52 protein-coding genes (2 of these 52 running past the window's edge) are annotated in these 57,461 nt (G+C 60.1%); 15 read left to right on the forward strand and 37 right to left on the reverse strand.

Annotation, left to right across the window (positions count from 1 at the left end; all coding sequences use genetic code 11):
* Positions 1 to 370 carry the 5' portion of a hypothetical protein gene (locus MK6180000_RS08930; RefSeq protein ID WP_138934405.1) on the reverse strand. It extends 992 nt beyond the left edge of the window, so the window shows 370 of its 1,362 coding nt (coding positions 1–370); its start codon is at positions 368 to 370; the stop codon falls past the left edge of the window.
* Between the two features lie 661 nt (positions 371 to 1,031).
* On the opposite strand from MK6180000_RS08930, the gene MK6180000_RS08935 reads away from it, so the two are divergent.
* Positions 1,032 to 1,826 (forward strand): Crp/Fnr family transcriptional regulator, encoded by a 795-nt coding sequence (locus MK6180000_RS08935; RefSeq protein WP_138934406.1) that lies wholly within the window; start codon positions 1,032 to 1,034, stop codon positions 1,824 to 1,826.
* 108 nt (positions 1,827 to 1,934) lie between these two features.
* Here the strand turns inward: MK6180000_RS08935 and MK6180000_RS08940 are convergent, their stop codons facing one another.
* From MK6180000_RS08940 to MK6180000_RS09025, 18 genes are all read right to left on the reverse strand, one after another.
* Complete coding sequence (locus MK6180000_RS08940) at positions 1,935 to 2,870, reverse strand: F0F1 ATP synthase subunit gamma (RefSeq protein WP_138934407.1); 936 nt, start codon at positions 2,868 to 2,870, stop codon at positions 1,935 to 1,937.
* The gene (locus tag MK6180000_RS08945; RefSeq protein WP_138934408.1) at positions 2,854 to 4,392 is read right to left on the reverse strand and encodes a F0F1 ATP synthase subunit alpha; all 1,539 of its coding nucleotides are present in this window, start codon (positions 4,390 to 4,392) and stop codon (positions 2,854 to 2,856) included. The genes MK6180000_RS08940 and MK6180000_RS08945 overlap by 17 nt, the downstream gene beginning before the upstream one ends.
* Positions 4,389 to 5,150, reverse strand: a complete 762-nt coding sequence (locus MK6180000_RS08950) for a F0F1 ATP synthase subunit delta (RefSeq protein WP_138934409.1) — start codon at positions 5,148 to 5,150, stop codon at positions 4,389 to 4,391. Before MK6180000_RS08950 ends, MK6180000_RS08945 begins: the two co-directional genes overlap by 4 nt.
* Before the next feature lie 3 nt (positions 5,151 to 5,153).
* Positions 5,154 to 5,441: a F0F1 ATP synthase subunit C gene (locus tag MK6180000_RS08955; RefSeq protein ID WP_138934410.1), complete on the reverse strand. Its 288-nt coding sequence runs from the start codon at positions 5,439 to 5,441 to the stop codon at positions 5,154 to 5,156.
* A complete protein-coding gene (locus MK6180000_RS08960; protein WP_138934411.1) occupies positions 5,438 to 6,133 on the reverse strand; it encodes a F0F1 ATP synthase subunit A in 696 nt (231 codons plus the stop codon). Before MK6180000_RS08960 ends, MK6180000_RS08955 begins: the two co-directional genes overlap by 4 nt.
* Complete coding sequence (locus MK6180000_RS08965; protein WP_171054586.1) at positions 6,130 to 6,429, reverse strand: ATP synthase subunit I; 300 nt, start codon at positions 6,427 to 6,429, stop codon at positions 6,130 to 6,132. Before MK6180000_RS08965 ends, MK6180000_RS08960 begins: the two co-directional genes overlap by 4 nt.
* A complete protein-coding gene (locus tag MK6180000_RS08970; RefSeq protein ID WP_138934413.1) occupies positions 6,426 to 6,713 on the reverse strand; it encodes an AtpZ/AtpI family protein in 288 nt (95 codons plus the stop codon). The genes MK6180000_RS08965 and MK6180000_RS08970 overlap by 4 nt, the downstream gene beginning before the upstream one ends.
* Entirely contained in the window at positions 6,710 to 7,120 is a 411-nt protein-coding gene (locus tag MK6180000_RS08975; protein WP_138934414.1) for an ATPase, read from the reverse strand. Before MK6180000_RS08975 ends, MK6180000_RS08970 begins: the two co-directional genes overlap by 4 nt.
* Positions 7,117 to 8,511, reverse strand: coding sequence for a F0F1 ATP synthase subunit beta (gene atpD, locus MK6180000_RS08980; RefSeq protein ID WP_138934415.1), 1,395 nt, complete (start codon positions 8,509 to 8,511; stop codon positions 7,117 to 7,119). Before atpD ends, MK6180000_RS08975 begins: the two co-directional genes overlap by 4 nt.
* Positions 8,508 to 9,431 carry a carbamate kinase gene (gene arcC / locus MK6180000_RS08985; protein WP_138934416.1) on the reverse strand — a complete coding sequence of 308 codons (924 nt, stop codon included), beginning with the start codon at positions 9,429 to 9,431 and terminating at the stop codon, positions 8,508 to 8,510. The genes atpD and arcC overlap by 4 nt, the downstream gene beginning before the upstream one ends.
* Before the next feature lies 1 nt (position 9,432).
* Positions 9,433 to 10,434 carry an ornithine carbamoyltransferase gene (locus MK6180000_RS08990; protein ID WP_138934417.1) on the reverse strand — a complete coding sequence of 334 codons (1,002 nt, stop codon included), beginning with the start codon at positions 10,432 to 10,434 and terminating at the stop codon, positions 9,433 to 9,435.
* Between the two features lie 18 nt (positions 10,435 to 10,452).
* The gene (locus MK6180000_RS08995) at positions 10,453 to 11,685 is read right to left on the reverse strand and encodes an arginine deiminase (RefSeq protein ID WP_138934418.1); all 1,233 of its coding nucleotides are present in this window, start codon (positions 11,683 to 11,685) and stop codon (positions 10,453 to 10,455) included.
* A gap of 27 nt (positions 11,686 to 11,712) precedes the next feature.
* Complete coding sequence (gene arcD / locus MK6180000_RS09000; protein ID WP_138934419.1) at positions 11,713 to 13,182, reverse strand: arginine-ornithine antiporter; 1,470 nt, start codon at positions 13,180 to 13,182, stop codon at positions 11,713 to 11,715.
* Between the two features lie 238 nt (positions 13,183 to 13,420).
* Positions 13,421 to 15,319, reverse strand: coding sequence for an aspartate:alanine exchanger family transporter (locus MK6180000_RS09005; RefSeq protein WP_138934420.1), 1,899 nt, complete (start codon positions 15,317 to 15,319; stop codon positions 13,421 to 13,423).
* Positions 15,312 to 16,694: a glutamate decarboxylase gene (gad, locus tag MK6180000_RS09010; RefSeq protein WP_138934421.1), complete on the reverse strand. Its 1,383-nt coding sequence runs from the start codon at positions 16,692 to 16,694 to the stop codon at positions 15,312 to 15,314. The genes MK6180000_RS09005 and gad overlap by 8 nt, the downstream gene beginning before the upstream one ends.
* 290 nt (positions 16,695 to 16,984) lie before the next feature.
* Positions 16,985 to 18,112 (reverse strand): ABC transporter permease, encoded by a 1,128-nt coding sequence (locus tag MK6180000_RS09015; RefSeq protein WP_138934422.1) that lies wholly within the window; start codon positions 18,110 to 18,112, stop codon positions 16,985 to 16,987.
* A gap of 1 nt (position 18,113) precedes the next feature.
* Entirely contained in the window at positions 18,114 to 20,849 is a 2,736-nt protein-coding gene (gene rbbA / locus MK6180000_RS09020) for a ribosome-associated ATPase/putative transporter RbbA (protein WP_138934423.1), read from the reverse strand.
* Positions 20,846 to 21,826 (reverse strand): HlyD family secretion protein, encoded by a 981-nt coding sequence (locus MK6180000_RS09025; RefSeq protein ID WP_138934424.1) that lies wholly within the window; start codon positions 21,824 to 21,826, stop codon positions 20,846 to 20,848. The genes rbbA and MK6180000_RS09025 overlap by 4 nt, the downstream gene beginning before the upstream one ends.
* A gap of 174 nt (positions 21,827 to 22,000) precedes the next feature.
* On the opposite strand from MK6180000_RS09025, the gene MK6180000_RS09030 reads away from it, so the two are divergent.
* The 9 genes from MK6180000_RS09030 to MK6180000_RS09070 all read left to right on the forward strand — a co-directional run bounded on the left by MK6180000_RS09030 (position 22,001) and on the right by MK6180000_RS09070 (position 33,285).
* Positions 22,001 to 23,833 carry a PHA/PHB synthase family protein gene (locus MK6180000_RS09030; protein WP_138934425.1) on the forward strand — a complete coding sequence of 611 codons (1,833 nt, stop codon included), beginning with the start codon at positions 22,001 to 22,003 and terminating at the stop codon, positions 23,831 to 23,833.
* Positions 23,834 to 23,838: 5 nt separating this feature from the next.
* Complete coding sequence (fabI, locus tag MK6180000_RS09035) at positions 23,839 to 24,609, forward strand: enoyl-ACP reductase FabI (RefSeq protein WP_138934426.1); 771 nt, start codon at positions 23,839 to 23,841, stop codon at positions 24,607 to 24,609.
* A 69-nt stretch (positions 24,610 to 24,678) separates the two neighbouring features.
* A complete protein-coding gene (locus tag MK6180000_RS09040; RefSeq protein WP_138934427.1) occupies positions 24,679 to 26,076 on the forward strand; it encodes a bifunctional enoyl-CoA hydratase/phosphate acetyltransferase in 1,398 nt (465 codons plus the stop codon).
* Complete coding sequence (locus MK6180000_RS09045; protein WP_138934428.1) at positions 26,073 to 27,266, forward strand: acetate/propionate family kinase; 1,194 nt, start codon at positions 26,073 to 26,075, stop codon at positions 27,264 to 27,266. The genes MK6180000_RS09040 and MK6180000_RS09045 overlap by 4 nt, the downstream gene beginning before the upstream one ends.
* 108 nt (positions 27,267 to 27,374) lie before the next feature.
* Positions 27,375 to 28,229, forward strand: coding sequence for a universal stress protein (locus MK6180000_RS09050; RefSeq protein WP_138934429.1), 855 nt, complete (start codon positions 27,375 to 27,377; stop codon positions 28,227 to 28,229).
* 154 nt (positions 28,230 to 28,383) lie between these two features.
* On the forward strand, positions 28,384 to 28,788 hold the full coding sequence (locus MK6180000_RS09055) for an ArsR/SmtB family transcription factor (RefSeq protein WP_138936426.1): 405 nt from the start codon (positions 28,384 to 28,386) through the stop codon (positions 28,786 to 28,788).
* Positions 28,785 to 29,852, forward strand: coding sequence for an ACR3 family arsenite efflux transporter (gene arsB / locus MK6180000_RS09060; RefSeq protein WP_138934430.1), 1,068 nt, complete (start codon positions 28,785 to 28,787; stop codon positions 29,850 to 29,852). The genes MK6180000_RS09055 and arsB overlap by 4 nt, the downstream gene beginning before the upstream one ends.
* A complete protein-coding gene (locus MK6180000_RS09065; protein ID WP_138934431.1) occupies positions 29,849 to 30,271 on the forward strand; it encodes an arsenate reductase family protein in 423 nt (140 codons plus the stop codon). Before arsB ends, MK6180000_RS09065 begins: the two co-directional genes overlap by 4 nt.
* A 161-nt stretch (positions 30,272 to 30,432) precedes the next feature.
* The gene (locus tag MK6180000_RS09070) at positions 30,433 to 33,285 is read left to right on the forward strand and encodes an AMP-binding protein (protein WP_138934432.1); all 2,853 of its coding nucleotides are present in this window, start codon (positions 30,433 to 30,435) and stop codon (positions 33,283 to 33,285) included.
* Here the strand turns inward: MK6180000_RS09070 and MK6180000_RS09075 are convergent.
* The 7 genes from MK6180000_RS09075 to MK6180000_RS09105 all read right to left on the reverse strand — a co-directional run bounded on the left by MK6180000_RS09075 (position 33,258) and on the right by MK6180000_RS09105 (position 40,800).
* Positions 33,258 to 34,031 (reverse strand): SDR family NAD(P)-dependent oxidoreductase, encoded by a 774-nt coding sequence (locus MK6180000_RS09075; RefSeq protein ID WP_138934433.1) that lies wholly within the window; start codon positions 34,029 to 34,031, stop codon positions 33,258 to 33,260. The genes MK6180000_RS09070 and MK6180000_RS09075 overlap by 28 nt on opposite strands.
* A gap of 332 nt (positions 34,032 to 34,363) precedes the next feature.
* Positions 34,364 to 35,029: a c-type cytochrome gene (locus MK6180000_RS09080; RefSeq protein ID WP_212751890.1), complete on the reverse strand. Its 666-nt coding sequence runs from the start codon at positions 35,027 to 35,029 to the stop codon at positions 34,364 to 34,366.
* Entirely contained in the window at positions 35,016 to 36,398 is a 1,383-nt protein-coding gene (gene soxC, locus MK6180000_RS09085; RefSeq protein WP_246040473.1) for a sulfite dehydrogenase, read from the reverse strand. The genes MK6180000_RS09080 and soxC overlap by 14 nt, the downstream gene beginning before the upstream one ends.
* Before the next feature lie 197 nt (positions 36,399 to 36,595).
* On the reverse strand, positions 36,596 to 37,090 hold the full coding sequence (locus MK6180000_RS09090; protein WP_138934434.1) for a hypothetical protein: 495 nt from the start codon (positions 37,088 to 37,090) through the stop codon (positions 36,596 to 36,598).
* Positions 37,077 to 39,242, reverse strand: coding sequence for an efflux RND transporter permease subunit (locus MK6180000_RS09095; protein ID WP_246040474.1), 2,166 nt, complete (start codon positions 39,240 to 39,242; stop codon positions 37,077 to 37,079). The genes MK6180000_RS09090 and MK6180000_RS09095 overlap by 14 nt, the downstream gene beginning before the upstream one ends.
* The gene (locus tag MK6180000_RS09100) at positions 39,239 to 39,745 is read right to left on the reverse strand and encodes an isoprenylcysteine carboxyl methyltransferase family protein (protein WP_342777712.1); all 507 of its coding nucleotides are present in this window, start codon (positions 39,743 to 39,745) and stop codon (positions 39,239 to 39,241) included. The genes MK6180000_RS09095 and MK6180000_RS09100 overlap by 4 nt, the downstream gene beginning before the upstream one ends.
* Positions 39,742 to 40,800 carry a type III polyketide synthase gene (locus MK6180000_RS09105; RefSeq protein ID WP_138934435.1) on the reverse strand — a complete coding sequence of 353 codons (1,059 nt, stop codon included), beginning with the start codon at positions 40,798 to 40,800 and terminating at the stop codon, positions 39,742 to 39,744. Before MK6180000_RS09105 ends, MK6180000_RS09100 begins: the two co-directional genes overlap by 4 nt.
* A gap of 391 nt (positions 40,801 to 41,191) precedes the next feature.
* Here MK6180000_RS09105 and MK6180000_RS09110 point away from each other — a divergent pair, with 391 nt between their 5' ends.
* Complete coding sequence (locus MK6180000_RS09110) at positions 41,192 to 42,067, forward strand: PRC-barrel domain-containing protein (RefSeq protein ID WP_138934436.1); 876 nt, start codon at positions 41,192 to 41,194, stop codon at positions 42,065 to 42,067.
* 135 nt (positions 42,068 to 42,202) lie between these two features.
* Complete coding sequence (locus MK6180000_RS09115) at positions 42,203 to 43,861, forward strand: mechanosensitive ion channel family protein (protein ID WP_138934437.1); 1,659 nt, start codon at positions 42,203 to 42,205, stop codon at positions 43,859 to 43,861.
* Here MK6180000_RS09115 and MK6180000_RS09120 read toward each other — a convergent pair.
* From MK6180000_RS09120 to MK6180000_RS09155, 8 genes are all read right to left on the reverse strand, one after another.
* Positions 43,858 to 45,645 carry an SLC13 family permease gene (locus MK6180000_RS09120; RefSeq protein WP_138934438.1) on the reverse strand — a complete coding sequence of 596 codons (1,788 nt, stop codon included), beginning with the start codon at positions 45,643 to 45,645 and terminating at the stop codon, positions 43,858 to 43,860. The two genes, MK6180000_RS09115 and MK6180000_RS09120, sit on opposite strands and share 4 nt — an antisense overlap.
* Positions 45,646 to 45,827: 182 nt before the next feature.
* Positions 45,828 to 46,754, reverse strand: a complete 927-nt coding sequence (gene kce / locus MK6180000_RS09125; protein ID WP_138934439.1) for a 3,5-dioxohexanoate:acetyl-CoA acetone transferase — start codon at positions 46,752 to 46,754, stop codon at positions 45,828 to 45,830.
* Positions 46,755 to 48,089, reverse strand: a complete 1,335-nt coding sequence (locus MK6180000_RS09130) for an aminotransferase family protein (protein ID WP_138934440.1) — start codon at positions 48,087 to 48,089, stop codon at positions 46,755 to 46,757.
* Between the two features lie 11 nt (positions 48,090 to 48,100).
* Positions 48,101 to 48,862 carry an amino acid ABC transporter ATP-binding protein gene (locus MK6180000_RS09135; RefSeq protein ID WP_138934441.1) on the reverse strand — a complete coding sequence of 254 codons (762 nt, stop codon included), beginning with the start codon at positions 48,860 to 48,862 and terminating at the stop codon, positions 48,101 to 48,103.
* A 12-nt stretch (positions 48,863 to 48,874) separates the two neighbouring features.
* A complete protein-coding gene (locus tag MK6180000_RS09140) occupies positions 48,875 to 49,531 on the reverse strand; it encodes an amino acid ABC transporter permease (protein ID WP_138934442.1) in 657 nt (218 codons plus the stop codon).
* Between the two features lie 30 nt (positions 49,532 to 49,561).
* Complete coding sequence (locus MK6180000_RS09145) at positions 49,562 to 50,209, reverse strand: amino acid ABC transporter permease (RefSeq protein WP_138934443.1); 648 nt, start codon at positions 50,207 to 50,209, stop codon at positions 49,562 to 49,564.
* 34 nt (positions 50,210 to 50,243) lie between these two features.
* Positions 50,244 to 51,131 (reverse strand): creatininase family protein, encoded by an 888-nt coding sequence (locus MK6180000_RS09150; RefSeq protein WP_138934444.1) that lies wholly within the window; start codon positions 51,129 to 51,131, stop codon positions 50,244 to 50,246.
* Positions 51,103 to 51,888 carry a transporter substrate-binding domain-containing protein gene (locus MK6180000_RS09155; RefSeq protein ID WP_138934445.1) on the reverse strand — a complete coding sequence of 262 codons (786 nt, stop codon included), beginning with the start codon at positions 51,886 to 51,888 and terminating at the stop codon, positions 51,103 to 51,105. The genes MK6180000_RS09150 and MK6180000_RS09155 overlap by 29 nt, the downstream gene beginning before the upstream one ends.
* 159 nt (positions 51,889 to 52,047) lie before the next feature.
* On the opposite strand from MK6180000_RS09155, the gene MK6180000_RS09160 reads away from it, so the two are divergent.
* Together MK6180000_RS09160 and MK6180000_RS09165 are read left to right on the forward strand one after the other, a co-directional pair.
* A complete protein-coding gene (locus tag MK6180000_RS09160) occupies positions 52,048 to 53,004 on the forward strand; it encodes a LysR family transcriptional regulator (RefSeq protein ID WP_138934446.1) in 957 nt (318 codons plus the stop codon).
* 106 nt (positions 53,005 to 53,110) lie between these two features.
* Positions 53,111 to 53,842: an SDR family NAD(P)-dependent oxidoreductase gene (locus tag MK6180000_RS09165; protein ID WP_138934447.1), complete on the forward strand. Its 732-nt coding sequence runs from the start codon at positions 53,111 to 53,113 to the stop codon at positions 53,840 to 53,842.
* Here MK6180000_RS09165 and MK6180000_RS09170 read toward each other — a convergent pair.
* Positions 53,839 to 55,569 (reverse strand): cobalamin-dependent protein, encoded by a 1,731-nt coding sequence (locus MK6180000_RS09170; RefSeq protein ID WP_138934448.1) that lies wholly within the window; start codon positions 55,567 to 55,569, stop codon positions 53,839 to 53,841. The genes MK6180000_RS09165 and MK6180000_RS09170 overlap by 4 nt on opposite strands.
* Before the next feature lie 50 nt (positions 55,570 to 55,619).
* Here MK6180000_RS09170 and MK6180000_RS09175 point away from each other — a divergent pair, with 50 nt between their 5' ends.
* The gene (locus MK6180000_RS09175) at positions 55,620 to 56,390 is read left to right on the forward strand and encodes a pyrroline-5-carboxylate reductase family protein (protein WP_171054587.1); all 771 of its coding nucleotides are present in this window, start codon (positions 55,620 to 55,622) and stop codon (positions 56,388 to 56,390) included.
* Between the two features lie 10 nt (positions 56,391 to 56,400).
* Here MK6180000_RS09175 and MK6180000_RS09180 read toward each other — a convergent pair whose 3' ends face one another.
* Both MK6180000_RS09180 and MK6180000_RS09185 read right to left on the reverse strand, forming a co-directional pair.
* A complete protein-coding gene (locus MK6180000_RS09180; RefSeq protein WP_138934450.1) occupies positions 56,401 to 57,225 on the reverse strand; it encodes a phytanoyl-CoA dioxygenase family protein in 825 nt (274 codons plus the stop codon).
* Positions 57,226 to 57,382: 157 nt separating this feature from the next.
* Positions 57,383 to 57,461: the final stretch of a LysR substrate-binding domain-containing protein gene (locus MK6180000_RS09185; RefSeq protein WP_138934451.1), read on the reverse strand. 1,076 nt of this gene lie beyond the right edge of the window; only the last 79 of its 1,155 coding nucleotides appear in the window; its start codon lies beyond the right edge, outside the window; the stop codon is at positions 57,383 to 57,385.

A 57,461-nucleotide genomic window follows, 5' to 3' on the forward strand; every position in this document is an offset into this window, starting at 1 on the left:
CAAGAACAAAGTCAGGACGAAACTCGTCGTAAATTTGCTTGATGCTCAGGTTTCTTAGCTTCGCTTGTTCGGTCGTCAATCTGGAGAAAACGGACAGCTCTTTGAACCGCGACAGGTTAGCTATGGTTTCTTCGGTCAGCCCACTAGCAAAATACTGGTTTTCCTGTTCTCGACTGAAGTCATCAAATGGCAGCACTGCGATGGATGGTTTTATAGATGGCAACGCGGGCGAAGGCAGATCCGCGCCTGCCGGCGCATCACCATCGCACGACAGGGAGAACGCCGCCGTATACGATCCTTTTGCGATCGTGATAAGCACCGGGTCGCCTCGACCCTCCTGCGCATAATACTGATCCAGCTTTTGCCGCATCGCACGCGCTTGGACGCGAACGATCGTGTCGGTTTGCGGGTCAAAGTCCTCGGGCCTGTCAAAAACCTCTAGACCGATGGTGTAGCCCTTTAAGCGGTCCGCGTGCCCGGCGACACTCTCTTCCACGACGTATGACAAGAACCGTGAAAGGCGCGGCGCGTTGCAAAACTGCCTGCTCCCCGTAATACGGGCCAGTTGTGTCAGCACCATCTCGCGGGACAGTGATCTTGTTTGCGTCATGGCAGTGGCACCCCTGTCGCCCGCTTGAAACATCCCGTGCCGCCTGGCCTCCCGCGCCTTCAGCCTCACTGTGACTCACTTACTGGCCGCCGCCCCAACCCGTAATGGTTGATCATTGGCAAACCCAGCATGTCCCGCTCTTACCAGCGGCAGCGAAAGGTATCCATGATGGACGCGCGCTGCGCACCTCAAAGGTCGGCAAAAGATCGCCAAAGGGCGGTCGGCGCACGAATTAAAGGCATTTGGCAGTGGTTGGCGAGGCATCCACGCACCGCTCAAACCGGATGGTCGAGGCAGTTACCTGCCTCAGGTTTCAATAGGCGGGGCACCCCGCCAACCGGCGCAAAACATGAGCGAGATCAACGTCTGGCTGAATTAAATCACCCAGAATACGGCGGCACTTAAATCTAGGAGTAACGTGATGACGGCATCAACGACCGACTTTCGTGAGGCGAAGTTTTCATTCCGGGCTCCGGAGACAAAACTTGTGCCCAAATCCAGTCATGCGTTCCCCATTGATTGGTCAAAGAACACAAAGCTCAACGCACCAAGGACCAGCGGGCAACCTTCGGATACGGCCAAGTACCGTCGTCTATATGCCCTATTTAATGCTGGATCCTTCGAGCAGCATTTTCAACCAAACAGCACCATTGCACTACATGGCGAAGCGGCAGCCGCCGTCTACTTGATCGCGTCAGGCACGGTCCGCTGCTGCACTATTAGTGCCGGTGGGTGCCGTCAAATCTCTTGCTTTGCCAAAAAAGGCGGGTTTGTCGGGCTCTCTGAAATGGGAAACTGGCACTTAACCGCCGAGGCGGTCGACCACGTCATCGTTAAATCGATCCCTCGTGCGGCCCTCGAACATGCACTGACGGTCGACACTGAGTTGCGACAAGAGATTAGGATGTATGTTCTGGAACTCTTGGAATGTCGTGAAAAGCAGCTGCTGACCTTGATCAGCACAAAGGCGGCGGATCGCTTGTTTCAATTCCTCTGCGATTTTGCGGCTTCAAAGCAAAAAGCTGGCCATGTCGTATTGCCTATGTGCCGGCAGGATATTGCGGATCACCTTGGCCTGTCGACAGAGACCGTCAGCCGGGGGTTTACCGAACTTAAACGCGCGGGGCGCATCGACCTTGCCACCACCGAGAAATACAAGATCTGCAAGGTCGCCGGGATCGACGCCGAGGCTGCGTTAGGTATGCGCGTCATGTGACGCCTCTTGCGATCACGCTGGGCGATTTCGAGGCGCAATTTAACCGCCTGAAAGTGCGGATTGCCGCCAAGCATGCGGCGCATGGCGCCAGAGGCAAGGTATCGCAGATCATTTTGACGTATCGGCCGACTTGAGATCTGCATCGCGCCCAGCGTGCGATGCAGGTCTCCTGTCTTTCTTCAGCGCCTCAAAGCCAGTGATGACATCGAGAAGTTCAGTGGTGATTTCACTCTGGCGTAGGGCGCGCGTGTCCGATTGAAGCGTATCAAGCCTGTCGTCCACCGATTGCTCTGCCTGTTGCATCAGGGCAAGCCGTGCCGCATTTTCCGTAACCATCGCCTCAGCAGAGGCCCGGAACAGGCTTGCAAACAAATGCCCCCGGATCAGCGCCACAAAGAGATCGCTCGCACTCATGGAAAAGTATGGCAGGCTCCGCGAGGACCACGGCCTTGACCGAAAATCTGCTATCAGTGCGGGATCCAGCGGCAGCAAAGGCACGATTTCAGGCGATTGGGTGTCGCCCTCTCGGCGCGCAAAATAGGCTAGTGAAACGGCGACTTCGCGGGGGGCATTGCCGCGCCTGATATCGTCCAGCTTCTGAGTAAGCAGATTTGCAAGCCGCCCGATCCCGTCAACAGACGCCGGCGGAAGGAACGTGCCCTCCACACCATGGCCCAGATCGGCCAACGCATCTACCATCTGCGCCCCGACGCACAAAATGGTCGTGGCGGTGCTATCGCCGATGTGATGCCTGACATGCGCCGCCAGCGCCACGTTGTAGTTTCCGCACAGGCCGTGGTCCGAGCCGAATACCACGATTACCTGTGCAGCACTGCGCGGTGCCGCAGCACTGATAGGCCCCGATTGCGAAATGAATGCATGAAGACCCTCCAGCACCGTGCCATAATAGGCCTCAATAGCGCGGGCCGCATGTTCATAGGGCGCGGAATTTATGACAGACAACGTCTTCATCGTGTGAACTACGCTTCGGATGCCCTGCATACTGGTCGTCCGCCGTGCCAGCGCCTCAAGGGTTTGTGCCATTTTGGACCCCCAATGCCGTACGCGCCTTTTGGCCAAGCGCGGCCATGCGGGTGCGCGTTTCATCGCCAAACGGCTCGTTTTGCGCGATCTGCTCGGCCAAATCGACCAGATCGCTTGCGGCGGCTTTTCTAATATCCGCCATGACTGCAAAGGTGTCTGCCTCACTCAATCCGTCGAGTTGGCCGTCCATCGCCGCGATCAGAACGGATAGCTGTTCAATGGCCGGTATTGGATCACGCTCTGCCTGCCGCAGTGACGCACGCACAGCCGCCCCCCGGGTGAGCCTTGCGCGGGTTGCATCATCCAGCCGTGTGCCGAAACGGGCAAAATCCTCCAACTCTTCGAATTGCGATAGCGTCACGCGCAGATTGCCCGCCACTGAGCGAAAGGCCGGGCTTTGCGCCTTGCCGCCTACGCGGCTGACCGACACCCCCAGATCAACCGCCGGAAACTGGTTTTTGCGCACGAGGCGCGGTGACAGGTAGATCTGCCCGTCGGTGATCGAAATGAGGTTCGTGGGGATATAGGCCGAAAGGTTTTCGGCTTGCGTCTCGACCACCGGCAGGACCGTGATCGACCCGCCGCCCGCGGCCTCGGTAAATTGCCCGGCGCGTTCCAGTAATCTGGCATGGATGTAGAATATATCGCCGGGAAATGCCTCGCGCCCGGGCGGGCGGCGCAGCAGCAGCGACAATTCGCGGTAGGAGCGGGCGTGATGCGTCAAGTCGTCCAAAACCACCAAGACATCGCGGCCCTTATCCGCAAAATACTCGGCCATGGTCAGCGCGGCATAGGGCGCGACATAGGCCAGCCCTGCGGCATCCTCGTCGCCAGCGGACATGATGATCGTGCGCTCCATCATGCCGCCGTCGCGGACCGCGCCGATCACCTTGGCGACCGCATCGCCGCGCTGACCGATTGCGCAATAGATACAGATCAGATCGGTGTTTTTCTGATTAAGGATCGCGTCCACCGCCAATGACGTCTTGCCGGTTTGCCTGTCGCCGATCAGCAACTCCCGCTGCCCTAGCCCGACCGGCACTGCCGCGTCCACCGCCTTGACCCCTGTCGCCAGGGGGCGCGAGATGGCTTTGCGATCCAGAATTTTGGGCGCCTCCGCCTCAACTGGGTGGAGCGCTTCGGCCTCGATGGGGCCGTTGCCATCCCGTGGGTTGCCAAGCGCATCAACAACGCGGCCCAAAAGTGCCGGACCAACTTTGGCGCTGACGACCTTGTGGGTGCGCATGACGCTTTCGCCGACGGTGATATGATCGGTCGGGCCAAGCAGCACAACTCCCAGACGTCCGGGCTCCAAATCTAGGATGATCCCCTGCACGCCGCTCTCAAAGTGGAGCAGCTCGTCCGACAAGGCGCGCTCCAAACCGGTCACGATGGCGATGCCGTCTGCCACCTCGGCAACTTGCCCGATTTCGCTGAGACGCGGCGTCGGGGCGGGAATGCTTAGAAGGGCCTCCAACAGTCCCTCCGGCGTGGCGCTAATCTTGCTCGTTTCAATGCTCATGAGCGCGCTTTCGGGTCGGTGCCCATGGCCAGATTTTCGGAAATCAACGTATCAAGACCGTCGATGTAGGACGCTACAGTCCATTCCGCCTGCGCGCCGCCCATGCGCAGCACAAGGCCGGGCGCTTGCTCTGTATCTGTCTCGAAACGCAGCGACACGTCGGGGAACTGTGCCTTCAACTCAGATGTCAGGCTTTTTTGCGCCGCTGGCGGCAGTGGCTCATGGCTGGTGATGACGGCCGCCGCCGCCTGCCCTGCAGCGCGCTTCAGATCTGCGGCCATCGGCTTGATTTGACGGATCAAATGATGCGCCATACGCGCCTCCAGCGTGTCATCCGCAAGGTCGGTCAGCGCTTTGCGGGTTAGCGACAACAGCGCGGCCGCACCGGCACTTTGCATCTTGGCGGTGTACTTTTTGGCCTCATCGTCCAGATGGGTCTGCCAGGCCTTGTGCTCCTGCTCCATCCGATCGCGCGCATCTGCCAGCAACAGATCGCGCTCTGCCTCGGCCTTTTTCCTTATCGTTTCCGTCATCTCGGCCTCTGCTGCCTGCAGGGACCGCACTTTGCCGCGATACTCAGCTTCAGTCGCGGCAGCCGCGGCCTTGGCTTGCCCCGCTTCTTGCATCCGGGCGGCAATCCCCGCTTCGCGGGCGTCGATGCCATCCAAAATGGGGCGGTAGAGAAACCGCTTCAACAGCCAGACCAGAACCATAAAGTTGGCAATCTGGGCGGCGACGGTGATCCAGTCGATGGACATGGGTCAGCCAGCCGCCGCTTGGGCCGCTGCCACCGCCGCATTCCAGAATGGGTTTGCAAAGATTAGGATCATGGCCACAACAAAGCAATAGATCGCCGTGGATTCGATCATGGCGAGGCTGACAAACAGGGTGCGCGAAATGGTCGAGGCTGCGTCAGGCTGCTGCGCAATCGCGCTGAGCGCGGTTGAGGCTGCGCGCCCTTCGCCAAGCGCCGGGCCAATGGCGCCGAACGCGACGGTCAGGCCTGATGTGAAGATCGAGATGGCGGCGATGATGGCAAGTTCTGTCATGGCGTGTCCTTTGTGGTCAGTGAGGGGGCTGGCGTAGCGGTCGCGCTAGAGATGTAGACCGCAGCCAAAATTGCGAAGATGTAGGCTTGGATCATGCCGGTCAGCAGGCCGAGAACATCCATCACCACGGGAAAGAAGAAGGGCGCGACGCTGAGCAAGATTGCCGCGATCACGGCCCCGCTCATGATATTTCCATAAAGCCTGATGGCGAGGGAAATGCCGCGAGAGAACTCTGAGATGATATTGAAGGGCAGCATGATGAACGACGGCTCAAGATAAGTTTTGAGGTAGCCCCCCAACCCCCTGCTGCTGACGCCGAATATGGGCACCGCGATCAAGACCGAAATCGCAAGCGCCGTCGTGGTCGACAACGAGGATGTCGGCGGCTGAAATCCGGGGACAACCAGCAGAAGGTTCGACACGGCCACAAACAAAAAGAGCGTGCCTGCGTAGTACAACAAGTACCGCGACGGCCCTTGCGCGACCTCCTCAATCTGGCTCTGGATGCCCTGTACGATCACCTCTAGCATCGTTCGCCACCTGTTCGGCGGCACGTCCGGGCGCAGGTTGCGCGTGATCAGAATCGAACAGATGGTCAGTAGCGCCATCACGATCCAAGTATAAAATATGGTCGCGTTCAGCGAGTGCCCCCAGATGTCGAGGATGGTGGTCTGATCAGGCGACAGGTTCATGACGCGCCTCCGGCTGTTACGCCGATCCGGGCAAACGTCGTGGCGACAACGCGCGCGAATATGAACGCCGCCCCATAGCCCAAAGCGGCCCAAGGCCCGCCCTGCCCGGCGATGATCCACCCACCCCCCAGCAACGCGGAAATTCGCAGGGCGGCGCTGATCGACAATAGTTTAACGGGGCTTGCGCTGCGCAGGGCGTGCCGCACTCCGATAGCCAGCCCTGCAAAAAAACAGGCGCCCATGACGAGACCCGCAGCGACGCCCAGCATTACGGCATTCCAATCGACGGTTATCATTTGTCGCCTCCTTCCTTGTTCATCCATGCAGCGGCCAGAAACGCGCCCAGAACGACGCCGCCCAGGATCAGGGCGATCGTCCACGAAAATGCCTGAGGCGCCACTCGGTCCAGCCAGAGACCCAGAAACGCGCCGCCAACTGTCGGCACAGCGACGGACCAGCCGATCATTCCGAACGTGCCGATACCGCGCAGCGGGCTTGGCCCTGGATTATCGCGCGATGATTTCATTCGCTTGGCTCGGCGGGCGATCTCTTCGGTGGATTTGTCGGGCTTGGGCGTCATGGCTGCGGCCTTTGCAATTCGGCGAAGCGCCTGACCATATCCGCCTCAAGCCGCGACAGCGCAGACCGGGCTTGCCTCTCCTCCTCGTCCATCTGGACGAAACTTGCCTCCACGGTGTCCTGCAGACTGCCCAGATCATCGCCATGAACGCCGCGAAGGACTGCGACGACGACGCTATGCCCTTTTTTCACCAAGAGGCCTTCGTCCAAACCAAAGATTGCTTCGGACCCATCGACAAGAGCGAGCGCCATAACCGACGGCACAAGGGCAGTGACGAAATCAACGTGGTTTGGCAAGATGCCGAATGCCCCGTTCGGTGCGACCGCCGTCATGCGCGTCGCCTTGCCTTCAAACAGCGTGCGGGTCGGCAGGCGCAGTGTCACGCTCATGTCGGTAGCTAAACTCATTTCATGGCCTCCAGATCGTTTAGCCCGCCGATCATGTAGTAGGCGCTTTCGGGCAGATCGAACTGGGTCTGCGCCAGTATCGTCTCGCAGCCACTCAGCGTTTCGTCGATCGTCACCAGTTTGCCTTCCATCCCGCTAAATGACCCCGTGGTAAAGAAAGGCTGCGTCAAAAACCGCTCAAGACGGCGGGCACGTTCAACCGTGGCGCGGTCGGCCGAGGACAGCTCTTCAAGGCCCAGCATGGCGATGATATCGCGGAGTTCCTCATACTCGGCCAGTGTCCGGCGCACCGCGCGGGCGATGTCATAATGGCGCTGTCCGACAACGGAGGGCGTCAGCATTACTGACGCGGACGCCAATGGGTCAACCGCCGGATATAGCCCCTCGCTTGCGCGTTTGCGCGACAACACGACTGAGGCCGACAAGTGCGAGAATATATGCGCTGCAGCCGGGTCGGTGAAATCATCGGCGGGCACATAGACAGCCTGAATTGAGGTGATCGCCCCCCGCTTGGTTGAGGTGATGCGTTCTTCCAAGCCTGCCAGTTCCGTGGCGAGCGTCGGTTGATACCCCACGCGCGAGGGCATTCGCCCCATGAGGCCTGACACCTCGGACCCCGCCTGAACAAAGCGAAAGATATTGTCGATCAGCAGCAGCACGTCCTGACCTTTGTCGTCACGGAAATACTCGGCCATAGTCAGCGCCGTATTGCCCACCAAGAACCGCACGCCGGGGGCCTCGTTCATCTGGCCAAACAGCATCACAGTTTTCTCGCGCACGCCTGCCTCGCCCATCTCGCGATACAGCTCCTCGGCCTCGCGCGAACGCTCGCCGATGCCGCAAAAAAGGCTGACGCCTTTGTGGTGCTGCACCGTGTTGTTAATCAGCTCCGTGATCAGCACAGTCTTGCCCACGCCCGCGCCGCCGAACAGCCCGGTCTTGCCGCCCCTCTCGATTGGTGAGAGCAGGTCAATGGCCTTGATCCCGGTCTCAAGGATCTGCGAGTGCAGAACCCGGTCGCTCAGCTTGGGCGGCGCTTGGTGTATCGAACGGTGTTCCTTGGCCGCAGGCGCAGGACGTCCATCAATGGGCGCACCAAAAACATCCAGCATCCGGCCCAGAACGGCATCGCCAACAGGCACCCGGATCGGTCCGCCAGTCGCCCTGACCCGCATACCAAGGCCGAGCCCGCGCACTGGCGCCATCGCCATGGCGCGCACCATGCCGTGCCCGATCAGGCCGGACACCTCCAGCGCGACCTCACCAGCATAAAGCAGGTCGTGGATACGCGGGACCGCCCCATCGAACACCACGTCGACCACTCCGCCGCGAATGGCGGCGATACGGCCATCTGTCTCTACCTCAGTGTCTGGACGCGGCGCTGCGATCATTTTGCTGCCTCTGCGATGACCGAAATGCTGGTGCCAGCCGTGCCACCTATCAGGTCAAGCGCATCGGCTAGCCGACCGATGCCTGCAATACCGCCCCGATCGGCAAAATCGCACGCGGCTGCCAGCTTGGGTCCCATGGACCCTTCTGGCATATCCAGCGCTCGCCCTTGCTCGGGCGTCAAATGGCGTATTGCCGTCGCGGCATCGGTGCCAAAGCCCTGATAGACTGCATCGACATCCGTCAGCAGCAGAAGGACATCTGCCCCCAAATCAGCAGCCAAGAGCGCGCTCGCTGCATCCTTGTCGATCACCGCCTCAACCCCGATCAGGCTATCGTCCGGGCGGCGCAGCACCGGGATGCCGCCACCACCTGCACAAATCACAATTACGCCCTGATCCAGCAGCAATCGCACGACACGCAGATCTGGGATCTCGACAGGTTTGGGCGATGGAACGACGCGCCGCCAATACTGCCCATCCTCCGCGATGGTCCAATTCGCCGCCTTGGCCCGCGTCTCGGCCTCGTCCTTGGAGTAAACCGGCCCGACAAACTTGGTCGGATGCTGAAAGGCGGGGTCTTGTGCGTCCACGATCACTTGCGTCAAAAGCGTCGCAACCGCGCGGTCGTGGCCCAGCGCATTTTCCAGCTCCTGCTCGATCAGGTAGCCGATCATGCCCTCCGTTTCGGCCCCCAGCACATCTAGTGGATAGGCCTCATCGGGTTTGTACGCAGCGCCTTGCAAGGCCAGCAATCCCACTTGCGGGCCATTGCCATGCGTAACGACAAGCCGGTGCCCGGCGCGCACGATCCGTGCCAGCGCCTCTGCTGCGGTCTTGGCGTTGGCGCGCTGCGCCTCGGCGGTCAGAGGCTCCCCCCGCTGGAGCAGGGCGTTGCCGCCGACGGCTGCGACGACCAGCACGTCAGGCCCCCAAAGTGGCGACGAGAACCGCCTTGATCGTGTGCATCCGGTTTTCAGCCTGATCGAACACGATGGACGCGGCACTCTCGAACACCTCTTCTGTCACTTCCATCGCGTCCAGCCCGAACTCTTCTTTGATCTGCGCGCCCACGGTCGTCTCGGTGTTGTGGAAGGCAGGTAGGCAATGCATGAAGCAGGCGCGCGGATTGCCGGTCTTTTTCATGACCTCAGCAGTCACCTGATAGGGTTTCAGGAGCTCGATGCGCTCGCCCCATTTCTCCTTGGGCTCGCCCATCGAAACCCAGACATCAGTGTAGACGAAATCGACGTCCTTGACCGCCGCATCAACGTCCTCGGTAATGGTCACGCGCGCGCCGGTCTGCGCGGCAATTTCCTTGGCCTCCTCTATGATCTCAGAGTTCGGCCAGCAGGCCTTGGGGGCGCAGAGGCGGACATCCATCCCCATCTTGGCACCGCCGATCAGCAGGCTATCGCCCATATTGTTGCCCGCATCCCCGAGAAACGCATAGGCCACGCGGTGCAGCGGTTTTTCCACATGCTCCTGCATGGTCAGAAAATCGGCGAGGATCTGGGTCGGATGAAACTCGTTCGTAAGTCCGTTATAAACTGGCACACCAGAGTATTTCGCCAGTTGCTCCACAACATCTTGGCCAAAGCCGCGATACTCGATCGCGTCATAAATACGGCCCAGAACGCGCGCTGTATCCTTGACCGACTCCTTATGCCCGATATGCGATCCGGTTGGTCCCAGATAGGTGACGCGCGCACCTTGATCATATGCCGCGACCTCAAACCCCACACGGGTGCGCGTGCTGTCTTTTTCAAAGATCAGCGCGATGTCCTTGCCTTGCAGCTTCGGCATTTCGGTGCCGGTGTATTTCGCGACCTTTAGATCGGCAGCCAGCTTCAGCAGGAATGCAATCTCACGGGGGGCGAAATCACGCAGGGTCAGAAAATGTCGGTTCTTCAGATTATAAGCCATTGGTGTCGCCTTTCGGGGTCAAACAGGATCGCGCATAGTGGGGCAGCTCATGCAGTGGCCGCCGCCGCGGCCGCGGCCCAGTTCGGCGCCTGGGATCGCCAGCACTTCGATACCTGCCGCCTTTAGTGCGGCGTTGGTGTCATCATTGCGGTCGTAGCCGATAACCACACCGGGCCTGAGGGCCAGCACGTTGTTGCCATCATTCCACTGCTCGCGTGCGCGCTCTTCGACGGTATCGCCGCCGGTGGGCACGATCTGGAGGCTCTTGTAGCCCAGCACCTCAGCCACGATGTCAAAGATCGGGCGAGGATCCTGGCGAAATTGCAGGGGGGCGGGCCCGTCACCGGGGCGGATGTCATAGCAAACCAACTCGTCCGCAACCTCCTTAAAGGTCGTGACCACATCGCCGCCGCACAAGGTAAACACGGTGTCCAAGTGCATCGCGGCCCGTGATTTTGGAATGGCGAAGGCCAGCACCCGGTGCGCCGTGCCCGACTCGAACAGCGCTTCGGCCAGTTGTCCAATGCCTTGCGGCGACGACCGCTCGCCCATGCCGACCAGCACCGTGCCGTTACCGACGGGCATGATGTCGCCGCCCTCAACCGTGGCCAGCCCATGACCGGTTGTCGGATCGCCCCAGTGGATCGTCGTCTTACCGGCGAATTTCGGATGAAACTTGTAGATCGCGGTGTTCAGTAGGGTTTCGGGCCGGCGGGCGGGCCAGTGCATCGGATTGACCGATACCCCGCCAAAGATCCACGCTGAATTGTCCCGCGTGAAAAGCGCGTTGGGCAGTGGCGGCAGGATGAAACCATGATCACCGAGGTAGCTGCCAAAGAGGCCGGACGGCTTGAACGGCAGATCGTTCGTGGCCAGCCCGCCCAGCAGGTATTCGGCAAGTTTGACGCCGGGCAGCTCGTCCATCCAGCCGCGCAGCTCTGACATCATGCCCACGCCAATCTGGTCGGGCGTAACCAAGTGGTCCAGCACCCAATCGCGGCCTTTGGCACGGTCCAGCGTCTCCGCCAAGAGGTCGTTCACGTCCAGAACCTCGACACCTTGACCCCGCATCGTGGCGGCAAAGACATCGTGATCCTTTTGCGCCTGCTTGACCCAGAAAACGTCGTCGAACAGCAGCTCTTGGCAGTTTGCCGGCGTCAGGCGGCGGTGCGCCAGACCGGGGCGGCACACGATCACCTGCCGCAGGGTGCCAGTCTCGGAATGGACGCCAAGGGTTTGAGTGTGTTCCATGGTAGCTGTTCCTTGAATTTATCTAAGTTAGAGAGCGCTGATCGCGCCGGTCCACATCAGGTAAGCCGCCACAACAGCAGCCCCGACCAGACCAACGGCAATCAGAATTTCAATGCTGGTGAATGTGCGTTCGCGGTGCGACGTACGCGCCCAGATGTAGAATGGAATACCCACCGCATAGAGGATGGCGCACATCAGCAGGTACGCAGGACCAGCAGCATAGACGAGCCAAGCGCCATAGACGGTTGCCAGCGCGCCAATAGCCATGTCGCCACCGCGACGATCGCCCGGGCCATAGCTTTCGCCGCTCAGCGCCAGCTTGAGCGCGTAGGCACCGGAGAAGACATACGGCACAAGGATCGCTGTCGATGCAATGTAGAAAAGCGCGAGATAGGTCGAGTTTGCGTAGAGCGTCACAATCAAAACGACCTGCACGCAGATGTTGGTAATCCAGAGCGCGCCTGACGGCGATCCGTTGTCATTTTCCGCTGCAAAGAACGCTGGCAACATCCCCTCTTTGGCGGCGCGGTAGGGGATTTCTGCGGCGAGGAGCGTCCAGCTTAGAAACGCCCCGGCAACAGAGATGACCAGCCCGATCCGAACCAGAACCGACCCCCACGGCCCGACCACGGATTCCAGAACATTCGCCATTGAGGCGGCGGCGGGCAATCCAGCCAATTCGGGCTGCGACATGACACCCAGCGAGAGCAGCGACACGAGCAGATAGAGCAACAAGACAGAGAGGAAACCAAAGATGGTGGCCTTGCCGATATCGCTACGCTTGGCGGCGCGGGCAGATCCGACGCTTGCCCCTTCGATACCGATAAAGACCCAAAGCGTGACCAGCATCGTGCTTTGAACCTGGGTCGTGATGCTGCCCAGCGTTAGCGACTCTGTGCCCCAGAAATCCAACTGGAACGTCGGCATGTTAAAGGCCACGAAAACCAGCACGACGAATAAAAAGATCGGCCCTAGCTTTGCAATCGTTGTGATCAGATTGACGATAGCCGCCTGACGCACCCCCATCAGGACAAGCGCGTGAACCAGCCAGACGCAGATTGAGGCGCCTACGATCGCCTGCCACGTGTTCCCCTCGTCACCGAAAGGTGCATAGAAATAGCTCAGCGCGCCAAAGATCAGGACCGCATATGAAACGTTGCCAATCCAAGCGCTGAGCCAATAGCCCCAAGCACTGTTGAACCCGACGAAATTGCCGAACCCCGCGCGCGCGTAGGAATATGGCCCTGCATCGAGCGCGGGTTTGCGGGTCGACAGGTTCTTGTAAACGAACGCAAGGGCCAGCATCCCAACGCCGGTGATCAACCAACCGATGGTAATCGCGCCGGCCGACGCACCGCGTGCCATGTTCTGCGGCAGGCTGAATACGCCGCCGCCGATCATCGATCCGACGACCAGCGCCGTGAGGGACAACAGCCCCAACTTGCCGGGTGCCGCGGCGCCCGTTTGAGTGTCGGATGCGGATGTGTCTGTTGGCATCAGTATTCCCCTTTGGTCAACGAGCAGGCCGCTTGCCCCCGTTTCGATCATGGAGCTGATCCGTTGAGTCGCACCTCCCCGGGTGGGACGAAACAATCAGCCGTTGGAATACAATTGGCAGACATGACGCCGTCTCGATTGACGATCGTCAATCACCGAACCAGCGCGCGCATTTCAGCATGTAAGGGGGCAGAAATGCGCGGGCCGGATGGGTCCAGTCGGCAGAACACCGGCCTAGTCACGATAAAATCATCGAGAAGTAGCCACCGATCAGTGCCAAGACAGTCGTCAGAGCATAGCTTACGGGATAAGGCACAGCGGCGACGGAACTACGGGATTCCTCCATGATGGCGTTCAGTCCCGGTGTGCTGTTGCGCGCACCTGTCGCCGCGCCGTCCGAAATGATCGAGTTGAGGCCAAATATTTTGATCCCTACCCAAAACGCTATGAATGGCGGCAAAAGAGCGCCCACTATCCCGATCAACGCCAACCACAAGATCGTGTCGCCGCCCAAGGCCGAGATCACCTTTGGCCCCACATTCGCCGACAAGACCGCCACAAAGGCGTTCAGGCCAAAGTCCTGAAGGAAACTGCGCGCGCCCTCATGCACGGGGCCGCCAAATTCGGGATTGCGGCTGCGGAAATAGCTGACGCAGATGCCGGCAAGGATGCACCCTGCCGATGTCCCCAGCGCGAATGGAATGCCCGAGATGGTCACCGTCGCGATCCCGACCAGATAGCCCACGAGCATCGCCAGCGAGAGATACAGAAGCTCGGACTTCATCGTCGGTAGTACGGCATGGCCGCCCAACCGCTTTGCAGTCACTTTGAGCGCGGCATCAGGGCCCGTCAGGCGCAGGACGTCGCCAAATCGCACTTCGCTTTTAGGCCCAAGGGGCAATTCGCTGCCCGCGCGAAAGAGCGCCTGCACCTCAACTCCGACAGCGCCGAAGCTGGCCAGATCCTCCAGCGCTTTCCCCGAGACGGCGTGCGAGCCGATATGTACGTCGGCAACTTCCATCGGGATGTTGCGCGCCAGTGGGGCATCTGATTCGGGGCCGATCAGTTCGCCCTCTTTAAGGATCAGATCATGCACATTCGCGCGAACGGTCACGATGTCGCCCGCGGCAAGCGTGGGATCGCTGGCGAGGTCCATGACCGCGCCGTCCCGCACCACGCGTAGGATCGGCACTGCTGGGAAATCGTTAGCCAACTGTGACAGGCTGCGCCCCACAAAACTGTCATGCGTGACGGCAAACGCGCGCAGATCGTAGGGAGAGAACCCCATCGTCAGCGCGCCGGGTGCGCCCGGAACAGGGTGCGTGGCACCGCCGCTGAACTCGGCCTCGGCCAGTTTCGCGTCGGCGACAGCGTCACGGCCAAAGATGCGCGGCAGGTACCGGATCAACAAGATGATCCCGACGGTCGACAGAACATAGCTGATGGCATAGGCCGCCGCCATATTCGCGCCGACCTCTTCGACGGTCATGCCCGCTGGGGGCACATACGCGCCGCTGGCCATTGCGCCCTGCCCTACACCCAGTATTGCGGTGATCGTGTAGCTGCCGGAAATCAGCCCTGTGGCATAGCCCGGCGCGAGGCCGACCAGCTTGGCCCCAAAGTAGCAGATGACCCAGTTCAGAACCCAGACGACCAGTCCGATCACGACAAAGGCCAGACCGCCCTTGCGCAAGCCGGAAAAGAACTGCGGCCCCACCTTTAGCCCGAGGGCATACATAAAAAGGAGCAGCATGAACGACGATAGGATGCCGGGAATCGAATAGGTGATGCCATAAGCCGCCTCAGCGATCATCGAGAACACGACACCGACCAGCAGTGTGCCGGCCGTGGACCCCAGCGAAACGCCCTTCAGGCTGAATCTGCCAATTAGCGTACCCAGTGCCAGCGCGAGCAAGATGAACGCTATCGGTTGGTTCCCAAGAAGCTGAAAGAAGCCGTGCGCGCCGGCCTCCGTGATCGGCTCGATCCGGCCGAATATCTGCCCGACCACGCCTTCGGCCGTGGCGGGCGCATCCGCTTGGGCCAACGCGGGTCCGGTAGCGAACACCATTGGTATGATAGCTGCGCGCGACACTGATTTGGCGGTGGCCCGGCATCGGGCGCGCGGTCTATCCATGATGGAAACTGGGTGTCGCCGTCGAATTTGGGACTGGGTTTTTTGACAGGTGATCAATCGCGCGCTCAATATCATCGAGCAGAAGACGCGCAAGATCGCGGCTGACCCCGTGGCGGATCAGGATGCGCTGAACGACCGTTTCCTGGCGATTTGATGGAAGGGGGTAGGACGCGATTTGCCATCCGCGCATCCGCACCCTCTCTGACAGATCATAAAGGGTGTATCCGTGATCTGCGTCCGTCAGCTTGTAGGCGACTGCCGGTAGACCGCCATGGCCATCATAGACCATCTCGAACGGGCCGATCTTGGCCAGTTCTGCGCCCAGCCACTGCGCCGTGTCCGAACACGCCTGCTGAATGGCCGTGTATCCCTCGCGGCCCAGCCGAAGGAAATTGTAGTACTGCGCGATGATCTCGCCGCCGGGCCGCGAGAAATTAAGCGCGAAGGTGGGCATGTTGCCGCCCAGATAGTCGACGTAAAATATTAGATCTTCGGGCAAATCTTCTTTTGACGCCCAGATTACCCAGCCTACGCCTAATGGCGCCAACCCGTATTTATGGCCGGATGCGTTAATCGACCGCACTCGCTCAATCTGAAAGTCCCAGACCAGATCTCGCTGGATAAAGGGCGCGATGAACCCGCCCGACGCCGCATCAACGTGGATCGGGATATCAAGCCCTAGATCGCGTTCCATCGCGTCCAATTCGCGTGCCAGCGCTTCGACCGGCTCGTAAATACCGGTAAATGTGACGCCCAACGTGGCAACCACACCGATGGTGTTCTCATCGCAGTATTTCCGCAGATCGGCCGGTTGTAGCCCGAGGGCATCACCCTCCAGCGGAACTTCGCGGATCTCAACATCAAAGTAGCGGGCAAATTTCTTCCAGCAAATCTGTACGGGTCCGGTGACGATGTTTGGCTTGCTGGTATCCTTGCCCTCTGCTTCGCGGCGATTGCGCCATTTCCATTTGAAGGCCAACCCGCCCAACATGGCCGCTTCGCTTGATCCGGTTGTCGAACAGCCAACCGTCTCCCACGCTTTTTGAGCGTGCCAAAGATCGGCTATGATATGGACGCAGCGGTTTTCGATTTCGGCAGTCTGTGGGTATTCGTCCTTGTCGATCATGTTCTTGTCAACGGCGTCAGTCATCAACTGCTTTGCTTCGTCCTCAACCCAAGTTGTGCAAAAAGTGGCGAGGTTTTGCCGCGAATTGCCATCAAGCAAAAGCTCGTCCCGGACGAGGCTGTACGCCGCGTGAGGTTCGGACGAATTGTTTGGAAGGCGGTATTTCGGCAACGCGTGTTCCGACGCATTCGTCGCGTAGATGTCTTGAAAGGTCGAGTCGTCGTCTGCATTCACATAGTGGATGGGCATGTCGGTATTCCTTCGCGTCCTGTATTAAAGATGGCTCAAGATCGCATTCTTGGGGTATCAGCGACGCCGCGCTATCTGACAGACTTGAAGACAGGCTTGGCTGGCGGGCGCCGCCTTCACGCGTCATTTCAGGGTTCTCTCGCTCTCAACACGGTCCTCTTCTTGGCCGGAATTAGAAAAGCTAGTGACACCGCGCTGCTGAAACTGTTGCAGTATGTGGGCCAGACCTTAGTGATGCGGCGCGCTGTGAAATTGATTGTCGTCAATTGGCAATCGGGTGGTTCTGGATTTCAGTGTGCGGAGGCCATGGTGTGACGGAACCGCAGTAGCGCTATGACGAAAAACACTGCGCTAAGCGCGACCATCACCAACATATCTGGCCAGACTGTCTCCAGCCCCGCGCCGCGGTAAAGAATGGCCTGCGAGAATGCTACAAAATGCGTGGAAGGTGACAGCTGCATGACCATCTGAAGCCAGTGCGGAATACTCTCCATCGGCGTCGTGCTGCCTGAGAGCAGGTTCATAATGACCAGAACCGGCAAAGCCAGCAGGCCAAACTGTGGCATGGAGGTGGTAAAGGTCGCGAGCAGAATACCAAGGCCGGTCACAGAGACTAAATACAGAACCGTCCCCGCGACAAAAAGTGTGATTGAGCCAGCTATGGGCACCCCAAGAATGCCTTGGACCACCAGCCAAAGCGACAACACAGCAGCAATGATGATTGCGAGGCCATTGGCCCAAATCTTGGCGAGCATAATCTCTGATGGTGTGACCGGCATGACCAGCAGATGCTCAATTGTTCCGTGTTCCCGCTCGCGGATCAACGCCGCTCCGGTCAGTAGCACCGACAGGATCGTGACGTTGTTGATGACCTGCATCACGGACGAAAACCACGTAGATTGCAGATTAGGATTAAACTGGGCGGTGACAATCAGATCAATGGGCAGCGTGCTTGCCGTGTCATCGCCTGCGACGAACTTTGCAATTTCGGCCGCGATGATTTCCTGAAGGAAAACCGACCCGTTCCCGGCTTGAACCATCGCCGTGGCATCCACATTCAATTGCATGGATGGCTGTAGCCCTGCGATGACGTCCGCCTCAAACCGAGGGGGGAACGACAGCACAAAAACATAGTCGCCGTTGTTCATCGCGCGGTCTACGTCAGAGGCTGCAATCTCGCGCGGTGTATCAAACTCTGGCGGTAGAATTGCCCCGACAATCCGCCCGGTCAAATCTGAACGATCCAGATCGACATAGGCCACCGATGCGTTGACAACTTCCAGTTTGGCACCCGTCGCCACGGCATAGACCGCAAAGCTGAACACATAAGCAATCAGGAACAGCAGGACCGGGTCCGCCCGCAGGCTGCGCAATTCTTTGAGACCGAGCCGATAGATGTTGGAGAGCCACTGCACCATTTCAGGCTTCCTGCTTGTTCAGCGCCAGGATCGACACCGCCATGAATAAAATGGCAAAGCCCCCCAGCGCGAGATGGTTTTGCCAAAGTTCTGCAAAACCAAGGTCCTTGGTGAACGTGCCCACGCTGATCTGCTGATACCAGCCCGACGGGAAACTAAGGCCGATTAGCCTGCCGCTACCCGAAAGCGATGATACAGGGACAAGAAGGCCCGAGAAATTGACTGCGGGAATGATGGCGATGATCGCCGCGGCAAACGTGGCAGCCACCTGCGTTTTGGTGAAGGTCGAGATGAGAACGCCGAAACCCGTCGTCGCAAAGACATACAGGAACGTTCCGACCAAAAGCGCCACACCCGACCCTTTGACAGGCACGCTAAAAACCCCGTAGGCGACGACCAGCAAACTCACAAAGCTGAGCATCGCGATGACGACATAGGGAAGCTGTTTTCCAAGAAGAAATTCCGCCCGCGTAACAGGGGTGGAGCGGAAATTGGCGATGGAGCCTGTCTCTTTTTCCCGCACGACGCCCATGGCGGCCATCATCGACGGAATGAGAACAAGCATCAGCATGATTACCGAAGGCACCATAGCGACGACACTTTTGAAACCTTGATTGTAGCGAAACCGCGTCACAACATTCGCGCCGCTGGTATCGATAGCCTCGCCATATGTACGCTCGCTCTGATCGGCCATGTATGACACGGCAAGGCCTGCTAAATAGCCTCGCGTCGTCTCAGCCCGAAATGGCATCGCGGCATCAATCGCTGCGCGCACTTCGGGAATGTCGCCCCGCAAAAGCGAGCGACCAAAATCTGGTGGGATTTGGATCGCGATCGCGATCTCTGCACTGCGCAGGCGAGATTCCAGCTCGGCCGCGCTGGTCGCCGGGCTGCGTTCCTCGAAATAGCGCGACCCTGAGAACGCTTCGAGCAAAGTACGGCTCTCTGCTGATTGGTCCTGATCCAGCACCGCATAAGGCAGATCCGTCACGTCAAATGAGATCCCATATCCGAAGGTCAGCATCAAAATGATCGGGCCCAAAAATGCAAAGGTCAGTCGCAATCGGTCGCGCAAGATCTCCATTGTTTCCCGGCGGGCAAAGGCCCACATGCGCGCCAGACTGCCGCCGCTAGGCCCCGCCGGGCCGCGCAGCGCGGGCGCCGGGGGAATTTGCGGCGCGTCTACACCGCCGCTTGGCACGACGTCGTCAACCGCATCCTCTAAATAGCTGACGAAGGCATCGCTTAGGCTGTCCGTATTTTTCGCCTTTGCGATCTCTGTCGGTGTGCCAACGGTCAAAACCCGCCCCGCGTGCATCAATGATATACGGTCGCACCTCTCGGCCTCGTTCATGAAATGGGTGGAGACAAAGATCGTCACGTCATGATCTCTGGAAAGTGCGATCAAGTGCTGCCAAAACGCATCGCGCGCGACCGGATCGACACCCGATGTCGGCTCGTCCAGGATCAAGATCTCTGGCGAATGGATCACGGCCACAGCAAGTTGCAGACGCTGGCGTATCCCTAGAGGCAGGGCATCCGGCCTTTCGCCCTCAACGGCAATCAACTCGAACGTATCCAGCATCTGTTTGACGCGCCCTGCCCGCTTGGCGGTTGGCAACTGATAGAGGTCGGCGTGCAAATCCAGGTTCTGGCGCACGGTCAATTCGCTATACAAGGAAAACGACTGCGACATGTATCCCACCCGCTGGCGCGTGCGCATATCGCCTGCATCCAGCGTCTCGCCAAACAAAAGCGCCTGACCGGAGGTTGCGGGCAGCAATCCGGTCAGCATCTTCATGGTCGTCGTCTTGCCGCACCCGTTCGAGCCCAGAAATCCAAAGATTTCGCCGCGCTCAATCTCAAAGTTCACGGCGTCAACAGCGACAAAGTCCCCGAATTTGCGGGTAAGGTCCTTTGCCTCGATAGCGGGCGGACCGCCGGTGTCCGGTCGGGGCGGCACAACAACATCGCGATGCCCGCGGCGCAATTCCTCTGGCAACAGCGCGATGAAGGCCCGCTCCATCGTCGGCTGATCGACCTTCTGCCGGATCTCAGCCGGGGTGCCTGTTGCCATAACCTTGCCGCCTGACATCGCAGCCAGCCAGTCAAAGCGTTCAGCCTCCTCCATGTACGCGGTTGCGACAATCACGCTCATCTCGGGGCGCTGCCCTCGAATGTGGTCGATAAGGTCCCAAAATTGCTGCCTCGACAGTGGGTCAACGCCTGTTGTCGGCTCGTCTAGGATTAACAGGTCAGGGTCGTGAATAAGCGCCGAGCAGAGCGAGAGCTTTTGCTTCATGCCGCCCGACAGCTTGCCCGCAGGGCGATCCGGGAACGGATCGAGGCCCGTCGCGCTGAGCAGATCGGCAATGCGCGCCTGCCGCTCGGCCTGAGACTGCGCAAAAAGCCTGCCGAAGAAATCCAGGTTCTCAGCAACCGTCAAAGTCGGATAGAGGTTCCGCCCAAGGCCTTGCGGCATATAGGCGACACGGTGGTTGCACGCTTTAAGGTGACGGCGATCGCGGATATCGCCGTCCAGCACGCGCACATTGCCGGTCTGCAGTCGCCGGACGCCGGCAACGAGCGCCAGCAACGTTGATTTCCCAACGCCATCGGGGCCGATCAGGCCCGCCATGCAGCCCGCAGGAATATCAAGCGTCACATCGTCCAGCGCAGCGATCTGCCCATAGCGATGCGTAACCGCCGACAGCGTTGCTACAGACGAAGCTGTCATTGCGGCAGTCTCACCGCAAGTTCAGGGGGCCATGTCGCGCCATCGGCGACCAATACGTAACCTACGCCCGGAACACCGGCGCGCGCGCGGTCGCTATACTCGGCCAGCAACTCGGGGGCGATGGTCAGTTTGACCCGAAACATCAGCTGATCTCGCTCTTCCGACGTCTCCACCGATTTGGGCGTGAATTGCGCCGTGCTCGCAACGAACGTGACGGTCGCAGGAATAACGTAGTCCGGGATCGCATCCAGTATGATCCGCGCATCCGCGCCGATTGCCAGACGTCCGGCGTCGCGCGATGGCAGGTATATCGACATATACATATCCGACAGGTCAGTCAGGGTAACGATGCTGGATCCGGCCGCGACAACCTCGCCGGGGTGTTCCAAAACGTATTGCACGCGGCCTGCGCGCGGCGCTGTCAGATTGGAATCGTCGATCAGGCTTTGCACGCCTTCAACAGCTGCTCTGGCGGCCGCGATGGTTGCCTCCGCCAGCGGAATTCCCGCTTCTGCTGACGCAACTGCGGCCTGCGCCGAATGAAGAACGGTGCGCTGCGTGTCCAATTGCGCCTGACTGTTATATCCGTCGCTGGCCAACTGCTCGACGCGCGAAAAGTTAGCCTCTGCCGTCGTCAACTCTGACTGGCGTTGCCGCAACAGAGCTTCCGCTTGGAGTTTTTGCTGCTCTGCCTGCAGTACGACTGCTTGCGCTTGGCGCAGGTTAGCCTCGAGGTCAGCGGTGTCCATCCGGGCAATCAATTGCCCGCTCTCTACCCAATCGCCCTCCACGACGAGAACTTCGGCAACCCTGCCGGCCAATTTTGTCGCAACCGCAATCCGCTCAGCCTCAATCCGTCCGTTTGACTGACTGATGCCGTCCGGCAGGTTCGATCGCTGAGAGATTTGCCACCACGCCGCGCCTCCGGCAGCGATGACTACCAGCAAGGCAGCGGCAGCAATGATGCGCTTTTTCATGATCCGTATCCAATCCATTGGGCCAACAAGGAACTGAACGCGGCTTACGTCGCTCACTCCGTCTTGGTGGTTTTAGGAAGCGGGCCCGCCCGGCGATTGACGCAGGTCAATTGTCGCGATCAATGCCTATATATTGAACTGATAAGATTTCATCATTGGCAAAGGGTTCAGGCCATGTCGCAGGTCACATCACTTCACAGCAAAAAGATCCCCGGCAAGATCGCCGGAATCGGCGGCTCGCCCTATTCCGTGCCTCAAAGGCTTGATCATTTACCGCAAACGCATACCAGCATTCAGCAAGCTCTGGACAAAGGACTAAAAGCGGCGCAAGCAAAGTTCACAGGTGGGTTGTCGCCCATTGCGCTTGCCGCGTGCTATTCGGACTGGGCCTTGCATCTGTCCTCTTCCCCCGGCAAGCAACTGCAACTCGTGGAAAAAGCGGGCAAGAAAGCGTGGCGTTTTGCCAACTATGCGGCATCTTGCGCCGTCAACCCCGACAAAGCTGAAACCTGCGTTGAGCCGCTTCCCCAAGATCGGCGGTTCAAGGGGGACGCCTGGCGGAAATGGCCGTTCAACGTTATGTCGCAAGCGTTTTTGCTGAACCAGCAATGGTGGCACAACGCAACCACTGGCATTGAAGGCGTCACGACCCAGCATGAAAACGTTACGACATTTGCGGCGCGGCAGGTGCTGGACGTGTTCTCGCCGTCTAACTTCGCCCTCACTAACCCCGAAGTTCTAGCCAAAACTTATCAAGATGGCGGCTGGAACCTTGTGCGTGGCTGGCAGAATCTCGTCGAAGACATCTCTCGGGCCAACTCGGGACAAGGGCCGGTTGGATTAGAGGCGTTCAAAGTCGGCGAAAACTTGGCAACCGCACCCGGCAAGGTCGTCTACCGCAACCGGCTGATCGAGCTGATCCAGTATGCCCCGACGACCGAGACCGTCCGGCCAGAGCCCATTTTCATCGTGCCCGCCTGGATCATGAAATACTATATACTCGATCTTAGCGCCCAGAATTCGCTGGTTCAGTATCTGACCGCCCAAGGCTTCACGGTGTTCATGGTTTCATGGAAAAACCCGGATGCAGGCGACCGGGACCTTGGGATGGATGACTACCTGTCCTTGGGCATAATGGACGCCCTTGATGCGGTCGAAACCATTACCAAGGGGTCGAAAGTCCACGCGCTCGGCTATTGTCTGGGCGGCACTCTTTTGTCCATTGCAGCGTCCGCGATGGCACGCGATGGGGACGCGCGTCTGCAGACATTGACGCTTTTGGCGGCGCAGGTTGATTTCACCGAAGCGGGTGAACTGACGCTTTTTATCAACGACAGCCAGCTTGCGTATCTTGACGATATGATGTGGGATAAGGGGTATCTGGACACCACGCAGATGGCCGGGGCATTTCAACTTCTGCGCTCTAACGATCTGATCTGGTCGCGAGTGATCCATGATTATCTGATGGGCGAGCGACCTGAGATGATCGATCTTATGGCCTGGAACGCAGACGCAACGCGGATGCCCTACAGGATGCATTCTGAATACCTGAGGTCTCTGTTCCTGAACAACGACCTTGCCGAAGGGCGGTACCGGGTGGGTGGGCGACCCGTAGCAATCACCGATATCCGCGCGCCGGTATTTCTGGTCGGGACCGAGCGGGACCATGTCGCGCCATGGCATTCTGTCTATAAATTCAATCTACTCTCTGACACCCATGTCACCTTCGTGCTGACCAGCGGTGGACACAATGCCGGTATCGTGTCGGAGCCCGGACACCCGCACCGACATTACAGGATGCGGCCCAAGGCCAAGGACGCGCAGTATGCCGACCCCGACCAGTGGATGGCGCAGACGGATCCTGTAGATGGGTCGTGGTGGCCGGTCCTTGCCGACTGGCTTGCGGATGCGTCGGGCGATCCGGTAAAACCCCCGCCCCTTGGTGCCAAATCAAAGGGTTACGCCGCGCTCTGCGACGCGCCCGGCACCTACGTATTTCAGGAGTGATCGGGATGCTAGAGACGTTATTGCGGGGCAAGCGCGGGCTGATTGTCGGTATCGCGAACGAACACTCTATCGCAGCCGGCTGCGCCATGGCCTTTCGCGCGGCGGGCGCCGAGCTTGCCATTACATACGCAAGCGAGCGGTCCAAGCCATACATCGCCCCGGTCGTGGCCCAGCTAGATGCTGATTTGTTTCTGCCACTCGATGTCGAAATCGACGGGCAGATGGAAGCCGTTTTTGAGGCAATTCGCGAAAAATGGGGCCGCCTCGACTTTGTCGTCCATTCGATCGCCTTCTGCCCCAAGGATGATCTGCACGGCCCGGTCAGCGAATGCTCGCAAGCAGGGTTTGCGCAGGCAATGGACGTCTCGGTCCATTCGCTGATCCGGTTGACGCGGCTGGCCATTCCGCTGATGGCAGACGGCGGCAGTATCCTGACGATGAGCTACTACGGCGCCGAAAAAGTCGTCGACAATTATAATATCATGGGCCCGGTAAAATCCGCGCTTGAGGGAACAGTGCGCTACTTGGCAGCCGAGTTGGGCCCCAAGCAAATTCGGATCAACGCCATCTCGCCCGGCCCCCTGAACACGCGTGCCGGGTCGGGCATCGCCCACTTTGACGAACTGATTGCTGCCGCGCAGAAACGCGCACCCGAGCAGAGCCTCGTCAGTATTAAGGATGTCGGGCATATAGCCACCGGATTGGTTAGCGATCTGTCGCGCAAAGTCACTGGCAACATTGCCTATGTTGATGGCGGCTTCCACGTTCGGGCCTGATACTGCGCACGCCGCCCTGACCCGCCGCGAACCCGACGCCAGACCCACCGCAAAGCAAGGCAATCATACATGCAATTCATTGAAAACAGAACGTACGACGAAATCAAAGTCGGTGACACGGCTGAGCTGACCCGCACGCTAAAACCCGAAGATATCGAGCTGTTCGCCGTCATGTCCGGCGACGTGAATCCGGCACATGTCGACAAGGAATACGCGAGCTCTGACATGTTTCATCATGTCATTGCCCACGGGATGTGGGGGGGCGCGTTGATCTCTGCCGTCCTCGGAACCGAGCTTCCCGGTCCCGGAACGATATACCTGAACCAGAATTTCAGCTTTCGCGCGCCGGTCGGCTTGGGTGATACAGTCGTCATAAAGGTGACAGTGGCGGAAAAGGTCGAAAAACATCATCACGTTACGCTCGACTGCGTGTGTGTGAACCAAGACGGCAAAACCGTCATCGAAGGCAGCGCGCTGGTCATCGCGCCTACAGTCAAGGTGCGGCGCCCGCGGGTGATTTTGCCCGATGTCCACCTACACGAAAGGGGCGCGCGATTTAATGAGCTGATCCGCGCGAACGCAAATCTGGAGCCTGTGCGCACCGCCGTCGTTCACCCTTGCGATGCCTTGTCTCTCGAAGGTGCGCTCGAAGCTGGAATTAAGAAGCTCATCATTCCCGTTCTGGTCGGACCCAAGGCTAAAATAGAAGCCACCGCCTTGGAAATTGGCCGCGATCTAAGCGGTATCGAAATCGTTGATGTGCCTCACAGCCATGCCGCTGCAGAAACTGCTGTAGCGTTGGCGCGCGCGGGCAAGGTCAGTATGCTGATGAAGGGCAAGATCCACACTGATGAGTTGCTGGAGCCGGTCGTGAACAATGATAAGGGACTGCGCACAGAGAGGCGGATGAGCCATATTTTCGCGCTCGACGTGCCAAACTACTCTAAGCCTTTGCTGATAAGCGATGCTGCGATCAACATCTTTCCCGACCTTCAAACGAAACGCGATATCGTGCAGAATTCTATCGATCTTGCCCATGCTCTTGGAATTGATCTGCCGAAAGTCGCGATTTTGTCAGCAGTCGAGACGGTGACGCCTACCATTCCCTCGACGGTCGATGCCGCAGGACTTTGCAAGATGTCGGACCGGGGGCAAATTACCGGGGCCTTGATTGACGGGCCGCTTGCCTTCGACAATGCCGTGTCCCAATCCGCCGCCGAGGCCAAGGGCATACAGTCAGACGTCGCGGGGCAAGCGGACATCCTAATCGTCCCCGATCTTGAAGCGGGCAACATGCTGGCAAAGCAACTGATTTATCTGGCTGGCGCGGATGCAGCCGGGATCGTTCTAGGCGCGCGCGTTCCCATCGTTCTGACCAGCCGGGCCGATGGCGTGATGTCGCGGCTGGCCTCCGCAGCGATAGCGCAGCTTTATGTTCACCATATGCCTATCGGTACCATTCAGTGACGGGGGCGTTTCTAACGATCAATGCAGGCTCGTCGAGCATCAAGTTCGCGGTCTTTGATAGTGATGCCGCCTCTACGAAACCTCGGATCAGGGGCAAGGTCGCGGGCATTGGAACGACGCCTGTCTTTTCTGCCCGTACTGCGGGTGGCGGCGCGCTGGATGCAGGCGCATTGGCGTCTCTGGATGTGCTGTCGGGCCACGACGCGGTGATTGCGCTGTTGCTGCCGTGGCTTGCGACGCATACCGGTGATCGACCGCTTTTGGCGGTGGGGCACCGGGTTGTCCATGGGGGCCAGGATCTCACTGGCCCGACACTGATTTCTCCATCTGTTTTGGAGCAGCTTGAACGGCTGGTGCCTCTTGCCCCGCTGCACCAACCTCATAACATCGCGGCCATCCGTGCTGTCGCGAAATGGCAACCTGACGTTCCCCAAGTCGCGTGCTTTGATACCAGCTTTCATCGCAGTCAGGACCGGTTGGCGCAGCTATTCGCCCTGCCCCGCGCCCTGACCGACGAGGGCATCATCCGGTATGGGTTTCACGGGCTCTCGTACGAGTATATCAGCAGCGTCCTGCCGGACCATCTGGGCGACCGCGCGAATGGCCGCGTGATCGTCGCCCATCTCGGAAATGGCTCCAGCATGTGCGCAATGAAGGATCGCAAAAGCGCCGCGACCAGTATGGGGTTTACCGCGCTGGACGGCCTGATGATGGGCCGCCGCTGCGGCGCGCTAGACCCCGGTGTTGTGCTCTATCTGATGCAGGACAAGGGCCTCAGCGCGCCAGAGATCGAAGATATTCTCTACAAACAATCGGGGCTTTTGGGCGTCTCGGCGATCAGCAACGACATGCAAGTTTTGCAAGACAGCGAAAATCCGCATGCACAAGAAGCGATCGACCTGTTCTGCTACCGTGCCGCCAGCAGTCTGGCCGCGCTGGTGCCGTCGATAGGCGGGCTGGATGCGCTGATCTTTACGGCCGGTATCGGCGAGAATTCGGCAATGGTGCGCAAATTGATCTGCGACCGCCTGTCTTGGCTGGGCGCCGCGCTAGATGACACTGCGAATGTGCGGAATGCGGTACAGATAAGCTCGCATCAATCGCCGGTAGATATCCTAGTGATCCCAACCAACGAAGAAGCGGTCGTGGCCCGCGCGTGCAGCACGCTCCTACAGAGCCCCACGAGCTAAGACACGCTTGCCCGAATCGTGCAAATCTGCGCCTGTTAATTGATGCACATCAATCCAAGCCGTGGCCACATCCGTTACCATCCCTGCAACTGAGCAAGGAATCCAGCCATGAAAAACAGCACGATCCTGATCGCTATTGGCAAAGAAGCATCCACAACCGAACTTGCCAAAAAACTTGAGGCGCTGCGCGCGATACCGGCGCATGCGGTTGTCCTCATCATTGGCGAAATGCCACCATTTCCCTACTACGCGATTGGTGTTCCCCTTTATGGAACGGCAGATGTTCCAGTAGAATGGCAAGAGGAAGTGGCCACCTACAAGGCCGCCCTGCATGCCAAGGGAGACGAGATAGAAACCCTGCTCCAACAGCATGATGTGTCTGGCGAAGTCTCGTCCATAATATGCGAGCCATCCAGCGTAGCCGATGCCATCGCGCGACGGGCGATGCTGTGCGACATGGCGATAATCAGCGAAGATTTACGCAAGCCCGATATGCTCTTTAAGCAAGTCGTCCACGGTGTTTTGTTCCAATCCCCCATCGGGATTTTGCTGAACGATCATGACGCCAATGCCATCGCCAACTCAAAACGAATTTTCGTCGCCTGGACCACGCATCTGCATTCCGCGCGAGCCGTTCATCAGGCGCTTCCTTTCTTGCGCGAGGCAGAAGAGGTTATCATCGCGACTATCGATCCAGTGATGACAGCGTTCCGCGATGGCGAAGACCCCGGCGTCGATGTTGCCAAATGGCTGACGCATCACGGATGCACCGTGACTGTGCAGCAATATCCCAGCGGCGGTAAGGACATTGGCGACTGCATTCTGGATAGGTCCAAAGAAGTGGGCGCGGATTTGATCGTTATGGGATCGTACGGACATTCCAGAACCCGCCAAGCCTTCTTTGGTGGCACCACCCGGACGTTGATTGAGCAAACCGACCACCCTGTTTTCCTCGCCCACTAATTTCGGCGTTTGGGCACGACAGAGCCTGTCACGCCCGGCCGTCTGCGTGCGGCCGGGCGCTGTAAACGCTGGGGCGTTGGATCGCGTATAACTGGCACCCAAATATGCGATTTGACGCTTGACTAGGCATCTGCATATCCATACTTCACGATACATGGATACATTTCATGCTCTCGATGCCTTCGCCGCCCTCGGCCAACAAACACGCCTGCAGGTGTTCCGCCTTCTCATTCAGGCGGGGAAAACAGGAATGTCGGCTGGCGAAATCAGCGCTGCGCTTGAGGTTCGCCAGAACACAATGTCGGCTAACCTTTCGGTTTTGGCACGATCTGGCCTGATCCGAAGCACGCGGGAGGGCCGCAGCATTCGATATTTCTCTGACATGGACGGATTGCGCAGCCTGCTCGCCTTTTTAATGGAGGATTGCTGTGGCGGCTGCCCGGAAACCTGCCAGCCCGTCATCGATGAAATTGCCTGCGGCGATAGGGCGACGCCGCAGGCAACTGCAATGCCTGCAGCGAAATCCAGCGAACTGAAAACTTCCGAAAGGCCGACATGACCGATACATCACTCCCTGCCGGTGCGGGTCTGGGCACCTTTGAGCGTTGGCTTTCTGTTTGGGTGGCTCTCGCCATCGGCGCAGGGCTGCTTCTTGGAAACTTGTTTCCGGGTCTCTTCGCCTTCCTCGCATCGCTAGAGGTCGCCTCGGTCAACCTGCCGGTGGCAGTGCTGATCTGGGCGATGGTTTATCCGATGATGGTCGGCGTGGATTTCGGCGCGCTGCGGCAGGTCGGCGACAAGCCGAAGGGCCTGGTTGTGACGCTGGTGGTGAATTGGCTGATAAAGCCCTTCACGATGGCCGCGCTCGGGGTGCTCTTCTTCGAATATGTCTTTGCTGGTATGATACCGCCTGATGACGCGCAGGCCTATCTGGCGGGCGTGATCCTGCTGGGGGCCGCCCCCTGCACCGCGATGGTATTTGTCTGGTCCAACCTGACGCGCGGCGACGCGACTTATACACTGGTTCAGGTCAGCGTGAATGACGTCGTCATGGTGTTTGCGTTCGCGCCCATTGTGGCCTTCCTGCTGGGTGTGACGGATATCGTCGTGCCTTGGGACACGCTGCTGCTGTCGGTGGGCCTATACGTTATGCTGCCGTTGCTGGCGGGGTATCTGACCCGCCGGACCCTAGTTCAAAGCGGCAGCGAAGCCGCGGTAGATACATTCAAATCGCGCGTGCAGCCGTTCTCAATCTTTGGTCTTTTGGTTACGGTCGTGCTGCTCTTTGGGTTTCAGGGCGAGGTTATTCTCGACCGCCCCCTGGTTATCGCGCTGATTGCTGTCCCGCTGCTGATCCAGTCCTACGGCATCTTCTTCCTGGCCTACGGGGCTGCATGGGCGTGGGGCATCCCGTTTAACGTGGCGGCCCCCTGCGCCCTGATTGGCACGTCCAACTTTTTTGAGTTGGCGGTGGCCGTCGCGATCAGTCTATTCGGGCTCGGCTCTGGCGCGGCATTGGCGACAGTCGTCGGTGTTCTCGTGGAAGTGCCCGTAATGCTGTCCCTCGTCGCTTTTGCAAATAGAACCCAGCACTGGTTTCCGTCAGAAAAGCCCTCAGCATGAGTATCGTCATCCATCACAACCCGGGTTGCGGCACCTCGCGCAACGTATTGGCGATCATCAAGGCGTCGGGCGAGACGCCAGTGATCATCGACTACATGCAGACCGGCTGGACACGCCCGCAACTGATCGCACTGTTTGCCGCCGCCGGGCTAACGCCCCGCACTGCCCTCAGGACGACGAGGTCACCGGCCGACATTTTGGGTTTGCTCGATCCCGCAGTGGACGACGAGGCGCTGATTGCAGCGATGCTGGAGCACCCCGTACTGGTCAACCGGCCAATTGTCTGCTCGCCCAAGGGGGTTCGGCTGTGCCGCCCCAGCGAGATGGTGCTGGACCTTCTAGACCGTCTACCACCCGGCCCGATGGCAAAGGAGGACGGCACGCTGATCATCGACGCAGAGGGACATCGCATCCTTTGACGCGGTCCGGCAGGCCGCTGAAATCTAGTCTGAGTCCGCTCACGCCTGCATTTTGTATAAGAAATTGTAGCCACTACAGCCAAGGTGCAATTGGCGAGATTTCGCCGGCGTTTCCCTATTACTTACAATCATTTGACGACTGACCTTATTGCACTTCGCGAATGACGCCTTTACGTGTCGAAACGTCGTTCTGTGATCATGCACGCTACAACAAAGGATCCTTCGCCATACCCTCACCTCAGACAGTTCCCGCTGATCTGGTTCGCGCGATTGCGGACCATCCCCAGCGCACCGCCATGGCCGATCAGGACCGCGCGATCACCTACAGCCGACTTGGCCAGTTCGTCGCTGATTTTGGCCGGCACGTCGACACTTCGCAAGTCGTTGGAATTTTCGGATCACCCGGTGTCGCTATGGCTGCGGGCGCTGTGGCTTGTGTGATCCATGGGCGTCCCTTTGTTCATCTGGACCCTGCAATGCCGCAGATGGTGCTGCACAACATTATCTCTGAGTTGCGCGTGACATTGGTTGTCGTGTGCCAGCCTGCTGCGCCGGGGCATCTGCCCGGAGATTGCGACACGCTCAATGCTGCGGCGCTGCTTGATCTGCCGGACCGGACGCCACTCACCCCGCTACGCGCTGCATCTGTTTCGCCTGACGCCCCTATCTATCTGGTGGCAACATCCGGCACGACAGGCCGGCCCAAATGCATTCCTGTCGCGCATGACGCCGCGTTTTTGTCTTATGAATGGCGCGACGCGTTCACCCCATATCACCCTGATATGCGCGTCGGCATCTATATTTTCGCCATCTGGGAAATGTTTCGCCCGCTGCGCAAAGGGTCCGGGTTGTGGTTCCCAGACGCCAAGACATTGATGGCGCCGCGTAATCTAGCAGGTTTTTTGATCGAGCACGAAATTGAGGAGATGCTGTTTACGCCGTCGTTTTATGATGCGTTCCTGACAACGCTGACGCGTGATCAGGCCGCTGCGTTACCTCTGCGCCGCATCGTTCTGAACGGCGAAGTGGTGAGCGATGATCTGATCGCCGCATCGCTGGATAAGCTACCCGGCACCGAGCTGTGGAACCTCTATAGTATCTGCGAAACCCACGATGTCTGCATGTCGCGGCTGAACACCCCATCGGGCGGTGCGCCTGTCTCGGTTGGCGTCCCGATGGAGCATTTGCGGGCCGTCATCCTGGATGAAGCTGACATGCCCTGCCCCACAGGAACCGCAGGCCAGCTGCATTTTGAGGGACCTCGGATGCTGGGCCGTGGATATGTAAATCGCCCAGAGGAAACGCGCCTGCGGTTTCGCGAACTCACGATCGAAGGACGCGACGTGCGCCTCTACGATACGGGCGATCTGGCATGGCTCGACGATGACGGTGCGCTCCATATTGAGGGCCGCATCGCCCATATGCTGAAGCTACGTGGCTATTCGATCCAAACACGCGAATTGGTCGAAACCATGCGTACCCCACTCGCATTTGCCCGAGCCGAGCCTTGGGTCGCCGAAGTGGGGGCGCGCGGGCAGGCTCTGATCTTTTACTTTGCGGCCGACGCGGCGCAGGCCTGCGCCAATGCCGAAAAATGGGGTCTGCAATCAGGGACAAACAGAATGCCAGCGGCCCTTGCCGCAGAGCTCCGCGATGTTCTGCCCGCCTATTGCGTGCCGTCATTCCTAGTCCAGCTTGATGCGATTCCGTTGCATCCGGTGTCGGGCAAGGCAGATATTCGCGCCTTGCCGCCCGTCGCGGACGATGCACAGCCCCATGCCGCAATCGACGATGCCGTGATCGCCGCTGCCGCTTTGGCAATGGGGTGTGCGCCTGAACTAATCGACCCCGCGCTTAGCTTTCATGATCAGGGCGGCGATTCACTGATGTGCGTCACCCTGATGCTGGAACTAGAGAAAGCCTACGATCGGCCAATCGATTTCGAGTTGGCGATGAACGTACCGCTGCACCGACTGGACCAATTGCTGACATGCGAAGCAGACGGACCTGCGCCTAACGATTGCTTTGATAAGCCCGGTATATTGCTAACCGGCGCGACAGGGTTTTTGGGCGCTCATGTGCTGGCACGCGCCGCACGTGATCTGCCACCCGGCCATGTCGTCTATTGCCTTGTGCGGGACAAACAGCGCGGTGCGCGCGACCGACTGGACGAAGTTGCAGGTTTGCACGGTATCAGTCAGGACCGCTTTGTCATGGTTCGCGGCACTCTTGACGAGGCGCGCTTTGGCTTGGGCGACGAGGCACATAGCACGCTGGCCACTTCGGTTACGACGGTTGTGCATTGTGCAGCTATGGTCAACCTTGCCATCGGGCGGGACGAGATGCTGAATTGGTCAGCACGAGGTATCGAGACGGTGCTGGCATTTTGTAACGCCGCCGGCGCCGATTTGAGGTTCACGTCGTCCAGCGCAGTGTTCCCCGATCAAGGCGGCCCGTGGCCCGAGGCGCCAGCGCAACCGTGGGAGGGATGCACCGGCTATGGCGCGGCCAAAATCGCGGCAGAGGCGGCAATTCGCGCGTCGGGCATCCCGGCCGCCATCGTCAGATTGCCTTCGCTTTATGACCTGAACGCACCTAACGCCCGCGACATCTATGAAATCATCCTAGAGGCGTCATTTCGGCTAGGGCACATGCCGCAAGGCCTAGAGTTTCCGATGACGGACGTGGCGGCTGCCGCTGCCTTTCTACTGGGCCCGGTCACAAATGCAGGTGCACCGATTTATAATCTGATGGGTGATGCCCGCATCATTCCAGACGGCAGATCCGCATTGCCAGCGGCGCAGTGGCTGGACGCCGCCACCCTGCCCTCAGGTATCGCGGGGGTAATCGCTGATTTCCCCAGCACCCTCATAGCGGACGCGCGATTTGACAATGCCAAGGCACGCGCCGCATGGGCACAGGTCAGCGACCAGCCCTATGAAACAATCAGCGACGCCACGGCGCTGCTCTCACGCCGCAGAAGGGCCTACCAGAGCGAGCCTGCATTGATCTGAAAGTCCTCCATCGTGATGGCGCGGGCGGCATCACTCACCAGAAACGCGGCCAGCTCGGCGATCTCTTCGGGCTGGACTAGTTGGTGCTGTGGGTTTGACGCTGCATAGTCTGCGCGCACCTCTTCCAGGGATTTGCCGGTGGCTGCGATGTCGGCATCAATAAACTGCTTCAGCATCTCGGTCTCGACCCAAGTCGGGCTGATAGAGGCGCAGGTGACGCCATGCGCCGCGCCCTCAAGGCTGACGCAACGCCCCAGCCCAAGAAGCCCGGCCTTTGACGCACAGTACGCTGCGTTGTTCGCCATCCCATTATGTGCCGCCACTGATGCGATATTCACGATCCGGCCCCAACGCGCCGCTTTCATGTGGGGCATAACGGCGCGGATCATGCGAAAGGTTCCGCTGAGATTGGTGTCGATTTGGTCATCCCAGATTTTGTCTGGATGATCTATCACCGGCGACTCCTCATAAACGCCCGCAGCATTGACCAAAATATCGACCTTGCCATACTGCTCGGCGACTTTTGCCACAAAGCCATTCACGCTGTCACTGCTCCGCACATCCAATGCCGCGGCTTGCGCGTCAATCCCGTGGGTATCCAGAATATCGCGCACATATGCCTCATCGTTGGCACGCCGCGCGCCGATCACGACACTCACGCCGTCTTGGGTCAGCCTGCGTGCGATCGCGCGCCCCATGCCCGAAAGGCCACCGGTTACGATCGCGATTTTGCCATCTTGTGTCATGCAACTTTATCCTAGCTAAATATCCAAAGGTTGTAATTTGTTACGATAGTTCTTGCATGGGTACACTCAGAAAATTGCGCAGCCTCATCCGGATCACTTGCCCGCGGCGCCGCCTTTACGTGCAATTCATCGACGCGATACTTGTCGGCGGTGTGCGCTTGAAAATAGCGGCATTCCAAGCGGTCGTGACCAGACCCACTCTTCGTTTAAATATCGCGCGCGGACGTTCGCGGGTTGGCCAACCCGGTTTCGCCGATACTATCAGCCAAGCAACAGTTGGATGGTTTGGGCGCCATCCTGCGGGGGCGCCCCCCCCGCAGGATCGGATCTATCTACTCGGCCACGTCGGGACGGGGGTCCGCCACAAAGCCGTCCGCGTTGGGCATCTCGACCTCAGCCATAGACGCGGCATCAAGCATCGTATCCGGCTCGGTGCCGGTAATGCCAGCCTTCCCCAGCACATATGCGCTGATCGCATAGACCTCATCAGTGGTCAGCGAGCCGGGTGCCGTCATAGGCATCGCGCGGTGGGTGTAGTCAAAGAAGGTGCTGGCATATGGCCAGTAGCTCTCGACCGTCTTGACGGGCTTGTCGGTGGCGAGCGTGCCGCGACCGCCGATTAGCTGCGGTGCGCCCAAGTCCGATATCCCCATCATGTCCGATCCGTGGCACGCGGCGCAGATCGTCTCGTAGAGCTCCTCCCCCTCGGCGTAGGTGCCACTTCCTTCGGGCAATCCGCGGCCATCCGGCATCACGTCGATGTCGATTGCTGCGATCTCTTCCTCGGTGGCGGGCTGTCCGACGCCGTAGGCGTTGTCGGCGGGCACAATATCGCCCACGGTTTCGCTGCTGGATTGTGGCACGGTTGCGGGCGCACGCTCGCCCGTCTCCTCCAGCGTTTCTGGCAGCGCGGCGGCGGTGCGGGCAGCATCCTGCGCCAATGCCGGGCTCGCCAGAGCGCCGATAGCGCAGATGAGTGTCAGGTTACGCATGAACATTGGTCACCTCCCCGTCCGGCGCGATGTGCCAGCTTTGGATTGCATTCAGATGGTAGACCGACTTTAGCCCGCGCACCTCCACCAGTTGCTCCAGCGTCGGCTGGATGTATCCGGTCTCGTCCACCGCGCGGCTTTGCAGCACAGCCTCCTCGCCGGTCCAGGTCCATGGCAGGCGAAAGCGTGTGTGGCACTTGTCCAGAACCGGCCCGTCCAGCGCGGCCTCTTGCCATGTTGCGCCGCCGTCGGCGGACACCTCGACTTTCGCGATCTTTCCACGCCCTGACCATGCGATGCCGGTCACCTCGTAAAAGCCAGCGCGCGGCAGTTTCATTGCGCCCGAGGGGAAGGTGATTACCGATTTTGCCTCCATCTCCAGCGTGAATTGCCGCGCCGTACCGTCCGGCATGAGATCGGTATATTTCGACGTCTCCTCCCGCGTCATAAACGGCTTATCACTGACATCAAGGCGGCGAAGCCACTTAATGTGAGTGTTCCCCTCATAACCGGGCAACAGCAGGCGCAAGGGATAGCCCTGCTCGGGGCGCAGCGCCTCGCCGTTCTGGGCATAGGCCACAATTGCGTCGTCCATCGCCTTGTCCAATGGAACCGAGCGGGTCATCACCGCCGCATCCGCCCCTTCGGCAAGGATCCAAGCGGCGCTGTCCTGCACCCCCGCCATTTCCAGCAGGGTCGACAGGCGCACACCGGTCCATTCTGACGTCGAGGTCAGGCCATGCGTGCCCTGCACAGTCTTGAGCGTTGGCTTGGCCCATTCCGTCAGGCCGTTGCCAGAGCACTCGATAAAGTGGATTTTGCTAACCGCAGGCAATCGTTTCAGGTCGTCCATGGTGAAGCGCATAGGCTGGTCAACCATGCCATGCAGGATCAATTCATGCGTCGCGGGGTCAATCGCCGGGATGCCGCCATGGTGCCTCTCAAAGTGCAGGCCTGAGGGCGTCATCATCCCCTGCCCCGAGGCGAGCGGCGTCATCGACCAACTGGAATCGAGGCTGGCAGTTGGATAGCGCCAGCGCACCTCGTTCTCGAATTGCGAACGAGAGCCATAGCCGCCATCGTCGAGTATCAAGCGGCCCTGCTCCTTGGTTGAGTCGGGCTGAACATCATACTCAATCGCACCCGGTGGCGCATCGGCCATCGCGCGGCTGCCAGCAAGCGCGCTACCACCCAAGGCAACACCGCCCATCAATAGGCCGCGCCGTGTGACGCCGTTGAACATGCCATCCTTACAGTCGCATTGTTCATCTTCCACAGCATCCAGCATCCGGTTTTCAATATCGACCATGCTTTCGGCCATGCGCCGTTCAGCGGGGCCATAGATAGATGCGGGGAATCGTTCGGAATCAGACATTTTCACCTCCCTTATAGTTGCGCAGCGCCAATACCTTACGCGCCGGTCGGGACAGGGTTCCGCAAAATTTGAGTAGGCCAGCCTTAGAACCCGTCGCCCATCCGCTTGATTGCGTCCGGATAAGCCGCCCGACCTTAGCACAAAATCGCCGTCTTCCGTACGGTGATTTCAGATCAGTGAGCCGCCTCTGGCGCGCTTCAGCGAGTAAATTCGATTTTCGACATGTCGGCGCGGTCATCGCGGGTGACCGCATGAAATGATAACGCGCCGCCCGCTGCATGCCATGTCACGATCTGCGATAGGTCCCTGCCCGTTCCCGGCTCTTTTGCGCGGAAGGTGAAGTAGACGGCGTCGCCTTGGGTCTGGCCAGAAATTTGCGTGCGGCCCGGGCCATCTGGATTGCTCCAAAAGCCGCGCACGCGTCCGGCGTCCCCCTCGATCAACGCGCCGCCGATTGTCAGCCGCTTGCCCGGCACGGCGCATTGCCCGTCAACTTCCAGACGGCGGGCGACAGCGTTGTAGGTATTGTTCAGACGGCAGCGCACAGCCTCTTTGGCGCCGCCCGGCGTCTGGCGCGCCCACCCTGATCCGGTCCATGCCCCCGCCATATCCGGCAGCGGATCTGCGAGCGCAGGCAATGTTGCGGCAGCCGCGACTGCGGCCAGAAGGGCGGTCAGGCTAGGATTCATCACGCGGCACTCCGAGGCAAAGCATGGCAGGTAGTAGAACGAGATCAGCCAGTAGCGCGATCCCGAGGCTGAGGATCAGCATGATCCCGAACAGTTGCACGGGCAAGAAGATGCTGAACGCCGTCACCGCCAGTCCAGCCGTCAAAAGAAGCGTGGTCAGCACCATCACCCCGCCCGCAGAATTGAGCGCCGCGCGGGCCGCCGCATCGCGCGCATGGCCAGCTGCACGCGCGTGACGAAAACGGCTGAGATAGTGAACGGTGTCATCGACCGCGACGCCGAATGCGATTGTCAGCGCCAGAACTGCGGGCGGGGTCAGATGTCCTTGCGCCAGCACATGCAATGACGCGCCAACGCACAGCACCGGGAGAAGGTTGACCACTAAAACCGTTGGAAACAATCGTAACGACCGAAACACGGCTGCAACCAGGCCCGCGCCCAGTGCGGCGGCCAGCAACAGCCCAAGTGACAACTGGCGGATAAGCGTTACGGATTCGTGCCGCATTATCGCAGGCAGCCCGATGACCCGCGCGGCGCCGGCATCCAAGGCTGCCTGCTCTGTTCGGTCGAACGCAGCAAGTGCGCCCGCGCTGCGCATCGGCTCGGGCATGGCGACGGCAAAGCGGAGCGTGCCAGTGCCGGGATCGCGCAGGCGCTGAGTGATGGACGCGGGTAGCTGTGCCAACCTATCGCGCGTCGGCGCGGCGTCAGGTGCGCCCAACCAACTGGCAATGGCGACCTCTGACAGCACTTGGGCATTGTCGGACGCCGTCTGGACCGCGCGAACAGCGCTGCTGAGCGCGGCCCAATCCGTGCCGTCCGGCATTTCAACCCACGCCTGGAACACACCGCCGAAATCTGCGGCAATACGGTCATTGGCCGCGCTCAGATCACTGCCCGCAGGCAGGTTTTCATATAGAGGAAACCACGCTTTCGTCGTGGCAAAGCCGCCAGCAGCGAGGATCAGCGCGGCAATCCCTACCGCCACAACGGCGCGCGGCGCGCGCAATGCCGCGCCCCCGGCAGCGGCAGCGATCCGGCCCCAGCGGATGCCAATCGCGCGGTGCGGCGGGGCCAGCGCATGTGCCAGCACAGCAAAGCCCAGCAACAGGATCACAAGCGTCGCGGTGACGCCCAGTGCGCCCAGAATGGCAAACTCGATCAATGGCGCGTTGGGCGCTGTCATGATCGCGCCAAATGCCAGCGCGGTGGTTGCCGCAGTCAGCACGCTGGCAGGGCCGACGGTGCGCAGCGTAGATGCGATACGGCTGCGCAAATCACCATCCGCCCCGGCCAGATGCACGGTTAGATGCAGCCCGTTCGCCACGCCCAGCACCAGCATCAGCACCGGGATCACATTGTTCAGCACCGTGACCGGATAGCCCAGCCACGCGGCCAGCCCCAGTGTCGCCACTGCGCCCAGTATGCCCGGCACCACCGCGATGATCGTTAGCCGGACATCACGGATCAGCACGAGCGCGGCGAGCACGGTCAGCGCCGCACCGATAAGGTTCAGCCGCAGCAGATCGTCGGCCAGCGCCTCTGCGATGACGATGTTGATCACTTCCTCGCCGGTGAGGACCGTGTGCAGACCTTGGGCGTCCAGCGCCGCCCCCATTTGCAAAATATCCGGCAGCGTCTGGGCTAGCGGGCGCTGACTAGTATCAACAGCGGCGATGATCAGCAGCGAGCGCTGCGTCAGTAGCGTCCCCAAACCACTGCCGAGTTCATCAAACGCGGCCATTCGCGCCGCAATATCGACGCCATCCAGATCAGCGGGAATGACGGGAGCGTCGGGATAATCGGGGTGATTTGGCGGAAACCTCAGCGCGAAGGGCGACGATACTGCGGCAACGCCGGGCACAAATTCCAGATCCAGCGCTGCATTGCGCGCCGCTGTGAGGCCAGATTGCCCCAGCAGGCTATCTGACTCGACAAGGATAGCGACATCACTAATTGTCGTGCCGGTTTGCGCCTCAAATGCGCGCTGTGCCTTGCTCAGCGCGCTGTCGGACATAAACACCCGGTTCATGTCGCTGTCGAACCGCAAATTCTGTATCGGTGCAACAGAGGCGATCATGACGGCCGCCAAGATCGCGGCGCAGGCCCATGGCCGGAGCAGCAGCGCCACCGCTGCGTCCCAAATCGGCGTCACCTGCGGGCGCCCGCACCAGCAGGTCGAAGGGCGCGCTCCTCAGCGCGGATGCGGATGGCAAGGACGGCAGCGTTTAGCACGCTAAATATCAGCGCGACCCACCAAAGGCCCAGAACGAGCGGTGCAATGGCGATCTCGGCCACGACCAGCACATAGTTAGGATGGCGCAGCCAGCGATACGGCCCGCCCACCACAAGAGGCGTGTCGGTGATTATAATGCGCGTCGTCCAGCGCCCGCCCAGCGTCGCCAGTATCCAGATGCGCAGCCCCTGAAGCAGGACGAACAGCGCCAGCCAGAACAGATGCACCGGCTGGTCATAGCCAAAAAAGACGAGGCTCAGGATCCAGCCCGTGTGCATGGCGACGATCACCGGATAATGCCCCGGCGCAATTTCGCGTGCGCCGCCCGCCATCAGGCGCGCGGTGTTGCGCCGTGCGATGACCAACTCGGACAGGCGCTGCACGACCAGAAACGCAAGGAAGAGCGCCGCCCCCGTCATCATGCCGCCGCCGCCACATGAAACGGCAGGAACGCCGCCGAAAATCCGGGGCCAAGCGCCGTCGCCATCATCTGGCCGCTGGCGCCTGACCGCAACACCCGCTCCATCACGAAAAGGACGGTGGGCGCCGACATGTTGCCGGCCGCGCGCAACACCTCGCGTTCAGCGTCCAATGTGCCGCCTTCCAGTTCCATCGCCTCCTCAATGGCCAAGACGACCTTGGCACCGCCGGGGTGGCAAACGAAACGCGCGATATCCTCGCGTGTCAGACCCGACCGCGCGAGCGCACCATCAATCGCGTCCGCCATGTTATCGAGTATGAAGGCAGGGATCGACCGGTCGAAGACCACGCCAAGGCCGACATCGTCGACATCCCATCCCATGATATCCAGCGTGTCCGGCCAAGTTATCTGCGTGCCGCCCGCCAGCGTGATCTGGCGGCCCTCCGGCGCGACGCCGCTGAGGCAGGCCGCCGCCGCACCATCGCCAAAAAGGACGGTGGCGATAATATCAGCCTTTTGCAGGCGATCGGCGCGAAACCACAGAGTGCAGGTCTCAACCACGACCAGCAGCACTTTATCTTCGGGGCGCGCCGCCGACAGCGCCTGCGCCAATGACAGGCCCGACACGCCCCCCGCGCAGCCAAGGCCAAAGACCGGCACGCGGCGCGCATCGCTGCGAAATCCCATATCCTTCATCGCGAGCGCCTCTAGCGTCGGTGTGGCGATGCCCGTGGACGATACCGTAACGATGCAATCCACCTCGTCCGCATTCCATGCCGCCTGCGCCAGCGCCTTACCGGCCGCATCAATGAACAGTGCAGTCGCGCCTGCCAGATACGCATCATTGCGCGAGCGCCAGCCGTGATCACCTTCGAACCATTCAATCGGCACGACCGAATGGCGCTGGTCAATGCCTGCGCTTGCGAACGTCGTCAGCAAACGCTGGAACTGCGGATACTTCGGCCCGAGAAGCTCGTGAGCTTTGGCCTGAACCGCATCTTGGCTCAGAATGTATGGCGGAAGGGCTGTCGAAATCGCGTGAAGGTACACGGACACTAAAAAATACTCCTGAACGGTATGCGATCAAACGCGATCGCAGATTGGTATCGTAGCGTCGAAGTCATCGGCGACAAGTTGTCAGCAGCAATGGCAGGAAAGCTAGCCGACGAAAAATTAAGTCAAGCGGCCGTAAATTATTAGATTGTCGAGAATAACTCGCGGACGCTCTACTTCCTATTTGCGTAGATGCATCTGCAGCAGATCGGCTCCGGGTGCGTGCCAAAATCTCAACCCGGGAGCCATGGGTGGCGCAACACAAAACCTCCCAAATAGTTCCGCCATTTTCATAAAAAAAAAGCTGCAAGAAAATGATCCACTTCCGGAACCAAAAAAGATGTTGGCCGTTATGCTGCCACAACAAACGATTGAAACAGCTGGAGAATGTAATATGAAACGTCTTTTGAGCACAACCGCACTTGTCATCGCAATGACCGGCGGCGTCCACGCACAGAGCGCTGAGACAGGCTTTGCCCAAGTCGAAATGCAGCAGGGTGATTTCTATGCGTCCAATTTGATTGGCATGCGCATCTATAATGCCGAAAACCGCATGGAAGCAGACGCGACAATCGCCGATGGCGGCGAAGCTGAGTGGGACGACATTGGCGAGATCAATGACATCATCGTGACCGCAGACGGCAATGTAAGCGCTGTTATCTTGGGCGTTGGTGGCTTCCTCGGACTGGGCGAGCGTGACGTTGCTGTTGCGATGAGCGACATCCAAATCGTTCGCGAAGAGGGCGACAGCAATGATCGCTTCCTCGTCGTCTCAACCTCCAAAGAGGCGCTGGAGCAATTGCCTGCATTTGAGCGTAACGATGACATGGTCGCCGATGGCGATATGAAGACAGACGCCGACATTGCCGCCGACGGCGACATGAAAGTCGAAAAGACCGAAGCAGAAATGGCTGCCAATGATGGCGTCCAGCGCGAAATGCTGCCGCGTCCAACCGTCGAGCGTGAAGGTTATGCCGAAGCTGATATGGCGGCCGTACGCCAGATGACGTCCGAAGATCTGGAAGGTGCCGTAGTCTATGGCGCGAATGACGAAAACGTCGGCGAAATCGACTCGCTGATCATTGGCGACGATGGCACAATCAATGAAGTTGTCATCAACGTCGGTGGCTTCTTGGGTCTGGGCGAAAAGCCTGTCGCCGTCACATTTGACGAACTGCAGATCCTGCAGGAAACAGACGGCGACGACCTGCGCATCTACATCGACAGCACAGAAGAGCGCCTGGAGGCACAGCCTGAATTCGAAGGTTGATCCTCTATCACTATCTTGCGATCAAGGCCCATCCAATCGGATGGGCCTTTTTCATTTGGTAGCCCCAAACCGCTCTTGCGGCGTATCGCCTCGCCCCCCCGGCGCACGCCACTCTCGCAGAAAAAGGACTTGATCATGCCCCGCCTAAACCCCGGCCTAATCTTGCAAACGCTCCTTTTAATCTTGGCCACCGGAACGGCCCTGCCCGCGCAAGAGGAAAACCAGAGTTGGTATGAGGCGGAGGTGTCAATTCTGCGGCCCGACGAGTCCGGCACCGCCGTGCAGCGCCGCACCCCGCGCGAAGCGGTCCGCAACTTTGTCCAACTGGCCGAAGCGGGTGAATTCGCGGATGCCGCGTTATACCTGAACCTCGCCGATCTGCCTGAGGCAGACCGCGCTGTGGACGGCAAGAGACTGGCGCGGCAGTTGGCATTGGTTATCGAGCGGCAGCTCTGGATTGACTGGGCGGGTCTGTCGGCGCGCCCCGATGCGATGATTGAAACCGGCACATCGCAGAACGCGCTAGCCGGCCGCGCGCGCCGGGATATCGGCCTGAAACTGATCGAGGTGGACGGGCAGGCCTACGAAATCCGGCTGGCGCGTTACAAGGCGGATGGCATCGCTCCAGTCTGGATGTTTACGCCCCAGACGGTGCAGAATATCCCCCTTCTCTATGAGGCGTTCGGTCCGCGCCGGTTTGAATCCTACATTCCGAACAGCTTAAAACAGCCCATAGGCGGCCTGCGTATGTGGGAATGGGTAATGCTACCCGTCATGCTAATCGCTCTTCTGGGGCTTGGCTGGGCGGTCTATAGCGGCACCCGGTGGGCCAGTGGCAAGCTGCGACAGACGCTAATGCGCCAAGCACTTGAACGCTCGCGCATTCCCCTCAGCATGGTCGCCGTCGCGATCGCCGCGCAATTTATGCTGTCGCTGGGGATATCGTTTTCGGGACCCGCTACGACCATCCTGCGGCCATTCTTACTGGTCGTGATGGTCGCGGGGCTAGGCCTGACCGCGCTCAAGATCGTAGACGCCGTACTGGACCGCATCACCGTCAGCGTGATCGGCGAGATTGACGATACGCGCAGTCTGGACGAGCGCGAGTTATACACGTCGATCTATGCGGTCCGGCGGATCATCGTGCTGCTCATGGTGGGTGTCGCGATCATGGTAGTTCTCTTGCGGCTCAATCTTTTCGGCTCGCTGGGCATGTCGCTGCTGGCATCGGCGGGCGTGTTGACCGTGCTCCTCGGCATCGCGGGTCAGGCGGTTTTGGGCAACATCATGTCATCCCTTCAGATCGCGCTGGCCAAGCCTATCCGCATTGGTGACAGTATCCTCTTTGAGGGTGATTGGGCCTATGTAGAGAGCATATTTTATACCTTCCTGCGCCTGCGCACATGGGACGAGAGGCGCATCATCGTGCCGGTCAAGTACTTCGTATCTCAACCGTTTGAGAACTGGTCCGTGACAGACGCGCGCATTCTCAAGACGATCACCGTGTTTCTGGATCACGCCGCCGATATGGACAAGCTGCGGGACGTGTTCTTTGACCTGGCCAAGAAAGACAAAGGCGTGATCCAGCACGAACATCTCTTTGCCGCCGTCACCGCCCACGATGAGAACGGCCAAGAGCTGTCGTTCTATGCAATGAGCCCCGATCCCTCGACCGCGTGGGAAACTTCTATGCGCCTGCGCGAGGCGATGCTGGCCCATATCCGCGATGCACATCCCGACTGGTGGCCAAAGGAAAGGCTGAAACTGACCCGCACCGCGCGCGAAACCGCTTAACCGGCCAGCGGGAAAAAGACCGATATGGCAAGGATCGACGCGATGCCGACGATGATATTCATCGGCACGCCGACCTTCAGGAAGTCGGAAAATCGGTACGCCCCCGCGCCGTAAACCAACGTATTGGTCTGGTAGCCGATGGGCGTGGCAAAGCTGGCCGATGCACCCATCATCACCGCCACGACAAAGCCGCGCGGGTCCAGACCGAGCGATGTAGCAAGCGCGATGGCGATGGGCGTCAGGATCACGGCGACCGCATTGTTCGTGACAAGCTCGGTCAGGACCGACGCCAGCGCATAGACCGCCGCCAGCGCCAGCAGCGGTGGTAGCCCATCCAGATAGGGCGCGATTACAGCGACAACCGCCTCAATCGCGCCCGATGCCTGAAGGCCAAGCGCGATGATCAGCATGGAAAAAATGAGGATCAGGATCGTCGGGTCGATGGACGACCACGCCTCGTCATTGTCGATACAGCGCATCACGAGGATGCCCGCGACGGCGATCAACGCAAGGATGCCGATGGGTAGCACATTGAATGCCGCCAGCGCCACGACTGCCAGCACGGCAAGGATCGCAATGGGCGCCTGCCGGCGTCTGTAGGGCCGCCCCGACGGGCCTGCGACAGACACTAGATTGCCGCTCCGCGACAGCGCCTCAATCGCCTCGGGCGTACCTTCAACCAGTAGGCGGTCTGCGGGCTTCAGCCGCGTGCTGGGCAGATCGGCGCCCGCGATATGGCGGTGCCGATTGACCGCGACGACGCGCGCGCCATAGCGCTGGCCAAGTCCCAACTGCGACACCGGCACGCCGGTCAGGCCGCGCGAGGGCGCGACAATAGCCTCGGCCAGAACCTTGGGCGCGGTGCTTTGCACTGCGAGCTCGCGCGCGGCGCCGACACGCAAACCGATCTCGCCATGCAAGGTTAGAACCTCGGACATAGTCGTCATCAGGATCAATGCGTCGCCCTTCTTTAGCTCGATCTCGTCCAAATCAGAGCGCAGGATGCGCCCGCCCCGGCGCAGACCGGTGAGGCGTACGTGCGGCCGGTTCAGGTCGGCCACGTCGATGATCCGCTGGCCGATAAAGGCCGCGCCCTCCAGCAGGGTCACCTCGGTCAGAAAATCGGGCTGCGGCGCCTTGGCCGCACCTGCGTCGCTGCGCGACGGCAGCAGATGACGCCCGATCAGCAACAGATAACCAAGGCCGGCCGCCGCCGCGACCAGACCCACTGGTGCAATCTCAAATATACCGAACGGCTTTAGCCCCGCCTCGCGCGCGACACCGTCGACCAGCAGGTTCGTCGATGTTCCGATCAGCGTACAGGCACCGCCCAGAATGGCGGCATAGGACAGCGGGATCAGCATCTTGGTCGGGGCGATATCCATCGCACCGGCCAGCCGGATCACGATGGGGATCAGCACCAGCACCAAGGGCGTGTTGTTGACAAACGCCGAGCCCAGCAGCGCCACACCAAAGAACCCGGCAATGCCAACCAGCGGCGACGTGCGCGCCCGCGCGATGACAGTGTCGGCAAGCGCATCCAGCACGCCAGTCCGGACCAGCGCGCCCGACAGTACGAACATCGCCGCAATGGTGATGGGCGCCGAGTTGGAGAACACGGCCATCACATCGCCCGTCGGCGCCAGGCCGAGGATGATGAATACAGCGGCCCCGGTGGCCGCGGTCACTTCGGGCGGGTACCATTCTGCGGCAAAGGCGCAAAACAACAGAAGCACTAGAAAAAGTGAGATGGCCGCGTCATACTCAGCAATCCATGTAAGCATCTGGCGGGCGCTCCGGCGATTTCAGGGAATGCGATTCTCGGCTTGGGTAAACCGCCCTGCCGTATCGCAGGTTCCGCACTAAGCGCCAGAATTGTCAATAATCTTTGAATTGGATCAGGTGCTTCGGGAGCCACATTCCAGCTGTCGCGCATCTAGGACTGGCGGGGCAAATAGCTGCCCCGTCAAATCGCAGTCGCGTCGCCCCCCTTGAGGTGCAGCATCGCCCGCGCCTCGGAGGGGGTGGCGACCGTGCGCCCCAGATCTTCAACGATGCGGCGGATTTTGGTCACCTGCTCCGCGTTTGTCTTGGCCAGCGTCCCGCGCGAGATCATCAACGAATCCTCTAGCCCGACGCGCACATGACCGCCCAGAATTGCAGACATTGTGATCAGCGGCATCTGGTGGCGGCCCGCTGCCAGCACCGAAAACGTGTAGGTATCGCCAAACAGCTTGTCGGCGATCGACTTCATATGTGTCAGGTTTTCGGGGTCAGGCCCGATACCGCCCAGCACACCAAAGACGAACTGGATAAATAGCGGCGCGTTGACCAGCCCCCGGTCCACGAAATGCTTGAGCATGTAAAGATGGCCGACCTCATAGCACTCAAACTCGAACCGCGCGCCGCGCTTTGTGCCCATTTCGGTCATGACATGCGCCATATCACGCGGCGTATTTTTAAAGATCAGATCGTCAGAGTTTTCGAGAAACGGTTGTTCCCAATCGTATTTCCATTCAGTGATCTTCTCTGCTGCCGGGTAGAGCGCGAAGTTCATACTGCCCATATTGAGCGAGCACATCTCAGGCTCGGCTTGCAGAGGCGCGGCCAGACGCTGTTCCAGCGTCATGGTGGCGCTGCCGCCGGTCGTAAGGTTTAGCACCGCGTCGCAGTTTTGCTTGATGCGCGGCAGGAAGGCATTGAAATGCTCAGGGGCCGCCGACGGCCTGCCGTCCTTGGGATCGCGCGCGTGCAGGTGCAGGATCGCAGCCCCCGCCTCGGCGGCGGCAATGGAATGTTCGGTAATGTCGTCCGCCGTGATCGGCAGGTAGGGCGACATCGACGGCGTGTGGATGGAGCCGGTGATGGCGCAGGTGATGATGATTTTCGACATCTATTCGGCCGCCATTTTAGGTATTTCCGTCATAAACTGAGCCAGAGAGCGATCCAGCAAGTCTGTCATCTCGTCCAGCTGCGCCTCGGTTACGATCATGGGCGGGCAAACGAGGAAGTGATCGCCTGACGTGCCGCCGCGGGTGCGGCGCGAGTAAATGATCAGACCATTTTCATAAGCGATATCGACAAGGCGGGAATGGGCGTTCAGCGCTGTCGGCAGCGGCTGCTTTGTGCCGCGATCCGCCATCAACTCAAACGCCGTCAACAGACCCTTGCCGCGCACGTCGCCGATCAGCGGATAGCGCTGCATCAGCCCGTTCAGGCGCGTTGCCAGCGCGTCGCCCATGCGGGCCGCATTGGCGACCATATCCTGGCGCGAAATCTCGTCCAGAACTGCACTACCTGCGGCGCAGGCCAATGGATTGCCCGCATAGGTAAACCCATGGATAAAGCCGCCGCCGTCCATCACAGCATCGACCATGTCATCGCGCGCAATCATCGCGCCAAGGGGGGCATAACCCGCCCCAAATCCCTTGCTGAGGCAAATCAAGTCGGGCGCGGTGTCCCAATGCTCGGCGCCGAAAAACGCGCCGGTGCGCCCGCCGCCTGTCATCACCTCGTCATGGATCAGCAAAACGCCGTATTCGGTACAAATCTCGCGGACGCGCTGCATGTAGCCCGCAGGCGGCACCAGCGCGCCAGTAGACGCGCCGCCGACAGGCTCCACGATAAAGGCCATGACGGTTTCCGGCCCCTCGTCGAGGATCTTTTGTTCCAGCATGTTTGCGTAGTGCAGGCCTGTCGCGGTATCGTCCGGGTCCAGCCCGTCAAGGTAGGCGCGCGGCGCCGGGATCTTGGGCATCCGCTGCATCATGGGATCGAACGGCGCGGTCATGGTCGACATTCCGGTGATCGCCAGAGCGCCCAACGTGCAACCATGATAACTGGGAAAGCGCGAAATAACCTTGAACCGCTGCGCCTGCCCTTGGGTCAGCACATATTGGCGCGCCAGTTTCAGCGTGCTTTCCACCGCCTCGGACCCGCCAGACACAAAGAACACCTTGTTCAGATGCTCTGGCGTCAGTGCGACGATTTTCTCTGCCAACTCCTCTGACGCCTCGGTCTGGAAATGCAGGCGATAGCCGAAGGTCGACTTCTCCATCTGCGCGCGCATCGCGTCCAGCACGGCGGGGTTCGAGTGGCCGATATTGGACACCATCGCACCGCTCGATCCGTCGATGTAGCGTTTGCCATGTACGTCGTACATGTAGATGCCGTCCGCCCGGTCCAGCACCGGCCTAGGCGATTTTGTCTGATAAAAGAGGTTCGACATTTGGCAGGCCTTTAGCGGCTAAGATGCTTGCGCAAGAAGTTCTTGGTGCGCTCTTCCTTGGGGTTTTTGAATATCACGTCGGGCGGCCCTTCTTCGACCACCACGCCCTGATCCATAAAGAGCACGCGGTCGCAAACGCTGGCCGCGAAATCCATCTCATGCGTGACGATGATCATGGTCATATGCTCCTCGGCGAGCTTTTTCATCACGAGGTTGACCTCCTCAACCAGCTCGGGGTCCAGCGCAGATGTGGCCTCGTCAAACAGCATAACCTTGGGCTTCATTGCCAGTGCGCGGGCGATCGCGACGCGCTGTTTCTGGCCGCCCGACAGGCGCGATGGGAAAACATCGATCTTTTCCGACAGGCCAACATGCGCCAGTTGTTCCTCGGCGAGTTTATTTGCCTCGGCGGTCGACATGCCCTTTAGCATCTTGGGCGCCAGCGTGATGTTGTCGCGCACGTTCAGATGCGGAAAGAGGTTAAAGTGCTGGAACACCATGCCGATGTCCTGTCGCACCTGATTGACATGCTTTTCATACTTGCGATGCGGCAGTTTCTTGTTGATCTGCACGCCCTCCAGCCAGACCTCGCCGGACGTTAGTGGGTCTAGCTCATTTATCGCGCGCAGCAGCGTGGATTTGCCCGATCCAGAGGGGCCGATGATAGCCACGATCTGGCCGCGCTCGACGGTCAGGTTGATGTCTTTGAGAACCTCCAGCGAGCCAAAGCTTTTGGCGGCGTGGCGGATATCGACGAAGGGGGTGTCGGACATGGCGTGTACTCCTTAGCGCGAGGCCGCGATGCGGCGCTCAAGGCGGCGCAATCCAGCCTCGAGGCACAGGTTGATGACGTAATAGCAGGCGGCGGCGGCGATATAGAATTCGAATGGGCGATAGGTGCGGCTGATCGCCTGCTGTGCGGCCAGCGTCAGCTCGGCCACGCCAATGACCGACACCAGCGCGCTATCCTTAAGGAGCGCGATCATGTTGTTGCCCATGGGCGGGATCACAGCGCGCACCGCCTGCGGGATCACGATGCGGCGCAGCGTCTGGCCCCGCGACAGGCCCAGCGTGCGCGCACCCTCGTACTGGCCCTTGTCGACCGACAGGATCGACGCCTGTATCAGCTCGGAATTATAGACCGCAAAGTGCAGGCCAAGGCCGATGACGCCAGCGATAAACGCCGGCAGGTCGATGCCAATCTCGATCAGGCCGAAATAGATGAGAAAGAGTTGCAGCAGCAGCGGCGTGCCCATGAAGAGCCACGCAAAAAGGCGAAACGGCAGCCGGATCACCCAATGGCCATAAAGCGCAATGACCGCAAACACGATGCCGCCAAAGAAGCTAAGCAGACCCGCGCCGATTGTGATGGCAACGGTCCAGCCCATGCCCAGCAAAAGCACGCCGAAATAGTCGGGGACGACGGTGAAATCAAGACCCATGACGGCCTCCTATCTGGTGGATGCGCGCGCTCATACGATCTGCGCCCGGCGGTCGAGCCACTTGATGCCCATCCCAACCGCGTAGATGATGATCATGTAAAGGATGCCCGCCAGCAGGAACATCTCGAACGGCTTGTACGTCGATCCGATGAAGCGCTGCGCGGTATATGTCAGCTCAATCACCGAAATGGGCGCGACCAGCGCCGTGCCCTTGATCAGCGCGTTAATGTTCACGCCAAGGGGGCGGATCATCATGCGCGCGGCCTGCGGCAGGATCACCTTGCGCATGGTCTGAGCGCGGCTCATCCCCAATGTGCGCGATGCCTCGGTCTGGCCTTTGTCGACAGATATAATGGCGCCGCGGATCGTTTCGGTCATGTAGGCGCCGATATTGACCCCCAGCGCAATAGTGCCGGCCGTAAAGCTGTCCAGATTGATGCCGATCTGAGGACCGCCAAAATAGAGGATAAAGATTTGGATCAGCGCGGGCGTGCCGCGAAACAGGCTGACATAGGTCGCCGCCACCCAGCGCACCGGCGCCAGCCGCGACAGACGTGCCATCGCACCCAGCGTGCCGCACGCAAGGCCCAGAATGCAGGTCAGCACCGATAGTTGCACCGTGACGTATGCCGCCTCGATGAAGAACGGGTAAACGCGCAGCATCAGGTCGAAATCCAAGGGCGGTCTCCTTGTGGCAGGGGGGCGGATGCCCTCAGTGGTGGTCGGTGCGCTCTAGTATCGGCAGCGCACGAATTTCGCGGATGAGGGCGGTCGTCTCTTCGATAGCCGCCTTCAGAAACTTCTCGCCATTCTCAGGCGTGGCAACGGTGGGATCGCCCATAGTGCCGTCGGGCGATACTTCGGACCACCAGCGCATCAGCATCGCGCCGCCGCCCTTGCCCGCCAGATCTAGGTTAAAGAACTTTGATTTCGGGTCATGGATATTTTGCGTCGCGGCCTTGGCCAAGTCCACCCGCTCGGGGTGCAGATGCATATACATCGCCGCCTCGAATTCGCCCGCATGAGCGATCCCGCCCAATTCAGAGCTGCGGATCTCATTTATCCGGTCACTCATCAGGTTCCAGTACGAGGCCGACACACAGATGATGCCCGTCTCGATCACCGTCTTGCGCGCGGCCAGATCCAGAACCGGATGGTTCGAGCCGTGCGAGTTCAGCAATAGGATGCGGCGAAAGCCGTGATGCGCCAGCGATTTGGTCACATCGGTGACAAAGGCGATCAGCGTTTCGGGCTGTATCCAGATGACGCCGGGAAAATCCTTGTGATGCTCGTTAAAGCCATAGGGGATCGGCGGCATGACAAAAACTTCGTCTGGCGCGGCCTTTGCCACCCCTTCGGCCACTGCCATGCCCAGCACGGTATCGGTGTCCAGCGGCATGTGCGGGCCATGATCCTCGGTCGCGGATACGGACAGGACAACGACGCGGTCCTTGTCGGCATCGCGCACGTCCTCCCAAGTCAAATGTCCGTATGTCGTTGTCACGCGCCCTGCCCCCAAAGTTGTGTCAGGCCCGCCGGTTGATCCGGCGGGCCTGCCTGTTTCGTGGCAATTAGCGGATGTCGCCGCCGACCCACTCATTCGCGATTTCCATGTAGGTGCCGTCCTCCATCATGGAATCCAGCGCCGCTTTCATGGCGGCGGCCAACTCTGGGTTGTTCTCGCGGATCGCAATCCCGGCACCGACGGGCTCGGCTGACGGGTCTTTGATCTCGGCCAGGTCATACTGGCCGCTCTTCATGGCGAGGATCACAGGGATCGAATCGTTCACGATCGCATCGACCCGGCCATTGGTCAGTTCCAGCAGCAGCTCGGGCAGGCCTTTGTAAGTTTTGAGGGTGTAGCCCTGATCGCGCGCCCACTGCTCATGCGTCTCGCCCAAAGTCACACCGACAACGGCGTCATCCAGTTGCTCGACCGTCGTAATAGGGGAGCCTGCGACGGTAAAGATCGCGCGGCTGGTGGTGTAATACGGGCCAACGAAATCAATAACCTTGTCACGCTCTTCGGTGATCGACATGGAGCCGACGACAGCGTCATATTTATTGGCGATCAGGCCGCCGATGATGCCGTCCCAGGCTGTGGTAACGATCTCGGTTTCAAGGCCCATACGCTTGGCAATCTCGGTGCCGATCGCGGGGTCAAAGCCGACAACTTCGTTCTGCTCGTTGACAAAGTTGAAGGGCGGGTATTGCCCAGTCATCGCAATCTTCAGAACGCCGCGCTCCTTGATGCCTTCTAGCTCATCAGCGGCGGCAGGGCCTGCGATGAGGGCAACGGCTGCCAGCGCCGTGGCACCCAGGAACGTACGGCGGATCATGCTTGTCGATTTGGTCATGTTTTGGTTTCTCCCTTGTTTATGTCGTTCCGGACTGCGTGGGAGGGATGCGGCGTCGCGCACAAAACCCGCCCCAGCGGCCCAGTTCATCGAAATGTTTGCATGGCAGCCAATCATCGTGCAAATAAATAAATGAAATTCTCAGGATTGATGAAATCTATGACCCTTCCCTACGCGCAGCGCTTTGCCTGGAATCTGGATTGGAACCTCCTGCGCACGTTCATGGTGCTGGTGGACGAGGGCGGGATCACGCCCGCCGCCACTTTTCTGGGCTTGAAACAGCCCACCATTTCATCGGCGCTAAAACGGCTTGAGGCGCAGGTCGGCCAGCGCCTGATTAACCGCTCGTCCACGCATTTCAGCGTGACACCCTTGGGCGACGTGCTGTACCGCGAGGCTTGCACTATTTTCGGCACGGTCATGCAGTTGCCCACACTGCTGGACGCGGCGGAGGACAAGGTGACTGGGCATGTCGCCATCGCCCTGGCCAGCCACGTCGCCAGCCGCCACCTCGACGCCGTGCTGGAGCGGTTCAATGCCGCGCACCCTGATGTGACCTACAGTCTGTCTATCGCCGAAAGCGAGGAGGTCATCGGGCGCGTTGCGCATAATCGCGTGTCATTTGGCGTCTGCTTGGTGACGCATCCCGCTGCCGCGCTGGACTACCGGGTGCTCTACCGCGAGTACTTTGGTCATTACTGTGGTCCGGGCCATCACCTTTTTGGCAAGGCGGGGCTAAAGCTGCGGGACTTGCGAGGCGAACAGGCAGTGTCGTTTCAGACAGACAGCGCCACTGGGCCATTGTTTGAGTTGGCACGCCTGCGCCAGAAGGCTGAAATGCGCCCCGATTTGAAGGGGATATCCTCTAGCCTATCGGAGGTGCGGCGCCTGATTATGACCAACGTGGGCATCGGCGCCCTACCCGTCCACGTCGCTGCGTCCGATGTTGCGGCGGGTCGCCTTTGGCAATTACCGCCCAAGACCGATTTGCCCGCCATCGACATTCACATGGTGTCCAATCCCGCCCGCACGCTAAATCGGGCAGAGGCAGCTCTGACCGATATGTTAATTACCGAAATTGCCGAGGTTCCGCTTAGTCAACGGTCGTACTCGTAATCGCTACTTTCAGGCCCGGTGCCCGCCGCCGTTGACACTGCGCGCGCCGGGCCTACACCATTGTTCCAGCGCTGCACGTCGCAGGCACCGATCCGAAGGATCCCAGATGACCAACAAAACCCTCCTGCTGACTGGCGCTAGCCGGGGTATCGGCCACGCAACAGTCAAAGCGTTTCAGGCTGCGGGCTGGCGGGTGCTGACCGTATCGCGCACCGCCTTTGACACGCGTTGCCCGTGGCATGCGGGCGCGACCGACCATTTTCAGGGCGACCTGTCCGTCGCCAGTGCGCGCGCCGATCTGGTCGCCCGCGTGCGCGAGACGCTTGGCGAGGGCGGGCTGGGTGCGATCGTAAACAACGCCGGGATTTCGCCCAAGGGGACCGGCGGCGCGCGGCTGGGCATTGCTGGCACGGATGACGAGACGTGGCACCACGTCATGGGCGTCAACCTGATCGGCCCCGCCGCCCTGATGCGCGATCTGCTACCCGAGTTGGAGACGGCCAAGGGCTGCGTCGTGAATGTCGGCTCCATCGTCGGCAGCCGCGTGCATCCGTTCGCTGGCGCGGCTTATGCCTGCTCCAAGGCCGCCTTGGCAGCGCTAACCCGGGAGGCGGCAGGCGAGTTCGGACCGCGCGGCATCCGCACCAATATGGTGACCCCCGGCGAGATTGAGACCGAGATCCTGTCGCCCGGAACTGAGGAAATTACCCGCACGATACCCCTGCGCCGCCTTGGCCAGTCAGAGGAGGTCGCGCGCGTCGTTCTTTTCCTTTGTTCCGGTCAGGCATCCTACATCAACGGTGCCTCCATCGACGTCAACGGCGGGCAGCACGTCTAGGGCTTTAGCACGGCTAGCATATCATCCAGACCCGCGCAGGGATGCGCGCCCGTTTCGCGGATCTGCGCGCTCACGTCCACCGGCAGGCTAGAGTTGCTGTCCTGCGGTATCTCGTTCAGTTTACCGCCCATCAGGACAGGAATATCAGCGCCCCGCGCCGCCAGTTCGGCCACCAGCCTGCGCGCATAGCCCAGCCCAATACCGTTATAGGTGCTGACGGCGATAGCGTCTGCGCCCGCCTCCAGCGCGCGGGCAACCATTATCTCGGCGTCGATGGCGACGCCCGCCTCGATCACCGATGCGCCCAGTCCCTCAAGCGCGCAGCGTACCAGATAAGCGCCGTGTTCGTGCACATCTGTTGTACCTAGCGCGACGCGCCGATGCGTTAGCTGCGCCCCTTCTTGGCGCTGCACCCAAGCGCCGGCCATATCGTCCAGTTCCTCCGCCCAGTCGGCAGCGACAAGCGGCGCGCGGCGCGCACCCTCCAGCGGCCCTGCGCCCCACAATGCCTCCATCCGGCGCGCGCCCAGCCTGCGGATCGCGAGCATCAGCGCAGCAGGATCGGCAGTATCGACGCCCCGCTCGGCCAGACCTTTGAGCGCTGCCTCGGCAAAGGCGCGCCCCCCCGTGATTAGCCGATCTGCCATCTGCTCAATCAGCGCGTTGTCGCGCGCAGCGGCATGGCCAGCCGCATGATCAGCCAGCCTCGCCGCAAACAGCTGTGCATCTAGGATCTCATCCACATCCGGGATACGCACGTTTTCAGTCACCGGAACGGGATTAACGGCGTGGCCAGAGTGGTGTTGATGTAATGCCTCAAGATCGGCCAGCAAGTAGCTGGCAAGACTTGCATAGTTCGGCGCCGCCCCTCCCTGATATGCAACAGTATTTCCAAAGATCATCGTGCCGGGCGTATCCGTTTCGCGCGCCAATGCGGCCTGAAACGCCGCCCGCGTCAGCGGCGCTGAGAAGTGGTGCCCAAAGCAAAATGAAGCAGACGCGCCAATCAGGTCCTCGACGATATGCTTTTCGATCAGCGCCATACCAAAGGCCGACGTCATGTCCAAAAAAAGCCCGGCGAACCCATCATCCAGATTGGAATGTACCAGTATTTCGGCCTCCTGCGCAGCGATCAGGCCCAGTGCGCGCAACGTCGCCTCGGTCGTCGCTACGTCGTCGTCCCAATATGGCAGGCGAAAGGTAAAATACTGCCCCAGATTGCCAATTGCCGTCGCCCCGGCGGCAATGGCCGCGCGGGTATTTTCCAGCGCGCCGGGCAACCCCAACATGAAGTCGCCGAAATGCGCGGCAGCGGGGCTGGCTGCTGTGATCCGGGCAAAATCCTCTGGCCCGGTCAGCACGATACCGGTGCCGCGTGCGGCCCCCTCGCGGCGATCCTGCGGGTAGCCCATTGTCCAGTCCAGCGTCACGCCAAAGCGGTCGATGCCCACGCCTTTTTCCTCTGCGCGCGCGTGCAACTCGCCCATCGCTTCCACCGTCCGGTCAATGCTTCGAAATCCGATATGCGCGTGCTGCATCATGCGCGCATCGCGCATCGCGCGGCGCTTGTACTCGGCCTCGGACGCGACGCCTTCGGTCTCTAAAAACAACGACCGCCCTAGCCGCCAATCTTGCGCCATGCGCCGCCCTTCGGCCAGCAGCACATGGCCCGGCGCCATCGCAGGATCAGTCAGAACCGCCTCGCCAATGTTCCACGTCTCGCTCATCACGGCTGCCCCTTGCCCTCAGGCCCATCTGTGCAACTATGGCTCAAACTATGGCGCATCGCGAAGGGAATTACATGAAGCTGGGCATTATCGGCGTGGGGCATCTGGCCGTCTCTATCCTTCAGGGGCTGCTGCGCGCGGGCCATGCTCCGGGTGGTATAATGCTGTCCCCGCGCGGCAAGGGGCCGCAGATGGCGCATGATCATGGTTTTGCGCTGGCCGAGGGCAATGTGCAAATCGTGCAGGACTGCGATGCAATCCTCGTCGCTGTGCGCCCCCATAATGCCACAGAGGCCGTGCGCAGCCTGCCATGGCGCGGCGGCCAGATCATGCTGAGCGCGTGTGCAGGCGTGTCGCTGGCAGATTTCGACGTAGGCGAGGCACGCAAGATGCGCATCATGCCGATCACCGCGGCCAAGCTGGGCGCCAGCCCAACGCTGGTCTATCCGGACCTGCCTGAGGCGCGCCCACTGCTTGAGGCGATCGGAGCCCCCGTACCGCTGCGCAGCGAGGCCGAATTTGAGGCAGCGACCGTGTCTGCGGCGATGTATGGCTGGGCGCAGGCACTGATCCGCACTGGCGCGGACTGGACGGCGGCCCAAGGGATGGACGCAGATCAGGCGCGCCAACTGGTCGCGCGCACCTTTACCGCCGCAGGCCGGATGATCGCCCAGGAGGACGCCCCCATGGATGACATCCTCGCCAGCCTTTGCACCCCCGGCGGCATCACGCGCGCCGGCCTCGACCATCTGGAGGCACAAGGCGCGCCCGCCGCATGGGAGGGCGCGTGCGATCTGGTTCTCGCGCGGCTCAAGGGCTAACGACGCCAGTTTAGGCAGTTGCGCCGTCATGCCCGATCTCAAAGTTGTTGCCTGCCCGGTCCTGCCCCGACACCAGATGCAGGGGCCGCGTGCCATAGCCTTGGCTGGGGTGCTTTTTCCCGATTTCGGCGCCAAGCTCGTGGTCGTAAAACGACGTGGCCGGCATCAGACGCACGATAAAGGCAGCACGGCGGTGATCGGTGTGGTTCGCCTTGGACCCATGGATCATGTAAACGTCGTGGAACGATACCTGCCCAGCTTTCAGGATCAGCGGCTCGGCTGCGTCCTCGTCAAAATGCTCGGCGTCGCAGACCAGATTGATCGTTTTGTTACCGCCCTCCTGCCACGAATGGCTGTATAGCTCATGCGCCTTGTGCGAGCCCGGGATGAACGTCATCGGGCCGTTTTCGGGCGTCACATCGTCCAGCGGTATCCACATGGTCAACGTCTCCAGCGGGCGAATGGGATAGTAGCCGCCATCTTGGTGCCACGGCGTCTCTTTGCCGTTCCTTGGCGGCTTGCCAAAGAGGGTCGTCCCCCACAAAATGATGTCGTCCCCGATCAGTTGGCGCGCCGTTTCCATCAGCTTGGGATGCGTGGCGAATTTCAAAAATGCCTCGCTGCCCTTTACGCCCATTGATCCGCCGGTCACCTGATGCGGCGCCAAAATGATGTCGGACCCGACATCGGGATTGCGCGCCAGCAGCGCCTCGTACTCGGCGCGCATCTCGGCGATCAATTCGGGCGGAAATTCCCAGTCCGGAATGATCCATCCGCGTTCGTGGTACTCGGCAATCTGCGCCGCGCTCAGCGGGCCTGTCGTCTGGTCGGTCATGGGGTGTCCTTTTGGTGCGATGCAGCTTTGCCGCGCTCAAAATGATCGACCCCGCTGTGCTATTCTGTCAAGCGGCAAGAGAGGCAGATCACAAATCAGGCATACCCTTGCGAATTTCCCCAGGTTGGAAAATTCGATTCCCGGCGCGCTGCGTCCCTCACGGCTTTAGCCGCGCCCTGCACACCTGCGCAAAACGCTCTGCGGCGGGCGACAATTCGCGCCCCGTGCGGTGCGCC

The organism is Roseovarius arcticus, assembly GCF_006125015.1.
Classification (GTDB): Bacteria; Pseudomonadota; Alphaproteobacteria; order Rhodobacterales; family Rhodobacteraceae; genus Roseovarius; species Roseovarius arcticus.

What these genes read in the sequence shown, in the direction of transcription:
- MK6180000_RS08935 (WP_138934406.1), top strand. Translation starts at nt 1,032, where the DNA reads ATGACGGCATCAACGACCGACTTTCGTGAGGCGAAGTTTTCATTCCGG.
- MK6180000_RS08940 (WP_138934407.1), bottom strand. Translation starts at nt 2,870, where the DNA reads ATGGCACAAACCCTTGAGGCGCTGGCACGGCGGACGACCAGTATGCAG.
- MK6180000_RS08945 (WP_138934408.1), bottom strand. Translation starts at nt 4,392, where the DNA reads ATGAGCATTGAAACGAGCAAGATTAGCGCCACGCCGGAGGGACTGTTG.
- MK6180000_RS08950 (WP_138934409.1), bottom strand. Translation starts at nt 5,150, where the DNA reads ATGTCCATCGACTGGATCACCGTCGCCGCCCAGATTGCCAACTTTATG.
- MK6180000_RS08955 (WP_138934410.1), bottom strand. Translation starts at nt 5,441, where the DNA reads ATGACAGAACTTGCCATCATCGCCGCCATCTCGATCTTCACATCAGGC.
- MK6180000_RS08960 (WP_138934411.1), bottom strand. Translation starts at nt 6,133, where the DNA reads ATGAACCTGTCGCCTGATCAGACCACCATCCTCGACATCTGGGGGCAC.
- MK6180000_RS08965 (WP_171054586.1), bottom strand. Translation starts at nt 6,429, where the DNA reads ATGATAACCGTCGATTGGAATGCCGTAATGCTGGGCGTCGCTGCGGGT.
- MK6180000_RS08970 (WP_138934413.1), bottom strand. Translation starts at nt 6,713, where the DNA reads ATGACGCCCAAGCCCGACAAATCCACCGAAGAGATCGCCCGCCGAGCC.
- MK6180000_RS08975 (WP_138934414.1), bottom strand. Translation starts at nt 7,120, where the DNA reads ATGAGTTTAGCTACCGACATGAGCGTGACACTGCGCCTGCCGACCCGC.
- atpD (WP_138934415.1), bottom strand. Translation starts at nt 8,511, where the DNA reads ATGATCGCAGCGCCGCGTCCAGACACTGAGGTAGAGACAGATGGCCGT.
- MK6180000_RS08990 (WP_138934417.1), bottom strand. Translation starts at nt 10,434, where the DNA reads ATGGCTTATAATCTGAAGAACCGACATTTTCTGACCCTGCGTGATTTC.
- MK6180000_RS08995 (WP_138934418.1), bottom strand. Translation starts at nt 11,685, where the DNA reads ATGGAACACACTCAAACCCTTGGCGTCCATTCCGAGACTGGCACCCTG.
- arcD (WP_138934419.1), bottom strand. Translation starts at nt 13,182, where the DNA reads ATGCCAACAGACACATCCGCATCCGACACTCAAACGGGCGCCGCGGCA.
- MK6180000_RS09005 (WP_138934420.1), bottom strand. Translation starts at nt 15,319, where the DNA reads ATGGATAGACCGCGCGCCCGATGCCGGGCCACCGCCAAATCAGTGTCG.
- gad (WP_138934421.1), bottom strand. Translation starts at nt 16,694, where the DNA reads ATGCCCATCCACTATGTGAATGCAGACGACGACTCGACCTTTCAAGAC.
- MK6180000_RS09015 (WP_138934422.1), bottom strand. Translation starts at nt 18,112, where the DNA reads ATGGTGCAGTGGCTCTCCAACATCTATCGGCTCGGTCTCAAAGAATTG.
- rbbA (WP_138934423.1), bottom strand. Translation starts at nt 20,849, where the DNA reads ATGACAGCTTCGTCTGTAGCAACGCTGTCGGCGGTTACGCATCGCTAT.
- MK6180000_RS09025 (WP_138934424.1), bottom strand. Translation starts at nt 21,826, where the DNA reads ATGAAAAAGCGCATCATTGCTGCCGCTGCCTTGCTGGTAGTCATCGCT.
- MK6180000_RS09030 (WP_138934425.1), top strand. Translation starts at nt 22,001, where the DNA reads ATGTCGCAGGTCACATCACTTCACAGCAAAAAGATCCCCGGCAAGATC.
- fabI (WP_138934426.1), top strand. Translation starts at nt 23,839, where the DNA reads ATGCTAGAGACGTTATTGCGGGGCAAGCGCGGGCTGATTGTCGGTATC.
- MK6180000_RS09040 (WP_138934427.1), top strand. Translation starts at nt 24,679, where the DNA reads ATGCAATTCATTGAAAACAGAACGTACGACGAAATCAAAGTCGGTGAC.
- MK6180000_RS09050 (WP_138934429.1), top strand. Translation starts at nt 27,375, where the DNA reads ATGAAAAACAGCACGATCCTGATCGCTATTGGCAAAGAAGCATCCACA.
- MK6180000_RS09055 (WP_138936426.1), top strand. Translation starts at nt 28,384, where the DNA reads ATGGATACATTTCATGCTCTCGATGCCTTCGCCGCCCTCGGCCAACAA.
- arsB (WP_138934430.1), top strand. Translation starts at nt 28,785, where the DNA reads ATGACCGATACATCACTCCCTGCCGGTGCGGGTCTGGGCACCTTTGAG.
- MK6180000_RS09065 (WP_138934431.1), top strand. Translation starts at nt 29,849, where the DNA reads ATGAGTATCGTCATCCATCACAACCCGGGTTGCGGCACCTCGCGCAAC.
- MK6180000_RS09070 (WP_138934432.1), top strand. Translation starts at nt 30,433, where the DNA reads ATGACGCCTTTACGTGTCGAAACGTCGTTCTGTGATCATGCACGCTAC.
- MK6180000_RS09075 (WP_138934433.1), bottom strand. Translation starts at nt 34,031, where the DNA reads ATGACACAAGATGGCAAAATCGCGATCGTAACCGGTGGCCTTTCGGGC.
- MK6180000_RS09080 (WP_212751890.1), bottom strand. Translation starts at nt 35,029, where the DNA reads ATGTTCATGCGTAACCTGACACTCATCTGCGCTATCGGCGCTCTGGCG.
- soxC (WP_246040473.1), bottom strand. Translation starts at nt 36,398, where the DNA reads ATGTCTGATTCCGAACGATTCCCCGCATCTATCTATGGCCCCGCTGAA.
- MK6180000_RS09100 (WP_342777712.1), bottom strand. Translation starts at nt 39,745, where the DNA reads ATGATGACGGGGGCGGCGCTCTTCCTTGCGTTTCTGGTCGTGCAGCGC.
- MK6180000_RS09110 (WP_138934436.1), top strand. Translation starts at nt 41,192, where the DNA reads ATGAAACGTCTTTTGAGCACAACCGCACTTGTCATCGCAATGACCGGC.
- MK6180000_RS09115 (WP_138934437.1), top strand. Translation starts at nt 42,203, where the DNA reads ATGCCCCGCCTAAACCCCGGCCTAATCTTGCAAACGCTCCTTTTAATC.
- MK6180000_RS09120 (WP_138934438.1), bottom strand. Translation starts at nt 45,645, where the DNA reads ATGCTTACATGGATTGCTGAGTATGACGCGGCCATCTCACTTTTTCTA.
- kce (WP_138934439.1), bottom strand. Translation starts at nt 46,754, where the DNA reads ATGTCGAAAATCATCATCACCTGCGCCATCACCGGCTCCATCCACACG.
- MK6180000_RS09130 (WP_138934440.1), bottom strand. Translation starts at nt 48,089, where the DNA reads ATGTCGAACCTCTTTTATCAGACAAAATCGCCTAGGCCGGTGCTGGAC.
- MK6180000_RS09135 (WP_138934441.1), bottom strand. Translation starts at nt 48,862, where the DNA reads ATGTCCGACACCCCCTTCGTCGATATCCGCCACGCCGCCAAAAGCTTT.
- MK6180000_RS09140 (WP_138934442.1), bottom strand. Translation starts at nt 49,531, where the DNA reads ATGGGTCTTGATTTCACCGTCGTCCCCGACTATTTCGGCGTGCTTTTG.
- MK6180000_RS09150 (WP_138934444.1), bottom strand. Translation starts at nt 51,131, where the DNA reads ATGAGTGGGTCGGCGGCGACATCCGCTAATTGCCACGAAACAGGCAGG.
- MK6180000_RS09155 (WP_138934445.1), bottom strand. Translation starts at nt 51,888, where the DNA reads ATGACCAAATCGACAAGCATGATCCGCCGTACGTTCCTGGGTGCCACG.
- MK6180000_RS09160 (WP_138934446.1), top strand. Translation starts at nt 52,048, where the DNA reads ATGACCCTTCCCTACGCGCAGCGCTTTGCCTGGAATCTGGATTGGAAC.
- MK6180000_RS09165 (WP_138934447.1), top strand. Translation starts at nt 53,111, where the DNA reads ATGACCAACAAAACCCTCCTGCTGACTGGCGCTAGCCGGGGTATCGGC.
- MK6180000_RS09170 (WP_138934448.1), bottom strand. Translation starts at nt 55,569, where the DNA reads ATGAGCGAGACGTGGAACATTGGCGAGGCGGTTCTGACTGATCCTGCG.
- MK6180000_RS09175 (WP_171054587.1), top strand. Translation starts at nt 55,620, where the DNA reads ATGGCGCATCGCGAAGGGAATTACATGAAGCTGGGCATTATCGGCGTG.
- MK6180000_RS09180 (WP_138934450.1), bottom strand. Translation starts at nt 57,225, where the DNA reads ATGACCGACCAGACGACAGGCCCGCTGAGCGCGGCGCAGATTGCCGAG.